Source organism: Micromonospora sp. PLK6-60 (genome assembly GCF_019890675.1).
Classification (GTDB): domain Bacteria; phylum Actinomycetota; class Actinomycetes; order Mycobacteriales; family Micromonosporaceae; genus Micromonospora.
This window is the reverse complement of sequence record NZ_JAIOAA010000026.1, coordinates 1-54,729: the sequence shown is the minus strand read 5'-3', so window position 1 is coordinate 54,729 and position 54,729 is coordinate 1. Positions and strand designations below refer to the sequence as shown.

Genomic DNA, 54,729 nt, shown 5'->3' with positions numbered 1-54,729 from the left:
TCGTTCGCGCTGGAACCGGCCGGCCCCGGCGCCACCCGGGTACGCCTCGGCGAGGACTTCGCGGCCGGGCCGCTGCGCTGGGTCCGCAACAAGCTCAACGACCTGGTGCTGCACCAGCGGAACAAGGAGACGTTGAACCGGCTCGCCGACATCGCGACCCGGCAGAAGTCGGACGAATGACCCAACCGGGCCACGGCGCCACGTCCCACGCCGCACGCTGACGGCGGCCGCCCCGCCCGCCGTGCGGGGAGCCTCGACACGCGCCGTGTCGCCACTGGCTACCCTCTCAGGGAAACCTTTTGGCGAACCGAGGAAGTCGTGATGATCGAACCCGTGCAGTTGCCCTCGCCGTGGCGGGACGCGCGCCTGACCGTCGTCGTGCCGACGTACAACGAGGCGGGCAACCTCCCGGCGCTGGTCGAGCGGCTCCTGGCGCTCCCGCTGCCCGGGCTCAAGGTGCTGGTCGCCGACGACAACTCGCCGGACGGCACGGGTGAGGTGGCCGACAAGCTGGCCATCGAGCACCCGGAGCGGATCCAGGTGGTGCACCGCGCCGGCAAGGAGGGCCTCGGCCGGGCGTACGTCGACGGGATCGGCCGCGCCCTCGACGGCGGCGCGGAGTACGTCGCGCAGATGGACGCCGACCTGTCGCACCCGCCGGAGGCGCTGCCCGGCATGCTCGGCGCGCTGCTCTCCACCCAGGCCAGCGTGGTGATCGGCTCCCGGTACGTGCCCGGTGGCGAGCTGGACGAGAACTGGCCGCTCTACCGCCGCGCGCTCAGCGGCTGGGCCAACCTCTACGTGCACACCCTGCTGCGGGTGCGGATCCGCGACCTGACCGCCGGCTTCAAGATCTGGCGCGCGGACGCGCTGCGCGACATCGGGCTGGACCGGGTCCAGTCCAACGGCTACAGCTTCCAGGTGGAGATGCACTACCTGGCCACCAAGCTCGGGCACACCATCCTCGAGGTGCCGATCCGGTTCGAGGAGCGGCGCGACGGCGCGTCGAAGATGACCACCGCCACCAAGGTGGAGAGCGCGCTGATGCCGTTCATGCTGCGCAGCCGGCACCGCAACCTGCCGCGCTGAGACCTGCCGCCCCTCCGGCCCGGGCACCGTTCGTCACGTCGGGTGACGACCGCGCCCGGGCCGCCTGCCGTCTCGGCTTCCTTTGCTCTGCTGCCGCCCCGGCAACACCTCACTGAGCTGCCCTTCTGCCGGCGTCCGTCGGGCCGTGCGGGCCGACGTCGGCACGCAACGTGACGGTGTTGCGCCGGCGGCAGCAGAGCAAAGGCGCGCCAGCGGGTGTCGGCCAAGGCGGCCGCACGACGCGACACCAGGGACGGCCAGGGCGGCCGGGAGGGCCAGGGCGGCGCGGCGCGCGGGCAAGGGACGGGCTTCGGCGAGCGGACGTGCCAGGCGAGCGCCGAGCCGGCGCGGTGGCGAGCGACGTGGCCGGCCGGTCAGCGGTAGACGGCGCGGTGCGCCGCGCCGATGACGCCCGCGTAGAGGCCGCCGGTGACGGCCCGGTCCCGGGCCAGGGCCGCGCGGGCGGCGTTCGCGCCGGGCGCGCCGTGCACGCCGCCGCCCGGGTGGGCCGAGGCGCTGGCCAGGTAGAGCCGGTCGACCGGGGTGTCCGCGCGCCCCAGGCCGGGGACGGGCCGCAGGAACAGCTGCTGGTACGCGGCGGCGGTGCCACCGCCCAGCGCCCCGCCGACCAGGCTCGGTTCCGCCGCCTCCAGGTCGGCCGGCCCGGCCACGTGCCGGCCGACGACCAGCGAGCGGAACCCGGGGGCGGCGGCCTCCAGCACGTCCTCCATCCGGGCCACGTGCGCGACGACCTCCTCGGCCCGCCAGCTCCGGCGGAACGGCAGGTGGGTGTAGGACCAGAGCGACTCGGTGCCGGGCGGCGAGTGGCTCGGGTCGGCCACCGACATCTGGCCCACCAGCAGGAACGGGTCGGCCGGCACCTCACCCCGGGCCAGCGTGGCGGCATAGCTGGTCAGCCCGTTCAGATCGGCGCCCAGGTGCACCGTGCCGGCGGTGGCGAGGGCCGGGTTGGTCCACGGCACCGGCGCCGAGAGCGCCCAGTCGACCTTGAGCGTGGAACCGTCCCACCGGAAGTGGGCCAGGTCCTCCACCAGCCGGGGCGGCAGCGCGGCGGCCCCGACCAGGTCCAGGTAGAGCGCGGGGGCCGGCACGTCGGCCAGCACGGCGCGCCGGGCCCGCCAGTGACTGCCGCCGACGGTGCGCACGCCCATCGCCCGACCCCGGGCGGTGAGCACCCGGTCCACCCGGGCGCCGTAGAGGATCCGGCCGCCCCGGGCGACCAGCCGGGCCACCAGCGCGTCGGTGATCTTCTGCGCCCCGCCGACCGGCACCGGCCAGCCGACCTGCTGACCGAGCATGGCCAGCAGCCAGCCGTACACCCCGGAGCCGGCCTCCTCGGGGGAGAGGTCGGTGTGCAGCGCGCAGCCGGCCAGCAGCACCGGCCCGCCCTCGCCCTCGAAGAGCTCGCCGCCGAGCTTGCGGACCGGCACGAGCAGCCGGCGGGCCAGCCGCAGCGCGCCGGCCACCCGTAGCCGCCCCAGCAGCGTCAGGCCGCCGCGGACCGGCGGGAACGGGGTGGTGATCAGGTCCAGCATCGGCCCGGCCACGGTCTGCCATTCGGCGTACGCCTGCTCCCAGCGCTTCCCGTCGCCCGGGGCGAACTCCTCCAGCGAGGCCGCGGTGGTGGCCAGGTCCCGGTTGAGCACGGCGGCCCGGCCGTCGGGCAGCAGGTGGGCCAGCACGTCCGGGGCCTCGGTCCAGGTCAGCCCGTGCCGGTCCAGGTCGAGCGCGCCCAGCACCGGCGAGGCGTAGCCCAGCGGGTAGAAGGAGCTGTAGAGGTCGCTGAGGTAACCCGAGGCGGTCACCTGGGCGGAGCGCACCGCCCCGCCGGGCGCCTCGGTCGCCTCCAGCACCAGCACGTCCCAACCCGCGTCGGCCAGCAGGTTGGCGGCCACCAGGCCGTTGTGGCCCGCTCCGATGACGACCGCGTCGGCGGCCTCGGTCGAGGTCATCCGATCCGCCTACCCGGCCGGTTACCGGGCGAAACGCGTTTGCCTCGCCGGGACCGGGGCATCCACCGCCACATGTACAGGGTTGAACAGCTCATCGGTGGAGTGTGGGGCGCGGGCGGCGAAGGGGGCGAGTTGGTCGTGCACGACCCGGCCGACGGCTCCCCGGTCAGCACCGTCCCGGTGGCGACGGCGGACGAGGTGGCCAAGGCGGTGGAGGCGGCGCGCGGCGCCGCCGCGGACTGGGCGGCGACCCCGGCCGCGGAACGGGCGGCGGCGCTGCACCGCGCGGCGGGCGCGCTCGCGGACGCCGCCGACGAGGTGGCGGCGGCGGTGACCGCGGAGATGGGCAAGCCGCTGGGCGACGCCCGGGGCGGGGTCGAGGCGGGCGTCGGCACGCTGCGACAGTACGCCGAACTGGGTCCGCTGCGCGGCGGCCGGACCCTGCACGGCGGCGGCGACGCGATCGACTTCATGGCGCCCGAGCCGCGCGGCGTGGTCGCCGCGATCACCCCGTGGAACGATCCGGTGGCGGTCTCCTGCGGGCTGCTCGGCGCCGCCCTGGTCACCGGCAACGTGGTGCTCTACAAGCCGAGCGAGCGCACCCCGGCCACCGGCTGGCTGCTCGCCCGGATCCTGGACGGGGCGCTGCCCACCGGGGTGCTCTCCCTGCTGACCGGGGGCGGCGAGGTGGGCGCGGCGCTCGCCGGGCAGCCGGTCGACGTGGTCGCCCACGTCGGCTCGACGGCCACCGGCCGGGCGATCGCCGTGGCGTGCGCCCGCACCGGCGCGAAGGCGCTGCTGGAGAACGGCGGCAGCGACCCGTTGATCGTCGACGCGGGGGTCGACCCGGTGTGGGCGGCCGAGCAGGCGGCGATCGGCAGCTTCGCCAACGCCGGGCAGATCTGCGTGGCGGTGGAGCGGATCTACACGCACCGGGACGTGGCGGAGGACTTCGTCGAGGCGCTGGTCGAGCGGGCCGGCGCGCTGACCGTGGGTCCGGGGCGGGACGCGGCCACCGAGCTGGGCCCGCTGGTCGACCGGCGGCACCGCGACCACGTGCACGGGCAGGTCACCGCCGCGGTGGCCGAGGGGGCCCGGCTGCGCATCGGCGGCACGCTGCCGGAGGGCGCGGGGGCGTTCTACCCGGCCACGGTGGTGGCGGACTGCCGGCAGGAGATGGCGCTGGTCCGGGAGGAGACGTTCGGGCCGGTCGCCCCGGTGGTGGTGGTCGACTCGTTCAGCGAGGCGCTGCGCTGCGCCGCGGACTCGCCGTACGGGCTGGCGGCCACGGTGCTCACCGGCTCGATGAGTCACGCCCAGCGGGCCTGGCGGGAGCTGCCGGTGGGCACGGTCAAGGTCAACGCGGTGTTCGGCGGCGCGCCGGGTGGTGCCGCGCAGCCACGCCGCGGCAGCGGCCAGGGCTTCGGGTACGGCCCGGAGCTGCTGGACGAGTTCAGCACCGTCAAGGCGGTGCACCTCCAGGCGCCGGGCGGCGGCCACTGGTGACGGGTACGCCGGAGCCCGGGACCGCGCGGGTCCCGGGCTCCGGTGCGTCGTACCGCTGGCTGCTCAGCGCCCGCCGCGGGCCTTGCTCTGCTCGCGGGCCTTGGTGGTCTGCCGGTTGTTCGCCTTCTGGATCGCCTTGACCAGTTCCGGCTTGGTCATCCGGGACCGGCCCGGCACGTCCAGCTTCTTCGCCACCTCCATCAGGTGGTCCTTCGGGGCGTTGGCGTCCACCCCGCCGGCCGTGAAGGCCCGCCGGGCGGGACCGCCACCGGCGGCCTGCTGGTCGCTGGGGCCCTTGCGGCCCTTCGGCTCCCAGTGGTCACCGACCTTCTCGAACTCGTGCTTCACCGCCGCGAAGGCGGTGCGGTGCGCCCGCTCCCCCTCGCCGTACGTCTCGACGGCCGAATCGTGCGTCTTCTCCCAGGTCCGCTGCGCCTTCTCCGGGGAGCGCCGCAACGTGCTGGGCAGTACCTCGCGCCCGGGCATGTCGTCCTCCTCCGCGTCGATCCTTCCCGTTGACGGTTCCCCCGGCCGGCACCGGCAAACTCCCGCGCCGGGTTTGTCGATTTCCGGCCCCGGGTACCGCCGAACGCGAGCCGGATGCCCTGTCGTCCGGCCGCCGGGTGACAGGGGGCGGTCATGGCAGCGACGACGGAGCCGACCGCGACGCCCGGCCCGGCCCGGCGGCGGCTCCCCCACCGGGTACGCCAGCTGAGCTGGCCGACCTGGCGCGGGGTGCTGACCCGCAGCGGCCGCAGCTTCGTCAAGGACAACTGCGCCGACTGGGCCGCCGCGCTTACCTACTACGGGGTGCTGGCCCTCTTCCCGTCCACCATCGTGGTGGTCGCCCTGGTCGGCCTGGTCTCCGACGGGGAGCGCACCGTCGACACCGTGCTGGACCTGGCCCGGGACATCGGCGCGGGCTCGGTGGTCGGCAACGACAGCTTCGTGACCGTGGTACGCGGGGTGGTCGAGCAGCGCAGCGGCGCGAAGGTGCTGCTGAGCTTCGGTCTGCTCGGCGCGCTCTGGTCGGCGTCCAACTTCATCGGCGCGTTCACCCGGGCCTCCAACGCCATCTACGGGGTCGAGGAGGGCCGGCCGGTCTACCGGCTGCGGCCGATCCAGATCGGTCTGGCCGCGCTCTCCCTGCTGTTGCTCGCGGTGGTGGCGACCGGGCTGATCGTCAGCGGCCCGGTGGCCGACGCGGTGGGTGACCTGATCGGCGCGGGCGGCCTGGCCCGCACGGTGTGGGGCGTGGCGAAGTGGCCGGCGCTGGCGATGGTGGTGATGGTGCTGCTGTCGCTGCTGTTCTGGGTCGCGCCGAACGTGCGCCAGCCCCGGTTCCGCTGGCTCACCCCCGGTGGCGCGGTGGCCCTGGTCTCCTGGGTGCTGGTCTCCTTCGGCTTCGGCCTGTACGTCGCCAACTTCGGCTCGTACGACGTGACCTACGGCAGCCTGGGCGCGGTGATCGCCTTCCTGGTCTGGCTCTATCTCTCCAACTGCGCGCTGATGCTGGGGGTGCAGATCAACGCGGAGTTGCAGCGGGGGCGGGTGTTGCAGAGCGGGGCGGGCGATCCCGGCGAGCCGATCCTGCCGGCCCGGGCGCCGGCCGATTCGTGACGGGTTTCCTCCCGGTTCGGGGTCCGATGACCGGCCCGGCCGGCCGTCCCCGGTTTACCGGCGGCCCGCTCGGGCATGTCTGACGGCATGGAACGAGGCAACAGCAAGCACTCGCCCAGGGTCGACGACAACATGGCCCAGGACGTCGAGGGTCTGGTGCAGGGGCCGGGTACCGGCGGCTCCCGGGTCGAGGAGTTCCGCCAGCCGGAGCCTGCCGGGGAGGACCAGCCGGAGCCGAAGACCGTCCCGCGCGGCGCGCTGCGCAGCGGCAACCCGCAGGGGATGAGCTCGGACGACGTGGAGGCGCGCAGTCGCCTCGGCCGGTTCATCACGATGACCGCCCTGCCCGGGGACCGGGAGGCGTTGCTGGCCAACGCGCGGGAGAACCAGGCGCCGGCGGACATCGTCGACGCGCTGGGACGCCTGCCGGAGGGCACCCGTTACCAGACGATCTCCGAGGTGTGGGCCGCACTCGGGCACAGAAACGAGACGACCCGCTGGTGAGGGTGGGCCGGCCCACGGCCACCCCGTGCCGCCAGCGGTCAGAGGAGGAACCTGCATGAGTGGCGTTGTCGAGCACGTGGACGTCGCGGTCCCGATCCGGACGGCGTACGACCAGTGGACCCAGTTCGAGGAGTTCCCCCACTTCATGGAGGGCGTGCAGGAGGTCCGGCAGCTCTCCGACACCATGACCCACTGGACGGTCGAGATCGCCGGGGTGAAGCGCGAGTTCGACGCCGAGATCACCGAGCAGCTGCCCGACGAGCGGGTGGCCTGGAAGTCCACCGGCGGCACCCAGCAGGCCGGCGTGGTGACCTTCCACCGGCTGGACGAGGGCCACACCCGGGTCACGCTCCAGATGGACTTCGAGCCGCACGGCGTGGTCGAGCAGGCCGGCGACAAGCTCGGCGTGGTCGACCGCCGGACCAAGGGCGACCTGGACCGCTTCAAGCAGTTCATCGAGCGGCGCGGCCAGGAGACGGGCGCCTGGCGTGGCTCGGTCGACCGTCCCACCCCCTGACCCTCTCCCCCATCACCCAACCGCGCACGACGGCCGCCGGTCCCCGGCGGCCGTCGTCGCGTGCGCGGCCCGTTTGCCCGCCCGCCGCCCGGGTACCGGACTCAGATGACGGACAACGACAGGGTGTGGCGCGACGAGCAGCAGACCCCGCTGGGCGAGTTGGACCGGGCCATCGCCCGCTCGACGATCGACGGGCAGGCCGACGACGCGACCGGCAACGACGCCGGCGAGGAGGCCGCCTTCGGGCACGGCCCCGAGCCGGTGGACCGCGGCGCCGGGCCGGCGGCCGAGCGGCGTGAGATGACCGACACCGAACGGGCGTACCGCCCGTCGACCACCGGACGGACCGGCCCCGACACCATGTGACGTTCCCGCCACCGCCGATCCGGCCCGCCGGGCTCACCTCGGCGCCGCGGACCGGTCCCCGCCCGGCGATGGCCCGCCCTGCGGCATCCGGGCCGATCCCCGCTCGTGGATGGCCCACTCTGCGGCATCCGGGCCGCAGCCGACCGGCGAGGGCTCAGCCGGCAGGCCAGGTTCAGCCGGCAGGCCAGGTTCAGCCGGTGGCCGGGCGGGTCGGGGGCCGGCCGGCCAGCAGGTGCAGCAGCAGGAGCAGCACCGCCAGCCCGGTCATGGCCGGCCCGAGCAGCGTCACCGAGGTGTGGCTGAACAGCACGCCGAGCCCGGACGGGATCAGCGCGGCACCGATGCCGGCCGCGCCGATCTGCAGCCCGATGGTGCGGTCGGCGTGCGCGGCGCCGACCCGCTCGGCGGTGGTGAGGGTGAGCAACGGGAAGACCGGCGCGGCGGCGAAGCCGACGACGAACAGGCCGGCCGCGGTGAGCCACCCGGGGCCGGGCAGCGCGACGAGCAGGGCGCCGGCCGCCATCCCGACCAGGCTGGCCCGCAGCACCTGGGCGGTGCCCAGCCGTTCGGCGACCACCCCCTGCACCACCCGGCCGACGAAGAGGCTCCCCCAGTAGCCGGAGACGCAGAGCCCGGCGGTGGCCGGCGCCAGGCCGCGCCCCTCGGTGAGCAGCAGGAACGCCCACAGGCCGGTGCTGACCTCGATGGCCACGTACACCGCGAACGCCAGTCCGCCGAGCCAGACGGCCGGCAGCCGCAGCGTGTCCCGGACCCGCACCGGCGCGGAAACGGTGGCGGGCGCGGGCGCGGCGGTGACCACGCCGGTCGCGGCCGGCCCGTCGGAGCCGGCCGGCCCGTCAGCGGCGGTCGGGGCGCTGGTGGCGGCCGGGCCGTGGGTGGGGACGGGGGTGGCGGGGGTCGCCAGACCTGGGGCGGGACTGTCGCCGACCTGCCCGCCGGGCCCGGCCGGCGCCGGTGTCCGGGCCAGCCAGGCGCGTACGGTCAGCGCGAACGCCGCGGCGAGGGCCAGTTGCGCGGCGGCGACCAGCCCGTACCCCCAGCGCCAGCCGAGCCCGGCCCCGATCACCGCGGTCATGATCAGTGGGCCGATCGCCACCCCGAGCCCGAAGCAGGCGTGCATCCAGTTCATGTGTCGGGGGCCGAAGGCCCCGGCCGCGTACGCGTTCAGGCCGGCGTCGACCGCGCCCGAGCCGAGCCCGAGCACCAGCGCGCAGCCGGTCATCAGGGCGATCCCCGGCGAGGTGGCGTACCCGGTGAGGGCGAGGCTGGCCAGCAGGGTGCTGACCGCGAGCAGCCGGCCCACGCCGAGCCGGGCGAGCGAGAACCCGGCCAGCACGCTCGACGTGAGGTACCCGACGGTGCCCACCGTGATCAACAGGCCGACCGTCTCGGTGGGCAGCGCGAACGTGGTGCGGATGGACGGCCAGCCGACGCCGAGCAGGCCGTCGGGCAGGCCGAGGCTGACGAAGGCGAGGTAGGCCAGCAGGAGCAGCCCGGCGCGCGGTCGGGCGGGCGTGGTGACGGACACGCAAGACCCTAACGCCGGCCCCACCGAGAACAGCAAGCGGCGGCACCGACCACCCCCGAAGCGGCAAAAACTGCGGGACGGTCGTCCGAAAAAGCGGACAGGTCATCCAGAATCGGCGCGACGGGCTCCGGCATCCCGGGGCGTCGCGTAAGACTTTCGGAATGCAACAGGGCTCCGGCATCCTCAACCCTCGTCAGCGTCGCCTGGCCTGGCTCGGCTTCCTGCTCGCCGCACTCCAGGCGCCCGTCGCCGCCTGGCTGGTCTCCGACGACTCGTGGCTGTTCAGCGTCTGCGTCGCACTGATGGTGGCCACGGTGATCATCGTCGACGACGCGAAGCGCCGCCAGCCGGAGAGCGCGGGCGGGGTCGACTAGGCCCCGTCGCCGGGGCGCGCCTCGTGCCCCGGGCGGCCCCGGGTGCGCCGCCGCTCCTTCATCTCCGCCTCGTACAGGTGCCGTCGCCCGCCGACGAGTTCGTCGCGGGCCTGCCGGTCCAGTTCGCGGAAGAGCGCGTGGTAGCCGTCGTCGAACTCCTCGACGAGCTGGAACGTCCACCGGCCCGCGATCACGTTGCGGCCCAGCAGCTCCTGGGAGATCCGGTCGGCGATCCCGGGGTGCCCGGCGTCGTCGAACCGCCGCACCGCGTCGTCGAGCAGCAGGTCGGCGTGCCCGACCAACTGGTGCAGCGCGTAGAGGTGGCCGCGGGCCCGCTCCGCCGTCTCCAGCGCCTCGCTGAGCTTGCCCAGGGCCGCGACCGTCTCGTCGCTGACGCCGGCGGGCCGCCGGTGCGCGGCGTCCGGACCGTCCCCGTACTGTCCCATCCGTGCCTCCCGGTACCCGCCGCGCCGGATCGCGCCCGGCTCCCTTTTGCCCAGCCGGCTCCGGATCAATCCCGGCGGACGAGGTCCGGCCGCCGGCCGGGCCGAGGGCGGACCGGCCGTGCGGAGGACGCCGGCGGGGTTACCCGGCCGTTAACCTGACTCCTCATGCGAGTGCCGTATCCCCGGGTGACGACCGGTACCGCCGGGCACGCGGCCCGGTCCACCCTCACGCTGCTCACCGCCTCGGTCGGCGCCACCGGCCTCGCCGCGGCCGCCGCCCGGCCGGGCCTGCTGGCCCTGGTCGACCAGCACGCCGCGGCCGTCCGGGACAGCCTCGACGGCGACCGCCGGCCGTTGACCCCGGCGGCCCTGGCCGGCTACGCCGAAGGGGTACGCGCCGCCGCCCTGGAGCACGGCTGGCGCCCGCCCGCCGACACCGCGACCGCCTGGGCCGAGCCGGACTGGACCCTCACCCGGCTGCTGGCGATCTGCGCGCTGACCCGCTCGCTGGACCCGCGACACCTCGCCTGAGCGTGGGCAGGGCGGAGGGCGCCCGCGACCACTCGCGGACACCCTCCGGGTCGCACCCGACCGGTCAGCCGTTGGGCCGACCGAACTGCTGGGTCTCGTCGCCCGAGGACCGGTACGTGCCCTGCTGGCCGCCCCGGCCGCCGGTCATCGACGTCTCCGGCATCACCTGGGTCGGCTGGCCACCCCGGTCGGCCATCTGGCGCTCGTAGTCGCCGCGCCCGGCGCCCTGCCCGGCCCGCTGCTCGCGCATCGCCCGGGACTCCGCCTCGAGGCGGTTGAGCCAGCCACCCCAGCGTTCCTGCATCGGCTTCACCAGGCCACCGCCGAGGCCGACGATCAGGATGCCGGCCACCGTGGCGAGCACCGCGACCAGCACCGGCGTGGTCACCGTGGTGGCGATGCCCACCTGGTTCAGCGCGGCGATCACACCGAGCGCCAGGATGAAGATCGCCGTCAGGTCGGCCAGCACCCGGCCGTACGACAGTCCGCCGAGGGCGCCGGTGACCAGGTCCCGCACCGCGTTGGCGATGGCGGCGGCGACGACCACGATGACGATCGCGATGAACGCCCGCGGCAGCCACGAGATCACGCCCCGGATCAGGTCGCTGATCGCGTTGGGTCCCCACACCCCGAAGGCGAACTGCAGGGTGAACAGCAGGACGGCGTAGTACGCCAGCCTGGCCAGGATGTCGCTGGCGTCGTACTTGGTGCGTTCCAACGCGCGTCTGATGCCGCCGCGTTCCACGGCCCGGTCGAAGCCGACCCGTTCGAGCGCCGCGTCCACGATCTTGAGGACGGCTCGGGCGATGAGCCAACCCACCACGAGGATCACGATGAATGCGATGGCCCTCGGGATGAAGAGCAGTACCGACTTCCAGAACTCGGTCAGGGCGTAGCCGATGTCGGCCTGCCCGATCGCGAGGGTTTTCGGCATGATGTCCCTCCTGTCGCATGGATTAGCGCCGCCCGCTTACCCCCTTGCTCCGGTGGCACGCCGCGACGGGCACCCAGAATTTCCCGACATCTCCCGCGAAAGCCGCCCTGACCTGCGACAACAGGGCAGCCGGAGCCGGCCGGCCGGCATGATCGCAACGGGGTACGCACGCTGCGGATAGGCTGCGGACATGCCAGGCACGGTCGGGCGAGTACCCACGCCATCCACTCCCGTTCCGCCGCAGCCCCCCACGGGCGCCGGCGCCGCGGGGGCGGTGCTCGGCCACCCCTGGGCCCGGACTCCGCTCGGCCCGCTCGAGAGCTGGGACCCGGCGATCCGGGCCGTGGTCGACGTGCTCCTCGCCGCGCCGGTGCCCATGTGCCTGCTCTACGGCGACGACTTCCTGATGCTCTACAACGACCGGTACGCCGAGGTGATCGGCCCCCGCCATCCCGGCGCGATCGGCCGGCCCGCGGCGGAGGTGTTCGGGGAGGTGTGGCACAGCGCCGGGGCGGGCGAGGTGGTCGAGCGCAGCTACCGCCGCGGTGAGCCGTTCCTGGAGCGGGAGGCCGTGCTGCCGATCCACCGCGACCTGGGCGCTCCCGGCGGGGCGACCTTCACCCGCTGCCACTCCCCCGTCACCGACAGCGCGGGGCGGGTCGCCGGGGTGCTCACCGTCCTGGTGCAGACCGGTCAGGTCACCCAGCAGTTGCAGAGCGTCAGCGACTTCGCCGCCGCCCTCGCCGGCACGCTCACCCTCGACGACGTGGCCCGGGTGACCCTGCGCTACGCGCTGGGCTCCTTCGACGCCGACCGGGTCTCCTTCGTGATCGACGAGGGCACCAACTGGCGTACGGTCCGGCGGGTCCGGGGTGAGCTGCTCGACGAGGCCGACGAGCGGCTGCCGCCGCTGTGGCGCCGGGCCGTCGCCGACTCGTCCGCGCCGGTGGTCGCCACCGCCCGCAGCGGGGTGCCGTTCCTGGTCACCGACGGCCAGCCGCTGCGGGAGGCCGCCGTGGACCGGCACGACCAGAAGATCCGGGCCCTGGCCGCCCTGCCGCTGCGCTCCGGGGTGATCCGGGGTGCCCTGGCGATCGGCTACCAGACGCCGCACACCTGGACCGGCACCGAGCGGGCGCTGCTGGCCGCCGTGGTCGAGCTGGTCGGCCAGGCCGCCGAGCGGGCCCGCCGGTTCGAGACCCAGCACGGCACCGCCCAACTGCTGCAACGCAGCATGCTGCCGGAACACCTGCCGGCCCTGCCCCGGTTGCGCGTCGCCGCCCGCTACGACCCCGGCGTCGACGGCAACGCCGCGGGCGGGGACTTCTACGACGCGTTCACCCTGCCCACCGGCGGGCTGGGCGTGGTGCTCGGCGACGTGGCCGGCCACGACGTGCAGGCCGCCGCCCGGATGGGCCAGGTACGCGCCGCGCTGCGCGCGCTGGCGCTCACCGACCCGCGACCGGACGCCGTGCTCGGCGGGCTGGACCGGCTGGTCGGCAGCCTGGCCGCCGAGGCCGGCACGGAGGAGCTCTTCGTCACCGTGGTCTTCGGGCTGATCGACCTGGAGCGGCAGCAGGTGACGCTGGCCAGCGCCGGGCACCCGGCGCCGCTGATCCGCCGCGCCGAGCCGGACGGCTCCGCCACCGCCACGTACGTCGACCTGCCCCCCGGCCCGCCGCTGGGCCTCGGCGGCCGACCCCGCACCGTCACCGTGCCCTTCCCCGCCGGGGACAGCCTGCTGATGTTCAGCGACGGGGTGGTCGAGCGTCGCTGGCAGGGGCTGTCGGCCGGGCTGGACGGGCTGGCGGCGGCGGTCGCCGGCGCCGGCAGCGGCGATCCGCGGGCGCTCTGCGCGGTGGCCAGCGCGGCGGTGCCCGGGGCCACCGAGGACGACGTGGCGGTGCTCGCGGTGGAGCACGCGCTGCGGCCGAGCCGGTCGGCGAGCATGGAGGTGCCCGCCGAGCCGACCGCGCCCAGCCGGGTGCGGCACTGGCTGACCGCACAGCTCACCGAGTGGCAGGTGCCCGAGCAGGTGATCGGTGCGGCGGTGCTGTGCACCAGTGAGCTGACCACCAACGCGCTGCTGCACGCCGGCACCGCCGCCCGGGTGGAGATCGACCTCAGCCCGGAACGGCTGCTGGTCTCGGTCGCCGACTCGGGCACCCGGGGCCAGGTCACCCGAGCCCGGACCGACACGCTGAGCAGCCGGGGACGGGGGCTGGGGCTGATCGAGGAGTTGAGCGACGCCTGGGGCACCGACCCCACGGTGCGCGGCTCGACCGTCTGGTTCGAGATCCTCGTTCCGCCGGCCCCGCCAGGCGTCGGGGGCGGGCTGCCCGGGTAGGAGGAGCACCATGCCCGATCCGAAGCGCAGCGGTGTCCTCTTCGACGTCGACGGAACCCTGGTCGATACCACGTACCTGCACACGGTCGCCTGGTGGGAGGCGCTCCGCCAGGCCGAGCACCGGGTGCCGATGGCGGTCATCCACCGGTCCATCGGGATGGGGTCGGACAAGCTCCTCGACCACCTGCTCGGCGCCGAGCGCGACCGGGACGACGACGAGCGGCTGCGCGACGCCCACGACAGCCTCTTCGCCGGCTGGTTCGAGCGGCTGGCGCCGCTGCCCCGCGCCGCCGACCTGCTGCGCGCCTGCGCCGCCCGCGGCCTGCGGGTGGTGCTGGCCACCTCGGCGGCCGAGCACGAGGTGGCGGCGCTGCGTCGGACCCTGGACGCCGACGACGTGCTGGACACGGTGACCTCCTCCGCCGACGCGAAGGAGAGCAAGCCCGCGCCGGACATCCTGACCGCCGCCCTGGACCAGGCCGGGCTGGACCCGGCCGAGGTGGTCTTCGTCGGCGACTCGGTGTGGGACGTGGCGGCCGCCGGCAAGCTGGACATCCCCTGCATCGGGCTGGCCTGCGGCGGCACCAGCCGGGGTGAGCTGGCCGGCGCCGGCGCCGTGGCCGTGTACGACGACCCGGCGGCCCTGCTGGCCGGGCTGGCCGAGAGCCCCATCGGCGCGCTGCGCTGAGCGGCCCCCGCCGCCGACCCGGACCACCACGCTCAGCGGCCCCGCCGCCGACCCGGACCGCCATGCTCAGCGGCCCCGCCGCCGACCCGGACCGCCATGCTCAGCGGCCCCGCCGCCGACCCGGACAACCACGCTTAGCGCGGCCCGCCACGGGGCAAGGTGTGACACCACTTCCCCCGAGCCTCGGCGGAGTTCGAAAGGCGGTGTCGTGGAACCGGTAGATGTGGCGCTCGCGGTGTTCGGCGTCGGCGCGCTCCTCGCGGGAATCCTGCCCCGGGTGCTGGAACGCCGGCCGCTGTCCATGCCGATCGCCTTCCTCGGGTTGGGCATGCTGGTCTTCCTCCTTCCCGTGGGGCTGCCGGTGCCCGACCCCCTGCGGTTCAACTCGCTGGCCACCCACCTCACCGAGATCGGGGTGATCGTCGCCCTGATGGGCGCGGGCCTGAAGATCGACCGGCCGCTGAGCTGGCGTCGCTGGTCGTCCACCTGGCGGCTGCTGGCCATCGCCATGCCGCTGTGCATCGCGGCGGTGACGCTGCTCGGCTGGTGGTGGGCGGGCCTGGTGCCGGCCACCGCGCTGCTGCTGGGCGCCGCGCTCGCCCCCACCGATCCGGTGCTCGCCTCCGACGTGCAGGTCGGCGAGCCGACCGACGTGGAGGACTCCGAGGACGAGGTGCGCTTCGCCCTCACCTCCGAAGCCGGGCTCAACGACGGGTTGGCCTTCCCCTTCGTCTACGCGGCCATCGCGATCGCCAGCACCGGCCTCGCCCCGGCGGGCTGGTTCGCCGAGTGGTTCGGGGTGGACGTGCTCTACAAGCTCGCCGTCGGGGTGGGCGGGGGCCTGCTGGTCGGCTGGCTGCTCGGCAAGCTGTTCTTCCGCGCGCCGAGCCAGCTCCGCCTGGCCCGGCACGCCGAGGGCTTCCTGGCGCTGGCCGCCACCTTCCTGGCGTACGGGCTGGTCGAGGTGATCGGCGGGTACGGCTTCCTGGCCGTGTTCGTGGCCGCCCGGGCGATCCGGTCGGCGGAACGGACCCACGAGTTCCACGCGGTGCTGCACGACTTCGCCGAGCAGACCGAGCGGCTGCTCACCGTGATGCTGCTGCTGCTCTTCGGCGGGGCCCTGGTCGGCGGGCTGCTCGCCCCGCTGACCTGGCCGGCGGCCGCCGTCGGGCTGGCCCTGATCTTCGTGGTCCGGCCGCTGGCCGGGTGGCTGTCGCTGCGCGGCGCGCCCGGGCGACCCGCCGAGCACTGGGTGATCTCGCTGTTCGGCATCCGCGGCGTCGGCTCGTTCTACTACCTGGCGTACGCCACCACCAAGGCGGACTTCCCGCAGGCCGAGCTGGTCTGGGCCACCCTCGGCCTGGTGGTGCTGGTGTCCGTGGTGATGCACGGGATCGCCGCCACCCCGGTGATGCAGCTGCTGGACCGGGCGGGCGAACGCACCGCCGAGGCGGCGGAACCCGGCGACCCCCGCACCCCCGCCCCCGCCGCAGCAACGGGCTGAGGTGAAAGGAGGGGCCCCTTATTAACAGACGTCTGTTAATAAGGGGCCCCTCCTTTCACCCGAGCCGGGCGGCGAGGCTGCGGCCGAGGTCGCGCCCCGACCGCCAGGCGGCCTGCACCCGGGACCGGCCGCCGAAGGCGTCCCCGGCCAGCCCGATGCCGTCGTCGTCCAGGTGGTGGGTGCGGTCCGTCGGGCCCGCCACCGGCCGGGCGTACGTCCAGCGGTGCACGTGCACCAGCTCCGCCGGCTCGGGCAGGCCGAGCAGGTCGCGGACCGCCTCCTCGATCGCCGGCCCGGCCGCGGTGGGCTGGGTGAGGTGCCGGCCGGCGAACTCCGCGGTGGTGTGCGCGACCAGCACGGGCGCGTCGTCGCCCCGCCGGTCGCCGTCGTCGCAGACCAGGGCGAGCAGTGGGTGGTCGTTGACGAACGCGCCGCGGAAGTCGGCCCAGGCGCGGCCCGGGAAGCGCAGCACCGCGCTGAGCGCCGGCGCCCACCGCTGCGCCTGCACGGCCCGGGTGGCCTCGGCCAGCGCCGGGTCCAGCAGCAGCGCCGCCTGCGGGCCGGGCATCGCCAGCGCCACCGCCGCGCACCGCCGGCCGTCGACGGCCGGCCCGGGCTCGACGCCGAGCACCAGCCGGTCGACGGTCACCGGCAGCTCCCCGGCCAGGTGCTCGACGAGGGAGCGCAGCCCACGCGGCGCCGCCCAGCGCACCGGCCCGGGCACCTCGCGACGGCCGTCCGGGCCGTACGCGACGAAGGTGTCGGTCCACTCCCGGGCCAGCCCGGCCGCCCGCCAGCGGTCGACCACCGCGGCGAAGTCGGGATCGTCGACGGTGAAGTAGGCCGCGCCCAGGTCGGCGGGGCGGCCGTCGAAGCGCCGGCTGGCCATCCGGCCGCCCGCCACCCGCCCGCGTTCCCGCAGCTCGACCGGCACCCCGGCCCGGGTCAGCTCCGTCGCGCACGCCACGCCGGCGATACCGGCCCCGACCACCACCACACCCGCGTCCACCCGGTGATCGTATGCGTGGCGCCGGGCATGGAGGCGACATCGCCGGGGTACTGGACACCTGTTCGAAGAGAGGATGGATGATGACCGACCGCAACCAGCGCAACGCCAGCCCGCAGGGCGCCATCAAGGACCCGGACGAGTGGGTGACCGGCGAGGAGCCGCCGACCGCGGCCCAGGAGTCGTACCTGCACACCCTGGCCCGGGAGGCCGGCGAGGAGGTGCCGGACGGGCTGACCAAGGCCGAGGCCGCCAAGCGGATCGAGGAGCTGCAGGCGGAGACCGGCCGGGGTCAGTGAGACCCGCGCGGGGGCAGGCGGTGCAGTTCGACCTCGTCGAGCCGCCCCGCCGCCACCCGCGCGGTCAGGTACGTGGCGTACGGCTGGGCCCGCCGGTCGGTGGGCGAGCCGGGGTTGAGCAGCCGCAGACCGCCCGGCGCGACGCTGTCCCACGGGATGTGCGAGTGGCCGAAGACCAGCAGGTCGCAGTCCGGGAACCGGGCGGCGCACCGCTGCTCCCGGCGCTGCTTCGGCCCGGTCTCGTGCACCACGGCGACGCGCAGCCCGCCCAGCTCGACCCGGGCCACCTCGGGCAACCGGGCGCGCAGCGGCGGGCCGTCGTTGTTGCCGTACACCCCGACCAGCCGGCGCGCCCGGGCCTGCACGGCGTCCAGCAGCGCGACGTCCACCCAGTCGCCGGCGTGCAGCACCACGTCCGCCGCGTCGATCGCGGTCCAGAGCGGCTCGGGCAGGTCCCGGGCGCGCAGCGGGACGTGCGTGTCGGCGGTGACCACGAGGCGCATGCCCCCATCCTGCCCGCCCGGCCGCGCCCGCGTCACCGCGCGGCCATGCCCCTGGCCTCCCGGCCGCGACCTGCGGCATCTGGTGCCGTCCCCGCGCCGGGAAGCACCACCTTGCCGCATCCCGCGCCGCCGCCGCCCGGCCGCGCCCGCATCACCGCGCGGCCGTGCCCTCTGGCCTCGCGGCCGCGACCTGCGGCACCTGGTGCCATCCCCGCGCCGGGAAGCACCACCTTGCCGCATCCCGCGCCACCGCCGCCCGGCGCGAGGGCCGGGCCCGCCCGGCGTGAGGCCGTGGGACGGGCGTGTCAGGCGCCCTGGCCCTGGTTCTGCATCAGCCCGCCGTCCATGAAGTACGTCGACCCGGTGACGTAGTCCGCGTCGTCGCTGGCCAGGAAGACGGCCAACTTGGCGATCTCCGCCGGCTGCGCGGCCCGCTTCCAGGGGATGCTCTGCACCTGCTCCTCCAGGTACTTCGGGTCGTCGATCGCGCGCTGGTTGAACGGGGTGAGCACCATCCCCGGGCCGATGTTGTTGACGTTCATCCGCATCGGCGCGACCTCCAGCGCCAGGCTCTTGGCCAGCTCCAGCATGGCGCCCTTGCTGGCGTCGTAGTCCGCGCCGCCGGCCCGGGCCACCTCCTGGTGGATGGAGGTGATGTTGATCAGCCGGCCGCCGCCGCCCTGCTCCCGGCGGTGCCGGACGAAGCGGCGCGAGCAGAAGAACATGCCGTAGACGTTGGTCCGGATGCACCGGTCCCAGGTTTCGGTGTCCAGGTCGGCCACCGGGATGCCGGAGGCGTCCACCCCGGCGTCGTTGATCAGGATGTCCAGCCGGTCGAACTCGGCGAGCGCCTCGTCGAACATCGCCTCGACCTGGTGCTCCACGCTGATGTCCCCCTGCACCACCACCGCGCGCCGGCCGGCCTTCTCGATCTCGGCCCGGGTGTGGTTCGCACCCGCGTGGTCGTGCAGGTAGTGCACCACCACGTCGGCGCCCTCCCGCCCGAACTCGATCGCGGTGGCCTGCCCGATCCCGGAGTCCGATCCGGTGATCAGGGCCGTCTTCCCGTCGAGTCGTCCGGTCATCGGCGTGCTCCCTTCGTCGCCGCCGCGCCGGTCGGCACGGCGGGTGCCGCGGTGGGCCGTCCCGCCCGCTCCGCGGCCTCGGTGAGCCGGCCCGCGGCGTTGATCAGCCCGATGTGCGAGAAGGCCTGGGGGAAGTTGCCGAGTTGCTCGCCGGTGGCCTGGTCGATCTGCTCGGCGTAGAGCCCCAGGTCGTTGACCCGGGCGGCGAGCTGGTCGAACAGCGCCTCGGCCCGGTCCAGTTCACCGGCCAGCGCCAGGCAGCTGACCAGCCAGAACGAGCAGATGACGAAGCCGGCGGGGTCGCCGGCCCAGCGTCGCAGCAGGCCGTCGTGGCCCAGCCGGCGCTCGATCAGGTCCATGGTCGCGCGCATCCGCGGGTCGTCCGCGGGCAGGAACCCCACCAGCGGCATGCCCAGCACCGACGCGTCGAGCTGGTCGGAGTCGAACGCCCCGGTGTACGCCCCGACCCGGTCGTTCCAACCCCGGTCGAGCACCGCCGCGCGCACCTCGTCGCGGGCGGCCGCCCAGCGGGCCACGTCGGACGGGTCACCGAGCCGCGGTCCGAAGCGGACGGCCCGGTCCAGCGCGGTCCAGCACTGCACCTTCGAGGACACGTAGTGTCGCTCGGCGTCCCGCGCCTCCCACATGCCGGCGTCCGGGCGGCGCCAGTCGACGGCGGCCCGGTCGGCCATCCCGCGCAGCAGCTCGCGCACCTCCGGCGCCATCGGGTCCAGGTAGTGCCGCATCAGCCAGGCCGCGTCGAGGATCTCGCCCAGCACGTCCGTCTGCCGCTGGGTCCAGGCGTCGTTGCCGACCAGGACCGGCCGGCTGCCGGCGTACCCGGGCAGGTGGCGCAGGGCGTGTTCGGTGAGGTCGCGCTCGCCCTGTACGCCGTACATGATGGGCACCGGCTCGTCGCCGATCACGCCCATCGCCCGGGACACCCAGGAGAACTGCCGGTTCGCCTCGTCCGGGCAGGCCGCCCGCCAGAGCGCCTGGAGGGTGAGGCTGAAGTCGCGTACCCAGACGAAGCGGTAGTCGTAGTTGCGGTCGCCGCCCAGCTGCTCGGGCAGCGAGGTGGTGGCCGCCGCGACGACCGCGCCGCTCGGCCCGTAGGTCATCCCCTGCACCACCATGGCGCTGCGCCGCACCTGGTCACGGTGCCGGCCGCGGTAGTCGTGCAGCGCGGCCCAGGACCGCCAGCCGGTCACCGTCTCGGCCACCGCCCGGCCCGCGTCGGGCAGCGCGGGTTCGCCGCCGCCGTAGGTGGGCGCGAACCCGAGGGTGAAGCCGTACGTCTCGCCGGCCCGGACGGTGAACTCGGCGCTCGCCGCGCCACCGGCGCAGTCCAGCGGCGCGTCGCCGCGCAGCGCCAGCCGGTCCGCGCCGGCGGTGGCCCGGACCACTCCCCCGTCCTCGGTCAGCAGCGCGGTGACCTGGCCGTACTCGAAGCGCGGCCGGTACTCCAGCCGGACCGGCACCGCGCCGGAGAGGCCCGACACCACCCGGACCAGCACCCCGGGCGACCGGACTCCGACGTCGTGCCCCCGCGCCCCGGGCTCCAGCGCCAGGGCGTCGGTCACCGCGACCGACCCCTGCGGGGTGTCGAAGACGGTACGCAGCACCAGCGTGTCGTCCAGGTAGGAGCGTTCGGTGCGGAAGTCGCCCGCCGGCCGGATCGACCAGTGTCCGGCGTCGTCGCCGAGCAGCCGGCCGAAGACCGAGGCCGCGTCGAACCGGCCCGGGCACCACCAGTTCACCGACCCGGCCCGGTCGACCAGCGCCGCGCTGCGGCCGTCGGCCAGGAAACCGTGCTCGCTGATCCGTCCGCTCTGCACGGCAGGGGTTACCCGCGGCCGCCCGGGAGCATTCGCGCAGCGGGCCGGCGGATCACTCGCCGGTGGCGGGTTACCCCTGCGCGTCGGCCGGGAACCCGGGCAGCTGACGAAGGAGGATGCTCATGACCAGACCCTCTACCCCGACCGCCGCGTGGCGTCCCGGGATGCCGGGCGGCGACAACCTCCCGTCCGGTCCGGCGGGACGGCCGGCCGCGCCCAGCGGTGACGGCCACGGCCCGCAGGCCGGCCCGCCGACCGTGACCATCGGCTCGTACCCGGACTATCCGTCCGCTCAGCGGGTGGTGGACTATCTGGCCGACAACCGGTTCCCGGTGGAACGGACGTCGATCGTCGGCACCAACCTCACCTTGGTGGAGACGGTGCTGGGCCGGATGACCACCGGCCGGGCGGCGGCCGTCGGCGCCGGCACCGGCGCCTGGTTCGGGCTCTTCATCGGCCTGCTGTTCGGCATCTTCACCGCCGGCAACTGGATCGCGGTGATCCTGGTCGGGCTGGTGATCGGTGCCATCTGGGGCGCCGTGTTCGGCGCGGTCGCGCACGCCATCACCGGCGGCCGGCGCGACTTCACCTCGGCCAGCTCGCTACGGGCCGGCCAGTACGCGGTGACCGTCGAGACGGACCTGGCCGACCAGGCCCGGCAGCTGCTGGGGCGGATGCACCTGACGCCCACCGGCGCGACGGCCCGCTGAGGCCCCGTACGGCTACGCCCCCGGCGCGGTTCGCGCCGGGGGCGTCGGCGTCGTCAGCCGGGCCAACTCAGCTCGCCGGCCCGGATCGGCACGTCGACCTGGTTCTCGGGCGGCGCGAGCGGGCAGGCCCACCGGTCGTCGTAGGCGCAGGACGGGTTGTAGAGGTAGTTGCCGTCCAGCCGCACCCGGTTGCCGGGCAGCACGGTCAGGCCCCGCCCGAAGGTGCCCTTGACGGTGTCGGTGAGGTACCGGCCGCCGCCGTACGTCTCCCGCCCGCTGGTGCCGTCGCGCACCGGCACGAACAGCCCACCCCCGTACGCCTCGATCCACCACAGGCTGAGCTCGCCCCACGGGGTCTGCGCCACCGCGACCCGCCGGTAGCGCACCGTCCCGTCGGGCCCGCCGGTGTCGCCGCTCAGCTCACCGGCGGCGGGGCGCAGTGGCGCCTCCACCACGGCGTCCGGGTTCGGCGGGAACCAGGGCAGGCCGGTGAAGCCGGCCCGCCGAGCCGGCGGCAGCGGGCTGCTCGGGTGGCTGGCAAACAGCTCGTCGCGGGCCGCGCGGAAGCCGGCCAGGTCCCGGTCGGAGAGGTAGAGCCGGGCCACCCGCTCCCGCCAGTCGAGCAGGTCGAGATCATCCACCCGTCGACCCTAGGCCATCGCTAGCCGCGAGGTGGCGGGTCGGTGGCGAGCCGGGCGTGCAGGTGTTCGTCGTAGCGCCGGCCGTCGCCGAACCGGAAGGACTCGCGCAGCACCCCCTCGGCGGCGTACCCGGCCCGCTCGGCGACCCGGCAGGACGCGACATTGGGTACGGCGTGCAACAGCTCGACGCGGTGCAGGCCGAGCCGGGCGAAACCCCACCCGGTGAGCGCGGTGACCGCCTTCGCGGCGACGCCCCGGCCGCGCGCCGGGGCCGCGGTCCAGTAGCCGATCTCGGCGTCCTCGCCCCGGATGCGGTGCAGCGACACCGCACCGAGCAGGGTGCCGACGGCGGCGTCGGTGACCGCCAGGGAGAGCGCGCTCTGCTCGTCGGGGTCGCTTCGCCGGCGGATCCACTCGGCGGCGCCCGCCTCATCGGTGACGCCCTGCGGGTTCCACTGGGCGATCGCCGGGTCGGCGAGCGCGGCCAGCACGGCCGGGGCATCGGTGGGCTGCCAGGGGCGCAGGGCCAGGCCGGGGGCGGTGAGTTCGACGTGCTCCACGGCACGGGAGTCTCGCACGCCGGCGCTCCGGGCGCCGCTCCTTACCCGGAGCGGAGCCACTTCAAATTCGAAGGAATACGTCGGACCTACCGCTGGTTGTGCAGCTCGCCTGCCGGCTGCGGCGGTTGTTAAATTTTGAAGGAGTGCTATCGTGGTGACGTGACCGAGAGCCTGGACCGCGCGCGGATGGCCTGCTGGCGGGCGTACATCGAGTCGAGCCAGCGGCTGTTCACCCAGCTGGAGGACGATCTGCGCGCCGACAGCGAGCTGAGCTTCGCCGACTACCACGTGCTGGTGCTCCTCTCCGAGGCGCCCGGCCAGCGGCTGCGGATGGGTGAGCTGGCCGACCGGCTGGTCTTCTCGCCGAGCCGGCTGACGTACCAGATCACCTCGATGCAGAAGCGCGGCCTGGTGGCCCGGGAAAGCTGCCCGGGAGACCGCCGGGGCAGCGAGGCGGTGCTCACCGCCGCCGGCCTGCTGACGCTGCGCGAGGCCGCGCCGCACCACCTGCGCTCCGTGCGCAGCCACCTGATGGACGACCTCGACGACGCCGAGGTCGCATGCCTCACCCGGGTCTTCGCACGGCTCGGCCGGCGCCTGCACGCCGACCGCGACGCGTCGTCCACCCCGGCCGACCACTAGAAGGAGCCCTCGATGCCCGCGATCACCGTCGACGACGTCCTCGTCCTGCCCCGCCTGCCGCGCCTCGACGAGTCCACCAGCTACCGGCCGGTCCGCCGGCTGACCACCGCGCCCAGCGGCTACGAGGGCGAGGGCTTCCCGGTGCGCCGGGCCTTCGCCGGGGTGCCGATGAGCGAGCTGGACCCGTTCATCCACCTCGACCAGATGGGTGAGGTCGACTACGCCCCGGGCGAGCCGAAGGGCACCTCGTGGCACCCGCACCGCGGCTTCGAGACGGTGACCTACATGATCGACGGGATCATGGACCATCAGGACTCGCAGGGCGGCGGCGGCACCATCACCGACGGCGACACCCAGTGGATGACCGCCGGCAGCGGCCTGCTGCACATCGAGGCGCCGCCGGAGCACCTGGTGGTCAGCGGCGGGCTGTTCCACGGCCTCCAGCTCTGGGTGAACCTGCCCCGGGTGGCCAAGCTGATCCCGCCGCGTTACCAGGACATCCGGGGCCGGGAGTCGGCGCTGCTCAGCACGCCCGACGGCGGCGCGCTGATCCGGGTGATCGCCGGTGAGGTGGCCGGGCACCGGGGGCCGGGTTCGACCCACACCCCGATCACCATCGCGCACGTGACGGTGCAGCCCGGCGCCGAGCTCAGCCTGCCCTGGCGGGCCGACTTCAACGCCCTGGTCTACGTGCTGGCCGGGCGGGGCACGGTCGGCACCGACCGCCGCCCGATCCACACCGGCCAGCTCGCGGTGCACGGTCCGGGCGACGCGCTGCGGGTCACCGCGGCCGACCGCCAGGACGCCAACACCCCCGCGCTGGAGCTCTACATCATGGGCGGGCAGCCCATCCGGGAGCCGGTGGCGCACTACGGGCCGTTCGTGATGAACACCCGCGCCGAGCTGATCCAGGCCGTGGAGGACTTCCAGGCCGGCCGGCTCGGGGTGGTCCCGACGGAGCGGATGCCGCACACCGACGCCTGAGGCACGCGTACGGCGGGGGCGTCCCGGGGTTCACCCGGGGCGCCCGTGCCGCGCTCAGGACACGGCGAAGATGCCGGCGATACCCAGGAGCACCATCACCAACACCGCCACCAGCGCACCCCGTTCACCCTCCACCGCCTGCGGGCGGTGCTCGGTCACGGTGTTCGTCGTCTCGGCGGGCATGGGGTGGCCTCCTCGGTTGTCGTTCGTTCTCGGTCACCCGCGCGGTCACGTCGGCGTACGCCGGAGGTGCGCGACCGTCGCGGTGGTCATACCGTGAGGACGTCGTCGACCTCGGGAGGGCTGGAACGTGGCGCTGCGGGACTGGTTCCTCACCGCGCGGGAACGCGCCAACCCGGTCTCGGAGTTACCCGTCTGGACGACCGGAAACCTTGCCGAGCCGTTAATTCACGGCGCCGCGTACTTCGACCGCCTGGTCAGTGCGGTATCCGCGCTCGGCCCCGGCGACCACCTCTTCTTCACCGACTGGCGCGGCGACCCGGACGAGCGGCTGCGCCCCGACGGCCCGACCGTGGCCCAGCTGTTCGCCCAGGCCGCCCAGCGCGGCGTGGTGGTCAAGGGGCTGATCTGGCGCTCCCACCTCGACGCGCTCTCCTACAGCGAGGCGGAGAATCGCGGCCTCAGCGAGACGCTCCGCGCCGCCGGCGCGGAGGTGCTGCTCGACCAGCGGGTCCGCCGCGGCGGTTCGCACCACCAGAAGCTGGTCGTGCTGCGCCACCCCGACGCCCCGGAGCGGGACGTCGCCTTCGCCGGCGGGATCGACCTGTGCCACAGCCGCCGGGACGACGCCGACCACGCCGGTGACCCGCAACCGGTGCTGATGTCGCCCCGGTACGGGCCGCACCCACCCTGGCACGACGTGCAGCTGGCGTTGCGCGGGCCGGTGGTCGGCGCGCTGGACACCACGTTCCGCGAGCGCTGGACCGACCCGATGCCGCTGGACTCGGAAAATCCGCTGGCGTATGTGCGGGACCGGCTGCGCGGCGCCGACCTGAGTCCCGACCCGCTGCCCGCGCAGCCGGCCGATCCGCCGCCCTGCGGCCCGCACGCCGTCCAGGTGCTGCGCACCTACCCGGCGGTACGCCCGCGCTACTCCTTCGCCCCGGACGGCGAACGGACGGTGGCCCGCGGCTACACCAAGGCGGTCCGCCGGGCCCGGCGGCTGATCTACCTGGAGGACCAGTACCTCTGGTCGACCGAGGTGGCCGAGCTGTTCGCCGAGGCGCTGCGGGCGAACCCGGAGCTGCACCTGGTGGCTGTCGTCCCTCGCCACCCGGACGTGGACGGCCGGCTGGCGCTGCCACCGAACATGGTCGGCCGGGAGCAGGCCCTGTCGCTCTGCCACCGGGCGGCGCCGGACCGGGTGCACGTCTTCGACGTGGAGAACCACGACGGCGGCCCGGTCTACGTGCACGCCAAGGTGTGCGTGGTGGACGACGTCTGGGCCAGCGTGGGCAGCGACAACTTCAACCGGCGCTCGTGGACCCACGACAGCGAGCTGTCCTGCGCGGTGCTCGACGAGACCCGCGACGAGCGCGCGCCCGCCGACCCGGCCGGGCGGGGCGACGGGGCCCGGGTCTTCGCCCGGGAGCTGCGCCTGCGGCTGTGGCGCGAGCACCTGGACCGGGACCCGGACGGCGACGAGGACCACGACCTGCTCGACCCGGCCAAGGCGGTCGAGGCGATCACCTCGGCGGCCGAGGCGTTGCAGCGGTGGCACGACGGCGGGCGGGTCGGCCCCCGCCCGCCGGGCCGGCTGCGCCCGCACCGACCCGAGCGGCTGCCCTGGTACACCCGGGCCTGGGCGCTACCGGTCTACCGGCTGGTCTACGACCCGGACGGCCGGCCACTGCGGGCCCGGCGCGCCGGCACGTTCTGAGCCGCCGCCCACCGCCGGCGCCACGTCGTACGGCCAGTGCGGTCCCGGCCCGTTCCGCAGCCGCCCGGGACCGGGGCCGCCGAAACCGGGGCCGGCCGACACCTCCGAGCGGTGCCCGACCGGCGGCCGGTCCGGCCCGGCGGGCTCGCCGCGCGGCCGCCCCGCCGCAGGTTCGTCCCGTTCGGCGCGCCGGGGCCGGGGCGGGTCGGCGACCGGCTCCTCCGGCAGCGGCCACGAGGTGAGCCCGCCCGGATGGGCGAACGAGGAGCGCGGGGCGTAGAACCCCCAGGCGATGGTCAGCGGGTTGGCCGGGCGCAGCGCGTACGCCGGGTGCCCGGGGTCGAGGAACTCCACCGACTCGATCTCGAACGGGGCCACCGGCTCCGCGATGAACGGGTAGACGGCGCTGACCACCTCGCCGTCGCGGCGGGTGAGGAAGCGGTGATGGCCGCTGTGGATCTGGTGACCGGTGTCCCCCACCCGGCAGCGGGCGCGGATCAGCGGCTGGCCGGCCGCCTCGGTGACCGACGCCAACTCCTCGCCCCGCACCTCGATGGTGGTCCGGCCGGGCGCCGCCGGTGCGCCGCGGGCGGCGGCGTAGTCGCTGATCAGCGGGCTGGAGGCCAGGTAGTGGGTCCACCAGCCGCCGGGGTGCCCGCCGGGGGCGTCCAGCCCGGCCAGGGTGACGCCCAGGTAGGTCAGCGAGTACGGCCCGAGCCCCGAGGACTGGGTCGCGTCGTCCACCACGTACTGGTTCATGAAGACCTGGCGGTCCGGGCGGGGGTGCAGCCCGGCCGGCACCAGGGCGGCCACCGCGTCGGGGTCCGCCGGCAGCCAGCTGACGTAGAGCGTGCGGCACTGCACCACGAGCTGGGGTGCGGCGGGGTCGAGCACAGGACCTCCAACCAGGGATACCTCACGGACGCTACGGCTGGTCCCGCCGGCGGGACAACGACGGATAAGCGACAGTCGACGCCGGTTGTCGGGTTCCTTCTTGCCCGATCGGCCGGCCCGCTCCTCCGCCCGGGTCACCCGGATCGTCGATCGGTGGGCCCCCCGGTGGCCCGCAGGTACCGGTAATCGTGATCACAAACCGTGGACGTATGACCGATTCACGGCTTATCGCGAGGAAAATTACTTAAGGACATCGTACTTTCGGCTAGATTTCTGCGAGACGATCAGGCTAAGGTGAGTCCCGAACGGACCAACTCAAGCTAAACCGAAGCGTCACGTCTTTTTTATCCGCGGACGAGGTGCAGGGAGGACCACCCATGACCGCGCCGACCACTGCGCAGACTGCAACCGCCGTACCGACGACCACCGAGAAGCTGGACCCGCGGGCGCTCACCGACAGCGCCGCGGACCTGCTGAACGCGATGGCCGCCCTGCCGGCGAACCACCCTTCCCGCGCCGCCATGCGCGACAAGGCGATCGAGGCCTGGCTGCCGCTCGCCAACCACCTCGCCCACCGCTACAGCGGCCGGGGCGAGCCGACCGACGACCTGGCGCAGACCGCCGCCGTCGGCCTGATCAAGGCGATCGACAAGTTCGACCCGTCGCGCGGCGTCGACTTCGCCGGTTACGCCATCCCGACCATCATCGGCGAGCTCAAGCGGCACTTCCGCGACCGCACCTGGGACATCCGGGTGCCGCGTCGCCTCCAGGAGCTGCGGCTGGCCATCTCCGACGCCAACAGCTCGCTGCTGCAGACCCTGGGCCGCTCCCCGACGGTCGCCGACATCGCCGCCCACCTCAAGCTCACCGAGGAAGAGGTTCTGGAGGGCCTGGAAGGCGCCCGCGCCTACAACGCGGTGTCGCTGTCCACTCCGACCGGCGACGGCGACCGGGCCACCGAGCTGGGCGACATGCTCGGCGGCGAGGACAACGAGTTCGAGCTGGCCGAGCTGCGGGTCGCCCTCGGCCCGGCGCTGGCCACGCTGGACGAGCGCGAGCAGAAGATCCTCACGCTGCGCTTCTACGGCAACCTGACCCAGTCGCAGATCGCCGAGCAGATCGGCGTCTCGCAGATGCACGTGTCGCGGCTGCTCGCCCGGGCGCTGACGAAGCTGCGGGGGCAGCTCGACGGCACGTACTGAGCCTGTCAGGGGGTGGTGCGATGGCCGGGCCGGCGGGCCCGGCCATCGCCGTGTCCGCCCTCGGTCCGCAGCCGGCTCAGCGCAGCACCAACAGGTCCAGCGAGTCCACCACAGGCGCCTCGGGCGCCCGGTCCGCCGCCGCCCGCAGGCGCGCCACCCCCCGGTCGTAGTCCGCGTCGTCGAGCAGCAGCAGCGGGGTGTGCGCGGCGCGGCGCAGCCCCACGGCGGCGGCCCCCAGCGACGGCGCGGTGACCTGCGGCACCGACTCCAGCGCGACCGGCGCGAACCCCGCTTCGCCGAAGGCGGCGCAGATGTCGGCCACCGACGGATAGCTCTCCACCACGCGCAGCGCCTCCGGGAACCACCGGAACAGGCTGATTCCGCCACCCCGGCCGGCGAAGACGGACCGGATCAGCACCGGCGCCCCCGGCCGCAGGGTCCGGCGCAGTTCGGCGGCGACCGCCGGGAGATCCGGCAGGTGATGGATCACCGTCGAGATCCACGCGCCGTCCAGGCTGGCCGCCGCGACCGGCAGCGCCTCCGCGCGCCCCGCCACCAGCACCGGGTACGCGCACCGCGCCCGCATCGCCGCCGCCGGCTCGACCGCCAGCACCTCCGCGCCGTACCACTGCCGGAAGGCGGCGGACCAGGTGCCGGTGCCCGCCCCGAGGTCGAGCAGGCGCAGGCCGGCCCGCGCGGGCAGGTGCCGGGCCACGGCGGCCCGCCAGGCGGCCAGCCCGTCCAGGTTGAGTTGCCGGCCGGCGGCGAAGGCGGCCGAGTTCTTCTCGTCGTACGCGATGCGCCCCATCGGCTCAGCCAACGCGATCATTCGACACATCTCAATATGATGCCCAACACCCCCGCACCCCGGCCGGGGCGGCGGTGCGAGAGTGGGGGCGTGCTCTCCGACGTACCCCTGGATCTGCCCGTGCGGGCGGCGCTGCCGCCGCTGGTCGCGGCCCTGCGCGCGACGGGCGCGGCCGTCCTGGTGGCCCCGCCGGGCACCGGCAAGACCACCCTCGCGCCGCTCGCCGTCGCCGACGAGGTCGCCGGCCGGGTGCTGGTCGCGCAGCCCCGCCGGGTGGCGGCCCGGGCGGCGGCGCACCGGATGGCCGCGCTGCTCGGTGAGCGGGTCGGCGGCCGGATCGGGTACGCGGTGCGTGGCGAGCGGCGCACCGGGCCGGACACCCGGATCGAGGTGGTCACCACCGGCCTGCTGCTGCGCCGCCTGCAACACGACCCCGAGCTGCCCGGCGTGGCCGCGGTGCTGCTCGACGAGGTGCACGAGCGGCAACTCGACGCCGACCTGACGCTCGCCTTCGCGGTGGAGGCGCGGGCGGCCCTGCGCCCCGACCTGTGGCTGCTGGCCATGTCCGCCACCCCGGACGCGGAGCGCTTCGCCGCCCTGCTCACCGGCGACGCCGGGACGCCGGACCACGGCGGCACCGCCGGGACGCCGGACCACGGCGGCGGGGCACCGATCATCCGGGCCAGCGCCGCCCTGCACCCGGTGACCCGGATCTGGGCGCCACCGCCGCGGCCGGTGCTCGCCCCGGGCCCCACCCGGGTCGCCCCCGCCCTGCTCGACCACGTCGCCGACACGGTCCGCCGGGCACTGCGCGAACGCGACGGGGACCTGCTGGTCTTCCTGCCCGGAGCCGGGGAGATCGCCGGCGTCACCCGCCGGCTGGCCGACCTGCGCGACCGGATCGCCCTGACGCCCCTGCACGGGCGGATGCCCGGCGCCGACCAGGACGCGGCGCTGCGGCCCGGCCCCCGGCGGCGGGTGGTGCTGGCCACCGCCGTCGCGGAGAGCAGCCTCACCGTGCCCGGCGTCCGGGTGGTGGTGGACGCCGGACTCGCTCGGCTGCCCCGGATGGACCTGGCCCGGGGCCTGGGCGCCCTGGTCACCGTGCCGGTCTCCCGGGCCGCGGCCACCCAACGCGCCGGCCGGGCCGGGCGGGAGGCGCCCGGTTACGTCTACCGGTGCTGGTCCGAGGCCACCCACCAGCGGCTGGCGCCGCACCCCGAGCCGGAGATCTCCACCGCCGACCTGACCGGCTTCGCGCTGGAGCTGGCCGCCTGGGGCGACCCCGACGGAGTGGGACTGGCCCTGCCCGACCCGCCCCCGGCGGCCGCCATGACCGTCGCCCGGGAGACCCTGGCCAGCCTCGGCGCGGTGGACGCCGACGGCCGGATCACCGGCCGGGGCCGGGCCATCGCGGCGGCGGGCGCGCATCCCCGGCTGGCCCGGGCGCTGCTGGACGGGGCGCCACGGGTGGGCGCGGACCGGGCCGCCGAGGTGGTCGCCCTGCTGGCCGAGGAGAGCGTGACCGGGCCGGGCGACGACCTGCCGGCGGCCTGGCGGCGGCTGCGCGCCGGGGCCGACGCGGGCGCCACCGCCCGCTGGCGGGCCGAGGTACGCCGGCTGCGTGCCTCCCTGCCCACCCCGGCCGACGCCTCCCGGCCCGCCACCCGTCCGGCCGAGCCCACCCCGCCCGACGACCCGCATCCGACCCGGCGCACCCCGTCCGGCGGCGCTCCGCCGAACACCCGTTCCGGGCCGTCCGGTGGCGACCGGCTGCCCGACGACCTGGCCGCCGGGCTGTTGGTCGGGCTGGCGTACCCGGAGCGGCTGGCCCGGGCCCGCCGGACCGGCGGCGGGTCCTACCTGATGGCCGGCGGTACCGCCGCGGAGCTGGCACCCGGATCGGGGCTGACCGGCTCCGGCTGGCTGGCCGTCGCGGTCGCCGACCGCTCCCCCGGCGCGCCCACCGCCCGGGTCCGGTCGGCCGCCCCGGTGGACGAGGCGACCGCCCGCGAGGCCGCCGCCGCGCTGCTCACCGAGGACCGGGAGATCGGCTGGGCGGACGGCGACGTGGTGGCCCGCGAGGTGGTCCGGCTCGGCGCGATCGAACTGGTCGAACGCCCGCTGCGCCGGCCGGAGCCGGACCGGCTGGCCGCCGCGCTGCTGGCCGGGCTCCGGCGGGAGGGACTGGCACTGCTCGGCTGGACCCCGGCGGCGCACGCGCTGCGCGACCGGCTGGCCTTCTGCCGGCACGCGCTGGGCGACGACTGGCCGGACGTCGGCGACGACGCGCTGCTCGCCGCCGCGCCGGACTGGCTGGGACCGGAGCTGGCCCGAGCCCGACGCCGGGCCGACCTGGGCCGGATCGACGTGGCCGGTGCGCTGCGCCGGCTGCTGCCCTGGCACCTCGCCGGCCGACTGGACGAGGTGGCCCCGGAGCGGCTGACGGTGCCGAGCGGCTCCCGGATCCGGGTGGACTACACCGACCCCGCCGCTCCGGTGCTCGCGGTGAAGCTCCAGGAGACCTTCGGCTGGGCGACCGCGCCCCGGATCGGCGACGGACGGGTCCCGGTGCTGCTGCACCTGCTCTCCCCCGCCGGTCGGCCGGCCGCCGTCACGGCCGACCTGGCCTCCTTCTGGCGCACCGGCTATCCGCAGGTCCGGGCCGAGCTGCGCGGCCGGTATCCCCGTCATCCGTGGCCGGAGGACCCGACCAGCGCCCCACCCACCCGGCGCGCCACCCCCCGCCGCCGGTAAGGAGGGGCCCCTGTTAACGCATTCTGCATAGCAGGGGCCCCCTGTTAACACCTGGCGGCCGGGATCAGTCCTCGTCGGTGACGTCGGCGATCAGCACCGTGATGTTGTCCGGGCCGCCGGCGCGCAGCGCCAGCTCGATCAGCTGGCGGGCGCACCCGTCCCGGTCGGCCGCGCCGCCGAGCACCTCGCTCAGCGTGTCCGGCCGGACCACGTTGGAGAGGCCGTCGCTGCACAGCAGCCAGCGGTCGCCCGCCCGGGGGACCATCGTGGCGTACGCCGGGGAGACCTCGTCGCCCTGCAACGCCTGGGTGACCACGGCCCGGCGGGGGTGGCTGCCGGCCTCCTCGGGGCTTATCACGCCCTGGTCGACAAGCATCTGCACGAAGGTGTCGTCCCGGGTGACCTGCTTGAGCACACCCTCGCGGTACAGGTAGGCCCGGGAGTCGCCGACGTGCGCCAGGGCCAGGCAGCTGCCGGTACGGGCGAACAGCAGCGCGGTCAGGGTGGTGCCCATGCCCTGCCGTTCCGGGTCCTCGGTCACCGCCTGCCGGATCCGGGTGGTGGCCAGCTGGATGCCGCTCTGCAGCGCCTCCACCAGGGCGTGTTCGGGGGTTTCGACGTCCAGTGGCCCGACCGAGTCGATAGCGATCCGGCTGGCGAGGTCACCGGCGGCCATGCCGCCCATGCCGTCGGCGACGGCGACGAGCCAGGCGCCGGCGTGGTAGGCGTCCTGGTTTCCGCTGCGGATCAGCCCACGGTCGCTCGCCCCCACGGAACGAAGCTTCAGGGTCATGGCACGCAGCCTGCCAGGCCGAGGGCCGGATTGTCTCTAGGAGATCGGGACGACGGCGCGTCGCGCGGCGAATCTCACGTCGGGCCGACCCGGCAGCTCATTCAGCCAGATCAATTGACATGCGGGTTACCCGCTGGAAGCATCGGGCTGAAAAGTGGGAGCGCTCCCAGCACTCGTGGGAGTTTCCCCTGGTCAACCGCACCGGAACCTCACCACCGGAGGAATCCCCGTGACGCCATCCACCCGTCGCCGACGCCGCCACGCGGCGCTCGCCGCGGCGACCGCCCTCGCCCTCACCGGCGCGGGCGCCGCCCCGGCGTACGCCGAGGTGCCGCCCGACGCCCCCGAACAGATCAGCAACGGCGACTTTAGCGCCGGCGTCAGCCCGTGGTTCTCCTACGGCACCGGCCAGCTCGGGGTGACCGACGGCTGGCTGTGCACCACCGTCGCCGCCGGCACCGCCAACCCCTGGGACGCCGGCATCGGCCAGGACGGCGTCCGGCTGCTCGCCGGCGCCGAATACACCCTCTCCTTCGACGTACGGGCCACCCCGGGCGCCGGGGTCAAGGCGGTGCTCCAGCAGGGCAGTGCCCCGTACACCGGGTATTTCACCGCCGACGTGGCCGCCGGCACGACGGTGCAGCACGTGGAGCGGACCTTCACCGCGCCCACCGAGAACCCGTCCGCGCAGTTGATCTTCCAGATCGGCGGGAGCGCCGCCGCGCAGACCTTCTGCCTGGACAACGTGTCGCTGCGCGGCGGCGAGCCCGCCCCGCCGTACGAGCCGGACACCGGGCCGCCGGTGCGGGTCAACCAGGTCGGCTACCTGCCCGGCGGCCCGAAGCACGCGACCGTGGTGACCGAGGCGACCGAACCGCTGGCCTGGCAGCTGCGCTCGGCCGCGGGCGCGGTGGTGGCCGCCGGCAGCAGCACCCCGCGCGGCGTGGACGCCGCCTCCGGGGAGAACACGCAGACCGTCGACTTCTCCGCCTTCCGCACCCCGGGCACCGGCTACACGCTGGTGGTCGACGGCGCGGCCAGCCACCCGTTCGACATCTCCGGGACGCTCTACGACGGGCTGCGCGCCGACGCTCTCCAGTTCTTCTACGCCCAGCGCAGCGGCACCCCGATCGACGGTGACCTGATCGGCGCCGAGTACGCCCGCCCGGCCGGCCACCTCGGCGTGGCGCCCAACAAGGGCGACACCGACGTGCCCTGCCAGCCCGGGGTGTGCGACTACCGGCTGGACGTGCGCGGCGGCTGGTACGACGCGGGCGACCACGGCAAGTACGTGGTCAACGGCGGCATCGCCACCTACCAGCTGCTGAACGCGTTCGAGCGGACCAAGACCGCGGAGACCGCCGACGGCGGCGCGGCGCTCGGCGACTCGACGTTGCGGGTGCCCGAGCGCGGCAACCAGGTGCCGGACATCCTCGACGAGGCGCGCTGGGAGCTGGACTTCCTGCTGCGCATGCAGGTGCCGGCCGGCAAGCCGCTGGCCGGGATGGTGCACCACAAGATCCACGACCAGAACTGGACCGGCCTGCCGCTCGCCCCGCAGGACGACCCGCAGCCGCGCGAGCTGCACCCGCCGTCCACCGCGGCCACCCTCAACCTGGCCGCCGTCGCCGCCCAGTGCGGCCGGCTCTACGCCCCGTACGACGCGGCGTTCGCCAAGCGCTGCCGGGACGCGGCGCGCACCGCGTACGCGGCGGCCAAGGCGCACCCGGCGATCTACGCCAGCCCGACCGACGGCAACGGCGGCGGCGCGTACGACGACAGCGACGTCACCGACGAGTTCTACTGGGCGGCCGTCGAGCTGTACCTGACCACCGGGGAGAAGGCGTACCTGACGGACCTGACCGCCTCGCCCCGGCACACCGCCGATGTGTTCGACGCCGCCGGCGCGTTCGGCTGGCAGAGCGTGGCCGCGGTGGGCCGGCTCGACCTGGCCACCGTGCCGAGCAACCTGCCGGCCGCCGAGAAGGCCCGGGTCCGCGCGTCGGTCACCGCCGCCGCCGACCGCTACCTGGCCGCGCTCACCGACCAGGCGTACGGGCTGCCGCTGCCCGGCACCCCCGCGGCGTACGTGTGGGGCAGCAACAGCAACGTGATCAACAACGTGATCGTGCTGGCCACCGCGTTCGACCTGACCCGGAACGCGAAGTACCGGGACGGGGCGGTGCAGGGCGCGGACTACCTGTTCGGCCGCAACGCGCTGAACATGTCGTACGTGACCGGCTGGGGTGAGCAGCACGCCCGCAACCAGCACAGCCGGATCTTCGCCCACCAGCTCGACCCGGCGTCGCCGAACCCGCCGGCCGGCTCGCTCGCCGGTGGCCCGAACGCCGCCCTCCAGGACCCGTTCGCCGCACAGCTGCTGGCCGGCTGCGCGCCGATGTTCTGCTACGTGGACGACATCAACTCGTACGCGACGAACGAGGTGGCGATCAACTGGAACTCGGCGCTGGCCTGGCTGGCGTCCTTCCTCGCCGACCAGGGCGACGCGGGCGCGGTGCCCGCGCCGAGCTGCGCGGTCAGCTACACCACCCACGGCAGCTGGCCGGCGGGCTTCACCACCCAGGTGACCGTACGCAACACCGGCAGCTCCGCGGTGAACGGCTGGTCGCTGCGGTGGGCGTTCCTCACCGACCAGAAGGTGACCCACTCCTGGTCGGCGGAGGTCGCCCAGGCCGGCGCGACGGTCACCGCGAAGAACCTGCCGTGGAACGCGAAGATCGCGCCCGGGGGCTCGATCACGTTCGGCCTGAACGGCTCGACGTCCTTCGGCCCCAACCCGGATCCGGGTCTGGTCACCCTCAACGGCCGGGCCTGCACCCTGTCCTGACCCGCCCGCTCGATCACGCTGCCCGCATGATCGCGCTCGCACCCCGCGCATGATCACGCTCGGTCCCTGAAATAGGGGCCTTCCGGTTGCCGGAAGGCCCCTATTTCCATGTTCGAGCGTGATCATGACCGTCGACCCCGGGGCGAGCGCCCAGGTGAGGAAGCGCGCGATCATGACCGCCTACCCCCGGGGCATGGGCCCAGGCGACGAAGCGGGCGGTCATGACCGCCGGCTCCGGGGGCGCGGGCCCAGGTGAGGAAGCGGGCGGTCAGCTCCGCCGGATCGGGCTGGCCGCCGAGCTGGGCGAGCTGCCCGGCGGCCTCGCTCATCACCGTCGCCAGGTACACCAGCAGCGCCGTCCGGTCGTCGCGGTACTCGGCCAGCAACGCCAGCCGCGCCGGCTGGCACGGCCAGTGCGCGCCGCACGCCCGGCACCGCCACAACGGCCGCATGGGTACGTGCGGACGCGCCGGCCGGGACGGCGGGGCGGGTTCACGACTGCTCACGGCGGCCTCCTCGTCGTACGGCTGGGGCCACCCGGCCGGGCGGGCCGGGAGCGACCGGCGGTCCCGCCCACGACGGCGGTTTCGCTGCTGGAAACCCTGCCGCGCGTCGCGCGACGGCCACACCGCGTGACGATAGGGTCGGCGGACGTCCGGAACGTCCCTCGTGGAGGCAGGCATGAACGACGCGCTGCGGATCGCCATGGCGGAGGCCGGCGAGACCGCCGAATCGCTCGCCGGCCACGTCGGGGTGGACCCGAAGACGGCCGCCCGCTGGGTGACTCCGGGTCGGGTACCGCACCCCCGGCACCGGGCGGCGGTCTGCGCCACGCTCGGCCGGGAGGTTGGCGAGCTGTGGCCGGACGTGGTCAGGCCCCGCGAGCCGGTCTGGTTCCTGCCCTGGGCCGAGGTGGAACGCCGCGCCGACACCCTCCGCTCGTTCCAGCCGACCGTCGTGCCCGGCCTGCTGCAGACCGAGGCGTACGCACACGCGGTGCTGAGCTGCGGCCCGCTCGCCGGCGACGAGGTGGAGGGCTACGTGGCCGCCCGGCTGGCCCGGCAGGCCGACGTGTTCGGCCGGCCCCGGCCGCCGCTCACCGTCTTTGTCATCGACGAGGTGGCGCTGCTGCGGGGCGACCCGGAGATCATGCGCCCGCAGCTCGACCACCTGGTGGCCATGGCCCGGCGCCCGAAGGTGCTGCTGCACGTGGTGCCGCTGAGCGCCGGCTTCCACCCCGGCCAGGCCGGCCCGCTCGTGCTGGCCACCACCGACACCGGCGAAGATCTCGCCTACCTCGACGACCAGGCCGCCGGTCGCACCACCAAGGACATTGCCGCCCTCCGGCAGGTCTGGGACACTCTCAGGTCGGTGGCGTTGCCACGCGACCAGACCATCGAGTTCCTGACGAGGCGAGAATGGCTGAGCTGACCGGCGCCCGGTGGCGCACCAGCACCCGCAGCAGTTCCAACGGCGGTGACTGCGTCGAGGTCGCCGACAACCTGCCCGGCGTGGTCGCCGTCCGCGACTCCAAGGACCGCGACGGCGGCACCCTCACCTTCGCGCCGGCGGCGTGGCGGACGTTCGTCGACGGCGTACGGTCGGCGCGCTGACCACGGCGGCTAGCCGCCGCCGCGACGGCGGGCCTGATAGATCGACACGGTCGCCAGCAGGACCAACGCGATGCCGCCGACGACTCTCGACGTACGCTCCAGGGTCGTCAGCTCCGGGCTGTCGACCAGCGGGCCCAGCACCACCACCGAGAGCAGCAGGAACACTGTCGCCACTCGCAGTTCCAGATTGCGGAAAGAGTTGTCAGGCGCCACTGCTGATCCGGATCACTCGTCCTGCGCGGTTTCCATGAGCCCTTCATAAGTCGGTTGACCGCCAGGGCGAAACCTCATTCTTTGTCAGTGCTCTTGCCCGGTCACGCATACTGTAGTGAATGGCCAGGCCGACAAGCACCGCCAAAAGTCCGAAGAAGAATGCTGTCGCCACGAGCGCTCGTGAGGTTGTCGACCACCCGTGAGTCAGCGCCTGAAAGAGAATGGTGCCCGCCAGGCCGACGACAAAGATGGTCAACGCCAGCTTGATCTGATACTTCATCGGATGCTCTCGCTACCACCGTCGGCTTCACCGATCGCTGTCTGGTCGCCCGTCGCAAAAGAGCTGCCGCAAACCGGGTCGGATCCAACTGGATCCGACCCGGTTTGCTCCACCGGTGCCCGTTGCCGGCCTAGCTATTTGATGGGCGAGCGGCAATTCCTGCGGCAATCAGGAGCGCCGAACTTACTGAGAGGAAGACACCGACCGTACGCGAAGTGCCAGTATTTCCGCGCGCGATATCGATCACCACACTGACAAGCGATCCAGCGAGCAGGACGCAGCCGAGAGCGATTGCCTGCTCGGGAAAGGCTCTAGAAAGTGACTGTACTCGACCTTTGCGTTGTCGATGCCATGCCCACGCCAGCGCCAGCACTACAAGGCAAGCGGGCGCCATCGCGACAATCCTGATCGCGGGATATAGGACCACCGCCAACATGATGGCCACTACGAGTACCGCGAGCCAGAGCAAGAATCTGGCCCTGCGCACGGACGAATTAGCTCCTGAGCCGCTAGGCACCGCCTCTGTAGCCTCCCCTTGCTATAACGCCAAACACAGTGCCTACTGCTGCACCGATCATGCAGTTGAAGGCAAGGCCGTCCGCACTGACGTTTCCCCGCTGTGATATTGCATTCGAAACCATTCCACCAACACATCCACTAATAGCGCCCGCTGCAAGCACAGGAAGACCGGCCGAGGCCAAACCGAACCCCAACAAGCCACCGACAATGCCGCCCAATAGTAGCGACTGTCCGTCCAGCTCATCGCCCTCACTCATCATGCCGGTCGGATCGGTGTAGGTAACAGGATTCGCGCCGGCGTACGCGTACCGGTTGCCGCTTCTGGGGTTGCCGATGAAGCTGAGGTTGTCCTGTTGGGTGAAGCGGCCCTGCACCGGGTTGTACCAGCGCTGCCCGAACTTCGTGAAGCCCGACGTCGAGTCGTACGTGCCGCTGGCGTACCGGATCAGGTTGGTCTGGCCGAGGTTGTATTCGTCGGCCGTGGTCGCGGTGCCGTAAGGGTCGTAGCGGTAGGTGGCCGCGACGGTGCCGTTGGCCTTGACGATCGCCACCACCGAGCCGAGCCCGTCCAGCACGTACGCGTTGTCGGTGCTCCCGGTGCGCAGGCCCAGCGGGGTGCCGAGACCGTCGCGCTCGACGTACGTCGTCGAGCCGTTGGCCGTCCAGGATTGCAGCCACGGCATGCCGTGCTGGTCCTCCAGGCCGTTCTGGATGGTGGTGCTACCGGCGTGGGTCAGCTCGACCTGGTCGGTGCCGGCGTAGGCGTAGGTGCCGGCGTTCGCGCCGGTCATCTGCTTGACCGAGTTGTAGGTCATCGGGTTGACCGTCGGGCTGCTGGCCCGGGTCTGGTTACCGCGACCGTCATAGGTGTTGTAGGTGCTGGTGATCTGGTTGGCGCTGTTGTAGGTCAGCGACTGGGTGCTGGCGCCGTCGACCTTGACGCCGGTGCGGTTGCCGTTGCTGTCGTACGTGTAGTCGTAGGTCTTGCCGTGGTAGTTGGTGGCCTTGGTCAGCCGGTTGGCCTTGTCGTAGCTGAACTGGCTGATCGCGGCGCTCACCTCGTCCTTCTGCCACTGCCGCAGACCGGTGTCGTTCGCCTTCGCCGTCGAGCACGGCTGGCCGGCGGTGTACTTCGCGTAGCAGTACGTCACGTCGAAGACCGTGGCCGGGCTCGCCGAGTTGCGGGTGGCGGTGATCCGGGTAGGCCGGTTCGACTTGTCGTACGTCGTCTGGGTCCGCAACGCCCAACTGCTGTTGGCGTCGTTCGTCCCGAAGTAGGTGTGGGTGCGGTTGCCGTCCTTGTCGTACAGGAAGTTGTAGCGGGTGCCCGCCGCAGTGTCCATCCGCACCAACCAGTTACGCGAGTTGTAGTAGTACCGCGTCGTGCCGCGACCGTCGGTCAACTGCTCGAGGTTGCCCACCGGGTCCGGCACGTACTTCAGGATGCCACCGCCGGGGTTGCTCCGCTCGCGCACCCGGTTCAGCGGATCGTAGGACCAGGTGGTGGTGCCGGTCGCGTCGACGCGGGTGAGCAGGTTGCCGGTCCCGCCGTAGTCGAACGTCACCGACGGCTGGGTGCCACAGCCGGAGTAGTCGATCTGCGAGACCCGGTCGTCCTGCGTGTAGGTGTAGGTGGTGGTGCAGCCGTCGTTGACGGTCTTGATCCGGCCGTACGGGTCGTAGGTGAACGTCTTCACCGCGAGGCCGTTGCCGGTCGGCGGGGTCACCTTCGTCAACTGCCTGCTGGTGTCGTACGTGTAGCTGGTGGGGTTGCCGGTGTTCGCCGGGTCCGTGGAGGTCTTGACCGTGCCGTCGTCGTTGTAGTCCACCTCCGCCTTGGCGGCCATCGCGTCAGCGGTGGAGGTCTGGTTGCCCGCGCCGTTGTAGGTGTAGGCGGAGCTGTTGCCCTGACTGTCGATGGAGGACGACGGTTGGAAATTCGCCGTCGGGTTGGTCGTCGTGGCCGCGTTGCCGTAGGTGGCGGAGGCGCTCGCACCGGTCGCGGACTCCGACTTGGTCAGCGACTGCCCCGAGTTCGCGCCGTGTGTGTTGGCGGTGGTGCCCTGCTCACGGCTGACCGACGAGGCCACGTCGCTGAACGGCGTGTAGGTCTTGCTCTGGCTGTTGCCGGCCGGGTCGGTCGCCTTGGTGACCCGCTTCTCGGCGTTCAGGTCGTAGGTGGTGTGCGGCACCGCGGAGACCGGCTGGGAGATGTCCTGCCGGGCATCCGCCACCAAGGTCTGCGACGACGTCGGATACGCCAACCGGGTGGTCGAGCCCCGCATGGTCGCGTTGTCGTGGACCTGGGTGAACGAGGTGACCCGGTGCTGGCCGTCGTAGGTGATGGTGACGAAGGTGTCGTCCTTTGTGGTGATCTTCGTGAGGTCACCGGCGCCGTTGTACTCGAACATCACCTTGCGCCAGGTCGCCGACTGGATCGTCTGCAACCGCCCCGAACTGTCGTAGGCGTACGACGCCTCCCGCCAGCTGCCGTCGCTGCCGGTCTGCCGGTACTTGCCGATCTTGTTGTCGGTCCAGGTCGCCGCCGCGGTGCGGGCCGAGGTGGGACCACGGTCCGAGGTGATCGTGGTCATCCTGCCGGACGCGTACGCGACGTCGGTGACGTTGCCGTTGCGGTCCTCGGTCTTGTCGAGCAGACCGTCGGAACCGAAGTAGAGCTTCTTGCCGCTGCCGTGCTCGGTCAGCTTCCAGCCGCTGCCGTCGTGTGCCAGCGTGGCCTTGAACTCCCCAGGAGACGAGTAGCCCGATCCGGAGGCGGTGAACTTACCCACCACGGCGTCGGCGGCGGCATAGGTGACCGAGCCGTCGTCGGCTGGGTAGAGCTTCACATCCTGGCCAGCTCGGGTACGCCAGCCCGGCCCGTGTGCGCCGGCAGACAGCCCGCTGCCCAGCAGCAGGCTGTTGAACGTGGCACCGATGGTCACGTCCTCCGCGACCCCAGGCAGCATCAGCTCCGTGCTGCGCAGCATCAGGTTGCCGGAGCCGACGTTGATCCTCGCCTCCAAGCGGTCACTCAAGGAGAACGACAACTCGGTAGCGTTCCGCACCGGCCCGGTGCCCTTCGGCACCGACGGCGCCGCCCCGTCGGCAGTAGCGGTCCGTGCCGCGCTGCCGCTCTCGGGCGTGTCGAACAACCACACCTCCGACGTCGACTTCGGCGACAGGACCGGCTCGCCGACCCCATCCCGTCCCGCGGGACGGGGTGCCGCCACCGCCGCGGCGTTCACGCCGGGAACCGCCAGCACCGAGGCAGCCAGCAGCGCGCAGGCTATCCCTCCGGTCACTTTTCGTTGACCCATCTAATCTCCCTTATACGACTCCGGCGGACCTGTTTCCGCCGGACAACTGCCATACCCGAATCGCCCACTGCGGGGCAGGCGAAATCAGCGCCGCCGCGAGGCGGACGCGGACAGAATCAGCCGTCAGACAGGCAAGGAACGTCGTGCGAACAGTTGGTTTCGGTCGAATCCGCGCTAGCCCGAAGCTCGGCCAGCACGGCCAGATCACGGTTGACCCGATCGACGGCCCGGGTGAACGCCGAGACCGCCAACACCACGAAATAGAAGAGGACGGCGGCCACTACCAAGGCCGCCGTCATCGCGCCGCCGTTACCGCGGGCGAACACACACACGTCACCACCGGACCAGCTCCCCCGCAGGTAATTGCCGGGCGGCAATTACCTGACGCAAATTATCTGCTGGCTGGCGACGAGTCAATGGCCATAACCGTCAGCGAGGAGTTTTACTCACGAAAGCTCGTGAATTGGACACGACTGTGACTGTCCGAACACAGCAAAGGGTGGTCTCCCCTCGGGTCGGGGAGACCACCCTTTCCACCGATCGGGCGCTTTCGGGCGCCCGCCCGAGATCCGGCCGTCAGCTCCGGGCGGCCGGTCGCCGGGTCAGCACCAGGCGAACAGCTCCGGGTTGGTGTGGTGCAGCTTCACCACCTGGCCCAGCGACAGGTACGACCCGGCCGGCAGGGCGGCGAAGATCGGCCCGTTCACCGGGTCGGCCAACGTGGAGTAGTCGATCTTCCGCTGCGCGGCGGCCTGGAGCAGGCCCAGGCTCTTCAACGTGCCGAGTCCGGCCTGCGCGCAGGCCGCCCCGGCGTTGACCGGCGCGGCCGAGGCCGGGGCGGCGACGGCGAGGCTGGCGACGAACGCGGCGGCGACCGCGCCGGCGTACCCGATCTTCCTCATGGTGGCTGTCCTTCCGTACGGGTTGACGGGTGGTGTTCCATGAGGGACTTCGCCGACCGGATCCACGGCGGATGCAGCCGGCACGACATTTACCGCCGGCACGGGTGGGCTCTTCCTCGGCCGCCCGCTGTCCGCCTCCGGGGACACGCGTGGTGACGGCGGCTCACCACTCCCCTAGCCTGCACTCATGGCCATCCCCCTGCCGGCGGGCGAGTTCCGCGCGTACCTGTTCGACTGCGACGGCACCATCGCCGACTCGATGCCGCTGCACTACACGGCGTGGTGCGCCGCGCTGGGCGAGTGGGGCTGCGAGTTCCCCGAGGAGCTGTTCTACGCCTGGGGCGGCCGGCCGATCACCGACATCGTCGCCACCCTCAACGAGCGGTACGGGCTGGCCATGCCGGTCGACGCGGTGGTCCGTCGCCAGGAGGCGCTGTACGAGGCCGCCCTGCCGAAACTGACCGCCGTGCCCGAGGTGCTGGCGCACATTGAGGCCGACCACGGGCGGGTCCCGTTCGCGGTGGTCTCCGGCAGCACCCGGGCCGGCGTGACCGCCTCGCTGAGCACGCTGGGCCTGCTCGACCGCTTCGACGTGCTGGTCTGCGCCGGGGACTACCCCCGGCCCAAGCCCGCCCCGGACGCGTTCCTGCTGGCCGCGCGGCAACTCGGGGTGGACCCATTGGACTGCCTGGTGTTCGAGGACACCGAGCTGGGCATCCGGGCCGCCACGGCGGCGGGGATGGCGTCGGTGCGGGTGCCGGCCCGTGGGAGCGGGCGACCGTCGGCTGAGCCCGCCGGGCGGCGCGGTGGCGACGCTGGTCCGCGAGGTTCCTGCCGCCGCGCCGGACGCGGCGGGGCCGTCGGCCGGTGGTGCGGGGTCAACCGGACGCTGAAGTCGGCGGCGCGGGCGGGACGGGCCGCAGCGGGTGGGACGCGCCGCGCCGGGCCAGAGTGGCAGCATGTCGACCATGACCGACAAGCCAACCATCGCCCTGCGGCCCGGCGGACCGGCCGACGCGCCGGCCGTGCTGCGCCTGCTCGACGACGCGACCACCTGGCTGGTGGCGCGCGGCCGCACCGGCCAGTGGGGCACCGAGCTCGCGTCGACCAACCCGCGCCGGGTCGCCCAGGCCGACGAGTACGCCGCTGGCGGCGGGCTGTGGCTGGCCGAACTCGACGGCCGGCCGGTCGGCGCGCTGGTGGTCGGCCCGGCCATGGCGTACGTGCCGCCGGCCAGCGAGCCGGAGCTGTACGTGAACCTGCTGGTCAGCGACCGGGCGCACGCCGGGCTGGGGATCGGCGCGCGGCTGCTGGCGCAGGCCGCCGAGTTGGCCCGGGAGCGGGGCGTCGGGCTGCTGCGGGTGGACTGCTACGCCGGCGACGACCGGGCGCTGGTGCGGTTCTACGAGCGCTGCGGCTTCACCGCCACCGACCCGTTCACCGTCGAGCGGCCGGGCCACGAACCCTGGCCGGGCCAGGTGCTCGCCCGCCGGCTGGACTGAGTCGAGCCGATCATCCGGCGGAACGCAGTTTCGGCAGCACCTCGGCGCCGAAGGCGTCGATGAACGCCCGCTGCTCCTGCCCGACGTGGTGCAGGGCGATCTGGTCGAAGCCCAGCGCCAGGTACTCCTCCAGCCAGCCCACGTGCCGGCCCAGGTCGGCGGAGACGTTGACGGTGGAGGTGACCTTCTCCATCGGCACCTGCTCGCTGACCACGTCGAAGTGCTCGGCGGTGTCCAGGTCCCAGCAGATCGGCGGCGGGAAGACGTTGCTGCGCCACTGCTCGTACGCGATGGACTCGGCCTCGGCCTGCTCGGGCGCCCAGCTGACGTGCACCTGGAGGTGCAGCGGGCCGCGCCCGCCGGCCTCCCGGTACGCCTCGATCATCTGCTTCAGGTGCGGGATCGGCGCGTTGACGGTGATCAGCCCGTCCGCCCAGTCGGCGACCCAGCGGGCCGTCTCGACGCTGACCGCCGCGCCGATCAGCGCGGGCGGCTCCTCGGGCCGGGTCCACAGCCTCGCCCGGTCCACCCGGACCAGGCCGTCGTGGCTGACCTCCTCGCCGGCCAGCAGCGCCCGGATCACGTCGACGCACTCGCGCAGCCGGGCGTTGCGCAGCTCCTTGCGGGGCCAGGCGTCGCCGGTGATGTGCTCGTTGCTGGCCTCGCCGGAGCCCAGCGCGGCCCAGAACCGGCCCGGGTACATCGCGCCGAGGGTGCCGATCGCCTGGGCGATGATCGCCGGGTGGTACCGCTGCCCGGGGGCGTTGACCACGCCGAAGGAGAGGTTGGTGGCCTGGAGGGCGGCGCCGAGCCAGGACCAGGCGAAGCCGGACTGGCCCTGCCGGGTGCTCCACGGGGAGAAGTGGTCCGAGGACATGGCGGCGCCGAAGCCGGCCCGCTCGGCGTGGATCACCGCCTCCAGCAGCTTGGCGGGGTGGATCTGCTCATGGGACGCGTGAAAGCCGAACACCGTCATGGGCGGAATTCCTACCCACGCCGGCCCGGATGTAAGCAGGGGCCCCCTGTTAACGCATTCTGCATAGCAGGGGGCCCCGCTTAACAGCCGCTGGCGGCTGAGCGCCGCTATTCGGCGTGCGCGCCGGCACCCGCGCCGGCCTCACCCGCGCCGATCCACACCGTCTTGGTGTTGCAGAACTCCCGCATGCCCACGGCGGACAGCTCTCGGCCGTACCCGGAGTTCTTCACCCCGCCGAAGGGCAGCTCCGGATAGGACGTGGTCATGCCGTTGATGAAGACGTTGCCGGCGTCCAGGTCGGTGGCGAACCGCTCCTGCTCGGCCGGGTCCTCGGTCCAGGCGTTGGAGCCCAGGCCGAAGTTGGTGCCGTTGGCGATCTCGATCGCCTCGTCGTAGGAGGCCGCCCGGTAGAGGCCGGCGACCGGGCCGAAGACCTCCTCGGACCACATCCGCATCCCGGGCTTCAGGTCGGTGACCACCGTCGGCGGATAGAACCAGCCGTCGCCGGCCGGCTTCTCGCCGCCGCAGAGCACGGTCGCGCCGTTGTCGACGGCGTCCTGCACCTGGGCGTGCACGTCGTCCCGGCCGCGCTCGCTGGCCAGCGGGCCGACGTCGGTGCCGGAGTCCATCGGGTCGCCGACGCGCAGCGCGGACATCCGGGCGGCGAACTTCTCGGCGAAGGCGTCGAAGACGTCGGTGTGCACGATGAACCGCTTGGCCGCGATGCAGGACTGGCCGTTGTTCTGGCAGCGGGCGGTGGTGGCCACCTCGGCGGCCTTGTCCAGGTCGGCCGAGGGCATCACCACGAACGGGTCGCTGCCGCCCAGTTCCAGCACGGTCTTCTTCAGCTCCCGGCCGGCGCTGGCCGCGATGGAACGCCCGGCGGCCTCGCTGCCGGTCAGGGTGGCGGCCCGCACCCGCGGGTCGGCGAGGATCCGGTCCACCACGTCGGAGCCCACCAGCAGGGTGCTGAAGGCGCCCTCCGGGAAGCCCGCCCGGCGGAACAGATCCTCCAGGTAGAGCGCGGTCTGCGGCACGTTGGAGGCGTGCTTGAGCAGGCCGGTGTTGCCGGCCATCAACGCGGGCGCGGCGAACCGCATCACCTGCCACAGCGGGAAGTTCCACGGCATCACCGCGAGCACCGGGCCGATCGGCTGGTAGCGGACGAAGGCCCGCGTCGCCTTCACCGCCGGCGCGTCGGCCGGCTCGTCGGCCAGCATCCGCTCCGCGTTGGCGGCGTAGAACCGGCAGGCGGTGGCGCACTTGGTCACCTCGGCCTGCGCGGCCGCGTACGTCTTGCCCATCTCGGTGGTCATCAGCCGGGCGGTGGCGTCGCGCTCGGCGTCGAGCAGGTCGGCGGCGGCGGTCAGCCACCGGGCGCGCTGGGCGAAGCTGGTGTCGCGCAACTGCCGGAACGCCAGGTCCGCCCGCTCGATCGCGGCGTCGACCTGCTCGTCCGACATCGGGTCGTACGTCTTGAGCACCTGTCCGGTGGCGGGATTGGTGGTGGCGATGGGCATGTCTCGTACTCCTGTCACTCGAAGAGTGAGTGCTTCGTGCCCGGCTCCTCGCGGCGGCGGGCCGCGCGGCGGCGCTGGATGACCACCAGGTCGACCGCCGCGACCACGGCGAACAGCGCGCAGACGACGCCCAGCCACACCACCTCCGCCCGGAACGCCAGTACGGCGAAGAGCGTCATGGTGACCAGACCGAACGCCGCCAGCGCCAGGCGCAGGTTCAGCGCGCTGTACGCGTGGCCGACGGTGCCCCGGGCCCGCCGGGGTTGCGATCTCGTCATTCCTTCGGGCTACCCCGGCACCGACCGCCCTAACCGGGCACGGCCGACGATTCGCCGGACGCCACCCCGGTCGTGAGCCCGGCCACCGGCCGGTATGGCACGCCCGGTGCGTTGCGTTACACCCCGTCGTCGCGCCGGGGGGTCACCGGCGGCGGGCGGGAAGGATGAGGGACATGACCACGACCCAGGCGGCGCCGGTGACCGTCGCGATCGCCCGACGGGCCGACCCGGCGCGCGCCCACGAGATGATCGCCTGGATGCGGGCGGGCAGCGCGCTGGCGGAGAGCTTCCCCGGCTTCCTCGGGGTGGGCTGGGTGCGCAGCGCTCCCGGCTCGCCGGACTGGCACATGCTCTACCGGTTCGCCGACGACGAGACGCTGCGCCGCTGGGAGGAGTCGCCGCAGCGGACCTGGTGGCTGACCTCCGCGCAGGGCATGGTCGAGCACACCCGCGTCGAGCGGCGTACCGGCATCGAGGGGTGGTTCGACCCGCCGGCGGACCGGGCGGTGGAGGCGCCGGTCGGCACCGCAGCGGCAACCCCGGCCGCTCCGCCGCGGTGGAAGCAGGCGGTGACGATCTGGCTGGCGTTCTTCCCGCTCAGCCTGACGGCGACCCTGCTCACCGCCCGGTTCATCGCCGACGTGCCGCTGGCGGTCCGTACGCTGATCATGACGCTCTGCCTCACCCCGCTGATGACCTATCTGGTGCTGCCCCGGATCACCCGGGCGCTGCACTGGTGGCTGCACGGCCAGCCGGCGCCGTGGCGAACCCGTTAGCACAGTTCATCGATCCATGGGCATGATTGCCTGAAACCCGACAGCAGTCCTCCGATCCCCCGCGCCGAGCGCATAGAGTTACCGCGCCGTTGCGCTGCGCCGTCGAAACTGGGGTGGTCATGCCTCGACGCTGGGTCGCCGCCGTCGCCTGCCTGGCCGCCCTGGTGGCGCTGGCCTGCGAGGGCGGCCAGGCGGCTCCCCGGCCGACCCGGGACAACCCGCGTCCCGGCCTGCCGGCCGCGATGGCCGCGCTCGGCGACTCGATCACCGCCGGTTTCGGGTCCTGCCTGGTGCTCACCGCGTGCGAGCGGAACTCCTGGTCCACCGGGGACGGCCTGCGGGTGGACAGCCACTACCAACGGCTGGAGGAACTCGACCCGGCGCTGCGCGGCCGGGCCCGCAACCACGCCGCGCCGGGCGCCCGGGCCGCGGCGCTCGCCGGCCAGGCCGAGGCGGCGGTACGCGACCGCGCCGACTACGTCACCGTGCTGATCGGGGCCAACGACGCCTGCCGGGGCCGGATCGACCAGATGACCCCCGTCGCCACGTTCCGCGACGAGGTGGACCGCGGCCTGCGGGTGCTGCGCAAGGGCCGGCCGAAGGCGCGGGTGCTGGTGGTCAGCATCCCGGACCTGCACCGGCTCTGGCAGATCGGGCACACCGAGCCCCGGGCGGTCCGGGCCTGGCGGTACGGCGTCTGCCCCGCCCTGCTGGCCGACCCCACCTCGACCGCGCCCACGGCGGTGGCCCGCCGAGCGAGCTTCCGGCAGCGGATCGACGCCTACAACACGCAGTTGCGGGCGGCCTGCAAGGCGTACGGGTCGCGCTGCCGGTACGACGGCGGCGCGGTGCACCGGGTGCGGTTCTCGCTGGACCTGGTCAACCGGCTGGACTGGTTCCACCCCAACGCGGCGGGCCAGCGCCGCCTCGCCGAGGTCTCCTGGCCCACCGCCGGCTACGCCGACTGAGCCCGCCCGCCACGCCGGCCGAGCCCGCACCGCACGCCTGACGCTCAACGCCGGGCCGGTCGCCGCACGCCGAGCCCACACCGCACGCCAAGCCCTCAGCGCCGGCGGGTCGCCGCAGGCCGGCCCGGCGGGGCGGGCCGGTCAGGACGAGCGGGGCTCGGGGACGGTGGGCGGGGTGCGGTAGTGACTGCGGGAGCGGTCGGCGAGCGCCTTGGTGGCGGACGAGTTGGCCCAGGTGCCGAGGACGATCGCGGCGCCGGGGACCACCTTGGCGGCCACCCGCTTGACGGCGCGCACCCCGGCCATCTGCGCCAGCCGTACGCCCAGCCGGAGCATGGCCCGGCCCAGCGGGGTCTGCCCGCCCGCGCCGAAGAGGGCACCGGCGCGCTCCCGCCCGGCGGCCACGCCGAGGGCGAGTCGGGCGCTCTCCGCCACCTTGTGCACCTTCTGCAACACCAGCAGGTCGGTGGCCCGGTCCGGGTGCTCCGGATCCACCCCGTACGCCGCCGCGATGTGCAGCACCATCCGGGCCTGGGTCCAGGCCAGCACGCCCACGTCGATCACCGCGCCGGGCAGGCCGGCGGCGCCGGACACCGCGCCGGAGAGCCGGGCCCGGTTGACGAACCGTCGGACGGCCTGCTCGGCCAGCTCCTCGGCGGACGCCCCGGGCCGATCGGCGCGGGCCCGGTCGGCCCAGCGCGCGGCCTCCGGTCCGAGCCGGCGCACCGCCTCCAGGGCCAGGTGCTCCGGGGCGTACTGCGGATCCTCGCGCATCCGGTCCCAGAGCGTCGCGGGCGGCGCCTCAGCGCCGTCCCCGCCGCCGGGAAGTGGCTGGCCGGGCACGGGCGGCGTGGGGGTGGGCGGCCCGTCCAGGGGCGTGGGGTCGGTCACGGTTGCTCCCGGAGGTCGAGGGGCGGCGGGGCCGCGGCGGTCGGCGTCAGCGCCGGCGGCCGTTCAGCCGGGTGGCCAGCCGGCGCAGCTTGGCCTGGTTCTCCGGCCGGCCCAGCTCGCGCCGGCCGCGCTCGACGAGTTGCTGCCCGCGGGGCGAGCGCAGGAACGCGCTGATCCGCCGCACCAGTGCTGACATGTCGACCTCCGGTGGGTTGCTTGTCCTCAGATGTACCCCAGCGGGTCCACCGGCAAGCATCCACAGTGGCGCGCGGGTCAGACCGCCGTCGGGTAGATCGCCCGGACCACCTCGTCGGCCGCCCACTCCCACTGCGCGTAGGCGTCGGGGAACGCGGAGACCTGGACGGTCTGGGCCGCGATGGTCAGCGGCAGGTCCTGCCAGCCCGGGATCTCCAGCAGTACGGCGAGGAACGCCTGGGTGGCGTACTCGGGGTCCATCAACTGTTCGACCGTGCCCCAGCCGCTGCTGGGCCGCTGCTGGAACAGGCCGACCGAGTCGTGGTCCCAGCCGATCGCCTCGTACGCGTAGTTCTGCGACTCGGGCAGCACGCCACTGGCGTAGTTGAGCAGGGTGCTCTCCTGCATCGCGGTGGCCACCGCGATCACCATCGCCCGCCGCGGCACGCCCATCTTCTTCGCGGCCCGCACGATGTGCTTGGCGTTGGCCATCTGGGTCCGGTCCAGGCCGGCCACCGGGGCCGCGTCCACCAGGACCGGCTTCGGCCTGGGCTTCGGCTTGGGCTTGGGCTTCGGCTTGGCCTTGGGCTTGACCGGCTTCTTGGCCGCCGGCTTCTTGCTGGGCGACGCGGCGGGAGTGGGGGTGGCGCCGGCCGACGGCGCGGCGGTGGGCGGCACGACGACCTCGGCCCGCTCCAGGCCGCGCGAGGCCGGCTCGGCGGCGGCCCGCTCCGCCAGGTCGGCCTGCTCGGCGACCCCGACCACCCGGTTCACCGTGTCGGTGAGGCCGCCGCCGAACTGGACGAAGCTGGCCGCCCCGAGGCAGCAGACCACGCCGGTGGCCAGGGCCACCCGGGCCCGCGTCCGGCCTCGGGCGGGCGTCGCGGCGGCGAGGTTAGCCGGGTCGGCCGGACGGGTACGGGAGAAGCGGCGGCCGAGGAGCCGGCCAGGGCGGGGGTCACGGGAAGCGCCGGTCCGATCGGACGAGGGGGTGTCGTCCGATTGGCCAGTCGTACCTTCGGGGGCGAACTGGTCGTCGAGGGTGCCGTCGTCACGCATCCGACGAGGCTAGGCGGCGATCCGCATGATCACGCTCGGTGATCACGTGGCGGTGGTCACAATCAACCCCCCGCTACCAGGGCAAACGCGACCGGCGGCGGCGGGCGGCGGCGATACCACGCGCAACGGGCCCATCGGTCACGCCGGACGGGCCGCAGGGCCGCGGGCAGGAAGCACGCAGCCGGCCACCGCCCCCGGCAAGATCGGCCACCTCCACCGTACGGCCGAGCCGGCGATGGGGTGGTCAGCCGATGGTACGTCGTCCCACCGCCCGCGAGCCGGCCGTTCGCCACCCCCCGGCCGGTGATTCCTCGCCGGATGGAATGGATCAGGATTACGGGTGGTTCCCCGAACCGGGTGCCGTTCCCTCGCGGCGCCCGTACGCGCGTTCCCCAGGAGGTCCCTACCGGTGCTCGACCCACACGAGCTCTACCAGCTCTCCGACGATCTGCCCGATCTCGGCCAGCCCGTGCTGATCCAGGCCCTGACCGGCTTCGTCGACGCGGGCAACGCCACCCGGCTGGCCCGGGAGCAGCTGCTCAGCTCCCTGGAGGCGCGCCCGATCGCCACCTTCGACGTGGACCAGCTCTTCGACTACCGCTCCCGCCGCCCGGTGATGACCTTCGTCGAGGACCACTGGGAGCACTACGACGCGCCGGAGCTCGCGCTGCATGTGCTGCACGACGACGACGAGACCCCGTTCCTGCTGCTCACCGGCCCGGAGCCGGACCTGCAGTGGGAGCGGTTCACCGCCGCCGTCGCCGGCCTCGCCGCGCGGCTGGACGTCCGGCTCACCGTCGGGCTCAACTCGATCCCGATGGCCGTGCCGCACACCCGGCCCACCGGGGTCACCGCGCACGCCACCCGCCCGGAGCTGATCGCCGGCTACGAACCGTGGCTGCAGCGGGTCCAGGTGCCGGGCAGCGTCGGTCACCTGCTGGAGTTCCGGCTCGGCGAGCAGGGCCGCGACGCGCTCGGCTTCGCCGCCCACGTGCCGCACTACGTGGCCCAGGCCGAGTACCCGGCCGCCGCGGAGATGCTGCTCAGCTCCGTGTCCCGCAGCACCGGCCTGCTGCTGCCGCACGACGGGCTGCGCGCGGCCGCCGAGGTGGTCCGGGTCGAGATCGACCGGCAGGTCGCCCAGACCGACGACGCCGCCCAACTGGTGCAGGCCCTGGAGGAGCAGTACGACGCGTTCGCCCGCGGGCGCGGCGAGAAGAACCTGCTCGCCGCCGAGACCGGGCCGCTGCCCACCGCCGACGAGCTCGGCGCCGAACTGGAACGCTTCCTCGCCGAGCAGACCCGCCCGAACGACACCCCGGGCAGCTGACAGCGGTAAGGAGGGGCCCCTTGTTAACAGACGTCTGTTAACAAGGGGCCCCTCCTTACCTCCCGCCGGGCGGTGCGGGCGGCGATGCGGCAGGCTTGGCACCATGCGCCTGGCGACGTGGAACGTGAACTCGGTGAAGGCCCGCCTGCCCCGGCTGCTGGAGTGGCTCGACGCCACCGCGCCGGACGTGGTCTGCCTCCAGGAGACCAAGTGCCCCGACGGCGCGTTCCCGGTCGCCGAGGTGGGCGAGCTGGGCTACACGGCGGCCAGCCACAGCGACGGCCGGTGGAACGGGGTGGCGATCCTGTCCCGGGTCGGGCTCTCCGACGTGACCGTCGGATTCGCCGGCGAGCCCGGGTTCCCCGAGCCGGAGGCCCGCGCCATCTCCGCCACCTGCGACGGGCTGCGGGTCTGGTCGGTGTACGTGCCGAACGGCCGGGCGCCGGACGATCCGCACTACGCGTACAAGCTGGCCTGGTTCGCGGCGCTGCGCGACGCGCTGGAGCCGGAACTGGCCGGCCCGCTGCCGGTGGCCGTCTGCGGCGATTTCAACGTCGCCCCCACCGACGCTGACGTGTGGGACCCGGCGGTGTTCCGGAACTCCACCCACGTCACCCCGGCCGAGCGGGCCGCCCTCGCCGCGCTGCGCGACCTCGGCCTCGACGACGTGGTGCCCACGCCGATGAAGGGACCGCACCCGTACACCTACTGGGACTACCGGGCCGGCATGTTCCACCAGAACAAGGGCATGCGGATCGACCTGGTGTACGCCTCGGCCCCGGTCACCCGCGCGGTCCGCTCCGCGTACGTCGACCGGGAGGCCCGCAAGGGCAAGGGGCCCTCCGACCACGCGCCGATCGTGGTCGACGCCGATCTGGTGCCGGCCGTCGAGCCGCTCTGAGCGGCCCCGTACGGTCCGGAGCCGGTCGAGTCTAGGGTGGGAACCATGGCAGTCGTGAAGATCAACGCGATCGACGTCCCGCCCGGAGCCGGCGAGGAGCTGGAGCGCCGGTTCGCCGCCCGGGCCGGCGCGGTGGAGAACTCCCCCGGCTTCCTCGGCTTCGAGCTGCTGCGTCCGGTGGCCGGTGAGAGCCGGTACTTCGTCTACACCCGCTGGGAGAGCGAGGAGGCGTACCGGGCCTGGGCGGACGGGCCGTCCCGCGCGGCGCACGCCGGCGGCGAGGGCGGCGAGCAGCGGCGACCGGTGGCGTCCGGGGCGACGCTGCTGGAGTTCGAGGTGGTCCAGCAGGTCGCCGGCAAGGGCTGAGCCGCTTCCGTACGCCCCGGCAGCGCGCGGCCGACGGCGCCCCGAGCGGTCAGGGTCGCCGGCTGCTCACCAGCGAGGCGAACGCGATCACGTTGTCCGCGTAGCCGGTGCCGCCGCCGACCCAGGCCCCACCGCAGGTGATCAGGCGCAGGCCGGGCGGTCCCTGGTCGCCGTACACCCGGCCGGCGGGGAACTGGTTCTTCTGGAAGTACTCCACCGAGTCGACCTGGAAGACGACGACGCTGCGGTCGGACCGGGTCACCTCGATCCGGTCCCCCTTCTTGAGCCGGCGCAGGTCGTAGAAGACCGACGGCCCGCTCTTGGTGTCCACGTGACCGACGATGATCGCCCGGCCCGGCTCGCCGGGGGTGGGCCCGCGGTCGTACCAGCCGGTCTCGTTGTGCCGGCTCAGCGGCGGGACCGCGATGCTGCCGTCCGGCGCCTGCCCGACCGCCCCGACCGGCGCGGCCACCTTGATCGCCGGCACGGAGAGCCGGATCGGTCGGCTCGCCGGCAACCCGGCCGGTTCGTCGCGTACCGGCGCTTTGGCCCGCTCGGCCGCCCCGTTACTGGTCAGCCGATCGAACGGACCGGCGGTACGGCCCAGCCCGGCGCCCGTCGCGAAGATCCCGAACAGCACGAGCAGCACCGCCAGCGGCCCGGTCCACGGCCGGCGCCGGTCCCGACCCGGCCGGGCGGCGGCGACCGGGGGCGGACCGCCGGGCGGTGTGGCGGCGCCGGCCCGTCCGGTGGCGACCGGCCGCAGCACCGCGACCGGGCGGCCTCGCGAGGCGGCGACCGGCGGGGTGGGGATCGCCTGCCAGCCGGCGACCCAGCGGGCCGCCCGGGACGAGGTCCCGCCCGACCGGCCGGGGCCGTACGTCGGCCGGTCCGACCGTGGTCCATCCGGCGGCTGTCCGGGGCCCGCCGACTGCCCGGGCCGGTTCGGCGCGGCCGGCTGCCCGGGCCGGTTCGACGTGGGCGGCTGCCCGGGATGGTTCGACGTGGGCGGCTGCCGGAGGCCGGCCGGCCGGCCGGGAGCGGTCGGCGCGGTCGGCTGCCGGGGACCGGCCGCTGCGGGCGGCGACCCGGGATCGCTCGGAGCGGACGGCTGGTCGGGGCGGACCCGGGCAGCCGGCGGGTCGGGGATGGCCGGCGGGTCGGCGTGCCAGAAGAACGGGAATTCATCGTCCCGGGTTGCCGGCTGCGGCTCGTCCGGAACAAGAGCCGCCCCGTTCGGCGACGCGGGCACCTGCGGGCCGACGGACTCCGCGTCGAGCGCGGACCAGGTCGGCTCGGGCCCGGGTCGCGTCGCGTCAGCCCTGGACCGGGTCGGCTCGGGCCCGGGTCGCGCCGGGTCGACCTCGGGCCGGGCCGGAGCGGGCTGCGGTCGGAAGGTCCGTGGGGTGGCCCGCCGAGCCTGCGGTGGCTCTGGTTCCCAGATGGGCGCCGGTAGCTCCAGCTCCCGCTCGGGCGGCGGCCCGGCAGACGGGCGCGCCTCGCCCACCGGGGCCGGCTCGTCGGGGGTTCCCGGACGGCGCCGGCGCGAGCCGTACAGCCGGCCGGTCGGTCGGCCGGCGACCCGGTGACCGGGATCCGGCGGCCGGCCGACGGGCCCGGCGGGAGCCGTCGTCGACGCGGCGGGAGCCGTCGTCGGCCCGGCGGGGGGCCGCGGCGGCCCCGCGGCCCCCGGGGGGGGCCC

57 protein-coding genes and 1 pseudogene (1 of these 58 only partly in view) are annotated in these 54,729 nt (G+C 74.0%); 30 read left to right on the top strand and 28 right to left on the bottom strand.

The window, feature by feature from the left end:
• Positions 1–180, top strand: partial view of an SRPBCC family protein gene (locus K7640_RS28430; RefSeq protein ID WP_222958010.1) — the 3' portion only. 267 nt of this gene lie to the left of the window's left edge; the window shows 180 of its 447 coding nt (coding positions 268–447); the start codon falls outside the window, past its left edge; its stop codon occupies positions 178–180.
• A gap of 141 nt (positions 181–321) precedes the next feature.
• Positions 322–1,089, top strand: coding sequence for a polyprenol monophosphomannose synthase (locus K7640_RS28425; protein ID WP_222958009.1), 768 nt, complete (start codon positions 322–324; stop codon positions 1,087–1,089).
• A 374-nt stretch (positions 1,090–1,463) separates the two neighbouring features.
• Here K7640_RS28425 and K7640_RS28420 read toward each other — a convergent pair whose 3' ends face one another.
• Positions 1,464–3,062 carry an NAD(P)/FAD-dependent oxidoreductase gene (locus K7640_RS28420; RefSeq protein ID WP_222958008.1) on the bottom strand — a complete coding sequence of 533 codons (1,599 nt, stop codon included), beginning with the start codon at positions 3,060–3,062 and terminating at the stop codon, positions 1,464–1,466.
• Between the two features lie 72 nt (positions 3,063–3,134).
• On the opposite strand from K7640_RS28420, the gene K7640_RS28415 reads away from it, so the two are divergent.
• Positions 3,135–4,568 carry an aldehyde dehydrogenase gene (locus K7640_RS28415; RefSeq protein WP_222958007.1) on the top strand — a complete coding sequence of 478 codons (1,434 nt, stop codon included), beginning with the start codon at positions 3,135–3,137 and terminating at the stop codon, positions 4,566–4,568.
• 63 nt (positions 4,569–4,631) lie between these two features.
• On the opposite strand, the gene K7640_RS28410 is transcribed toward K7640_RS28415, so the two are convergent.
• On the bottom strand, positions 4,632–5,054 hold the full coding sequence (locus K7640_RS28410) for a ChaB family protein (RefSeq protein ID WP_222958006.1): 423 nt from the start codon (positions 5,052–5,054) through the stop codon (positions 4,632–4,634).
• Positions 5,055–5,207: 153 nt separating this feature from the next.
• On the opposite strand from K7640_RS28410, the gene K7640_RS28405 reads away from it, so the two are divergent.
• From K7640_RS28405 to K7640_RS28390, 4 genes are all read left to right on the top strand, one after another.
• A complete protein-coding gene (locus K7640_RS28405) occupies positions 5,208–6,188 on the top strand; it encodes a YihY/virulence factor BrkB family protein (RefSeq protein ID WP_222958005.1) in 981 nt (326 codons plus the stop codon).
• An 87-nt stretch (positions 6,189–6,275) separates the two neighbouring features.
• Positions 6,276–6,692, top strand: a complete 417-nt coding sequence (locus tag K7640_RS28400; RefSeq protein ID WP_222958004.1) for a DUF2795 domain-containing protein — start codon at positions 6,276–6,278, stop codon at positions 6,690–6,692.
• Positions 6,693–6,747: 55 nt separating this feature from the next.
• Complete coding sequence (locus K7640_RS28395; protein WP_222958003.1) at positions 6,748–7,209, top strand: SRPBCC family protein; 462 nt, start codon at positions 6,748–6,750, stop codon at positions 7,207–7,209.
• A gap of 105 nt (positions 7,210–7,314) precedes the next feature.
• Complete coding sequence (locus tag K7640_RS28390; protein WP_222958002.1) at positions 7,315–7,575, top strand: hypothetical protein; 261 nt, start codon at positions 7,315–7,317, stop codon at positions 7,573–7,575.
• Between the two features lie 190 nt (positions 7,576–7,765).
• Here the strand turns inward: K7640_RS28390 and K7640_RS28385 are convergent, their stop codons facing one another.
• Positions 7,766–9,124 carry a sugar MFS transporter gene (locus K7640_RS28385; protein WP_222958001.1) on the bottom strand — a complete coding sequence of 453 codons (1,359 nt, stop codon included), beginning with the start codon at positions 9,122–9,124 and terminating at the stop codon, positions 7,766–7,768.
• Between the two features lie 161 nt (positions 9,125–9,285).
• On the opposite strand from K7640_RS28385, the gene K7640_RS28380 reads away from it, so the two are divergent.
• Complete coding sequence (locus K7640_RS28380) at positions 9,286–9,498, top strand: hypothetical protein (protein WP_222958000.1); 213 nt, start codon at positions 9,286–9,288, stop codon at positions 9,496–9,498.
• Here K7640_RS28380 and K7640_RS28375 read toward each other — a convergent pair.
• Positions 9,495–9,944: a hypothetical protein gene (locus K7640_RS28375; RefSeq protein ID WP_222957999.1), complete on the bottom strand. Its 450-nt coding sequence runs from the start codon at positions 9,942–9,944 to the stop codon at positions 9,495–9,497. The genes K7640_RS28380 and K7640_RS28375 overlap by 4 nt on opposite strands.
• 165 nt (positions 9,945–10,109) lie before the next feature.
• On the opposite strand from K7640_RS28375, the gene K7640_RS28370 reads away from it, so the two are divergent.
• Entirely contained in the window at positions 10,110–10,475 is a 366-nt protein-coding gene (locus K7640_RS28370) for a DUF6401 family natural product biosynthesis protein (RefSeq protein WP_222957998.1), read from the top strand.
• A 64-nt stretch (positions 10,476–10,539) separates the two neighbouring features.
• On the opposite strand, the gene K7640_RS28365 is transcribed toward K7640_RS28370, so the two are convergent.
• Positions 10,540–11,409: a hypothetical protein gene (locus K7640_RS28365; protein ID WP_222957997.1), complete on the bottom strand. Its 870-nt coding sequence runs from the start codon at positions 11,407–11,409 to the stop codon at positions 10,540–10,542.
• Positions 11,410–11,599: 190 nt separating this feature from the next.
• Here K7640_RS28365 and K7640_RS28360 point away from each other — a divergent pair, with 190 nt between their 5' ends.
• The 3 genes from K7640_RS28360 to K7640_RS28350 all read left to right on the top strand — a co-directional run bounded on the left by K7640_RS28360 (position 11,600) and on the right by K7640_RS28350 (position 15,948).
• A complete protein-coding gene (locus K7640_RS28360; protein WP_222957995.1) occupies positions 11,600–13,756 on the top strand; it encodes a SpoIIE family protein phosphatase in 2,157 nt (718 codons plus the stop codon).
• 10 nt (positions 13,757–13,766) lie between these two features.
• On the top strand, positions 13,767–14,444 hold the full coding sequence (locus tag K7640_RS28355; RefSeq protein ID WP_222957994.1) for an HAD family hydrolase: 678 nt from the start codon (positions 13,767–13,769) through the stop codon (positions 14,442–14,444).
• A 208-nt stretch (positions 14,445–14,652) separates the two neighbouring features.
• Positions 14,653–15,948: a sodium:proton antiporter gene (locus tag K7640_RS28350; protein WP_222957993.1), complete on the top strand. Its 1,296-nt coding sequence runs from the start codon at positions 14,653–14,655 to the stop codon at positions 15,946–15,948.
• Between the two features lie 55 nt (positions 15,949–16,003).
• Here the strand turns inward: K7640_RS28350 and K7640_RS28345 are convergent, their stop codons facing one another.
• The gene (locus tag K7640_RS28345) at positions 16,004–16,945 is read right to left on the bottom strand and encodes an NAD(P)/FAD-dependent oxidoreductase (protein WP_222958018.1); all 942 of its coding nucleotides are present in this window, start codon (positions 16,943–16,945) and stop codon (positions 16,004–16,006) included.
• A gap of 92 nt (positions 16,946–17,037) precedes the next feature.
• Between K7640_RS28345 and K7640_RS28340 the strand changes: the two genes are divergently transcribed.
• Complete coding sequence (locus tag K7640_RS28340; protein ID WP_374198138.1) at positions 17,038–17,253, top strand: DUF3072 domain-containing protein; 216 nt, start codon at positions 17,038–17,040, stop codon at positions 17,251–17,253.
• Here K7640_RS28340 and K7640_RS28335 read toward each other — a convergent pair.
• From K7640_RS28335 to K7640_RS28325, 3 genes are all read right to left on the bottom strand, one after another.
• Entirely contained in the window at positions 17,247–17,756 is a 510-nt protein-coding gene (locus tag K7640_RS28335; RefSeq protein WP_222957991.1) for a metallophosphoesterase, read from the bottom strand. The two genes, K7640_RS28340 and K7640_RS28335, sit on opposite strands and share 7 nt — an antisense overlap.
• 305 nt (positions 17,757–18,061) lie before the next feature.
• The gene (locus tag K7640_RS28330) at positions 18,062–18,841 is read right to left on the bottom strand and encodes a glucose 1-dehydrogenase (protein ID WP_222957990.1); all 780 of its coding nucleotides are present in this window, start codon (positions 18,839–18,841) and stop codon (positions 18,062–18,064) included.
• Positions 18,838–20,679: a glycoside hydrolase family 15 protein gene (locus K7640_RS28325; protein ID WP_222957989.1), complete on the bottom strand. Its 1,842-nt coding sequence runs from the start codon at positions 20,677–20,679 to the stop codon at positions 18,838–18,840. Before K7640_RS28325 ends, K7640_RS28330 begins: the two co-directional genes overlap by 4 nt.
• A gap of 122 nt (positions 20,680–20,801) precedes the next feature.
• Here K7640_RS28325 and K7640_RS28320 point away from each other — a divergent pair, with 122 nt between their 5' ends.
• Positions 20,802–21,389 (top strand): general stress protein, encoded by a 588-nt coding sequence (locus K7640_RS28320; RefSeq protein WP_222957988.1) that lies wholly within the window; start codon positions 20,802–20,804, stop codon positions 21,387–21,389.
• A gap of 53 nt (positions 21,390–21,442) precedes the next feature.
• On the opposite strand, the gene K7640_RS28315 is transcribed toward K7640_RS28320, so the two are convergent.
• Positions 21,443–22,030 carry a DUF1684 domain-containing protein gene (locus K7640_RS28315; RefSeq protein ID WP_222957987.1) on the bottom strand — a complete coding sequence of 196 codons (588 nt, stop codon included), beginning with the start codon at positions 22,028–22,030 and terminating at the stop codon, positions 21,443–21,445.
• 20 nt (positions 22,031–22,050) lie between these two features.
• Positions 22,051–22,608, bottom strand: a complete 558-nt coding sequence (locus tag K7640_RS28310; protein WP_308042815.1) for a GNAT family N-acetyltransferase — start codon at positions 22,606–22,608, stop codon at positions 22,051–22,053.
• 141 nt (positions 22,609–22,749) lie between these two features.
• Here K7640_RS28310 and K7640_RS28305 point away from each other — a divergent pair, with 141 nt between their 5' ends.
• Positions 22,750–23,232 (top strand): MarR family winged helix-turn-helix transcriptional regulator, encoded by a 483-nt coding sequence (locus tag K7640_RS28305; RefSeq protein WP_222957986.1) that lies wholly within the window; start codon positions 22,750–22,752, stop codon positions 23,230–23,232.
• A gap of 12 nt (positions 23,233–23,244) precedes the next feature.
• Complete coding sequence (locus tag K7640_RS28300) at positions 23,245–24,216, top strand: pirin family protein (RefSeq protein WP_222957985.1); 972 nt, start codon at positions 23,245–23,247, stop codon at positions 24,214–24,216.
• 54 nt (positions 24,217–24,270) lie between these two features.
• On the opposite strand, the gene K7640_RS30490 is transcribed toward K7640_RS28300, so the two are convergent.
• Positions 24,271–24,399 carry a hypothetical protein gene (locus K7640_RS30490; protein ID WP_255610116.1) on the bottom strand — a complete coding sequence of 43 codons (129 nt, stop codon included), beginning with the start codon at positions 24,397–24,399 and terminating at the stop codon, positions 24,271–24,273.
• A gap of 127 nt (positions 24,400–24,526) precedes the next feature.
• Between K7640_RS30490 and K7640_RS28295 the strand changes: the two genes are divergently transcribed.
• Positions 24,527–26,116 (top strand): phospholipase D-like domain-containing protein, encoded by a 1,590-nt coding sequence (locus tag K7640_RS28295; RefSeq protein WP_222957984.1) that lies wholly within the window; start codon positions 24,527–24,529, stop codon positions 26,114–26,116.
• On the opposite strand, the gene K7640_RS28290 is transcribed toward K7640_RS28295, so the two are convergent.
• Positions 26,045–27,010, bottom strand: a complete 966-nt coding sequence (locus tag K7640_RS28290; protein ID WP_255610115.1) for a hypothetical protein — start codon at positions 27,008–27,010, stop codon at positions 26,045–26,047. The two genes, K7640_RS28295 and K7640_RS28290, sit on opposite strands and share 72 nt — an antisense overlap.
• 377 nt (positions 27,011–27,387) lie before the next feature.
• On the opposite strand from K7640_RS28290, the gene K7640_RS28285 reads away from it, so the two are divergent.
• Entirely contained in the window at positions 27,388–28,212 is an 825-nt protein-coding gene (locus K7640_RS28285; protein WP_222957983.1) for a SigB/SigF/SigG family RNA polymerase sigma factor, read from the top strand.
• A 76-nt stretch (positions 28,213–28,288) separates the two neighbouring features.
• On the opposite strand, the gene K7640_RS28280 is transcribed toward K7640_RS28285, so the two are convergent.
• Positions 28,289–29,020 (bottom strand): class I SAM-dependent methyltransferase, encoded by a 732-nt coding sequence (locus tag K7640_RS28280; RefSeq protein ID WP_222958016.1) that lies wholly within the window; start codon positions 29,018–29,020, stop codon positions 28,289–28,291.
• A 90-nt stretch (positions 29,021–29,110) separates the two neighbouring features.
• Between K7640_RS28280 and K7640_RS28275 the strand changes: the two genes are divergently transcribed.
• Positions 29,111–31,777: an ATP-dependent RNA helicase gene (locus tag K7640_RS28275; protein ID WP_222957982.1), complete on the top strand. Its 2,667-nt coding sequence runs from the start codon at positions 29,111–29,113 to the stop codon at positions 31,775–31,777.
• A 64-nt stretch (positions 31,778–31,841) separates the two neighbouring features.
• On the opposite strand, the gene K7640_RS28270 is transcribed toward K7640_RS28275, so the two are convergent.
• Positions 31,842–32,570: a PP2C family serine/threonine-protein phosphatase gene (locus K7640_RS28270; protein WP_222957981.1), complete on the bottom strand. Its 729-nt coding sequence runs from the start codon at positions 32,568–32,570 to the stop codon at positions 31,842–31,844.
• A 229-nt stretch (positions 32,571–32,799) separates the two neighbouring features.
• Here K7640_RS28270 and K7640_RS28265 point away from each other — a divergent pair, with 229 nt between their 5' ends.
• Positions 32,800–35,418, top strand: a complete 2,619-nt coding sequence (locus K7640_RS28265) for a glycoside hydrolase family 9 protein (RefSeq protein WP_222957980.1) — start codon at positions 32,800–32,802, stop codon at positions 35,416–35,418.
• A gap of 170 nt (positions 35,419–35,588) precedes the next feature.
• On the opposite strand, the gene K7640_RS30485 is transcribed toward K7640_RS28265, so the two are convergent.
• Entirely contained in the window at positions 35,589–35,924 is a 336-nt protein-coding gene (locus tag K7640_RS30485; RefSeq protein ID WP_255610114.1) for a flavin reductase, read from the bottom strand.
• A 175-nt stretch (positions 35,925–36,099) separates the two neighbouring features.
• On the opposite strand from K7640_RS30485, the gene K7640_RS28255 reads away from it, so the two are divergent.
• On the top strand, positions 36,100–36,849 hold the full coding sequence (locus tag K7640_RS28255; RefSeq protein ID WP_222957979.1) for a DUF5753 domain-containing protein: 750 nt from the start codon (positions 36,100–36,102) through the stop codon (positions 36,847–36,849).
• The gene (locus K7640_RS28250; protein WP_222958015.1) at positions 36,846–37,031 is read left to right on the top strand and encodes a DUF397 domain-containing protein; all 186 of its coding nucleotides are present in this window, start codon (positions 36,846–36,848) and stop codon (positions 37,029–37,031) included. Before K7640_RS28255 ends, K7640_RS28250 begins: the two co-directional genes overlap by 4 nt.
• A gap of 9 nt (positions 37,032–37,040) precedes the next feature.
• Here the strand turns inward: K7640_RS28250 and K7640_RS28245 are convergent, their stop codons facing one another.
• The 3 genes from K7640_RS28245 to K7640_RS28235 form a co-directional block, all read right to left on the bottom strand.
• Positions 37,041–37,205 carry a hypothetical protein gene (locus tag K7640_RS28245; RefSeq protein WP_222957978.1) on the bottom strand — a complete coding sequence of 55 codons (165 nt, stop codon included), beginning with the start codon at positions 37,203–37,205 and terminating at the stop codon, positions 37,041–37,043.
• Positions 37,206–37,287: 82 nt separating this feature from the next.
• Positions 37,288–37,524: a hypothetical protein gene (locus K7640_RS28240; protein WP_222957977.1), complete on the bottom strand. Its 237-nt coding sequence runs from the start codon at positions 37,522–37,524 to the stop codon at positions 37,288–37,290.
• A gap of 509 nt (positions 37,525–38,033) precedes the next feature.
• A complete protein-coding gene (locus K7640_RS28235; protein ID WP_255610113.1) occupies positions 38,034–41,033 on the bottom strand; it encodes an RHS repeat-associated core domain-containing protein in 3,000 nt (999 codons plus the stop codon).
• Here K7640_RS28235 and K7640_RS30480 point away from each other — a divergent pair.
• Positions 41,020–41,358, top strand: a complete 339-nt coding sequence (locus K7640_RS30480; protein WP_255610112.1) for a hypothetical protein — start codon at positions 41,020–41,022, stop codon at positions 41,356–41,358. The two genes, K7640_RS28235 and K7640_RS30480, sit on opposite strands and share 14 nt — an antisense overlap.
• A gap of 121 nt (positions 41,359–41,479) precedes the next feature.
• On the opposite strand, the gene K7640_RS28230 is transcribed toward K7640_RS30480, so the two are convergent.
• Complete coding sequence (locus tag K7640_RS28230) at positions 41,480–41,695, bottom strand: hypothetical protein (RefSeq protein ID WP_222957976.1); 216 nt, start codon at positions 41,693–41,695, stop codon at positions 41,480–41,482.
• A 270-nt stretch (positions 41,696–41,965) separates the two neighbouring features.
• Entirely contained in the window at positions 41,966–42,265 is a 300-nt protein-coding gene (locus tag K7640_RS28225; protein ID WP_222957975.1) for a hypothetical protein, read from the bottom strand.
• A gap of 187 nt (positions 42,266–42,452) precedes the next feature.
• Here K7640_RS28225 and K7640_RS28220 point away from each other — a divergent pair.
• Both K7640_RS28220 and K7640_RS28215 read left to right on the top strand, forming a co-directional pair.
• A pseudogene (locus K7640_RS28220) lies at positions 42,453–42,962 on the top strand (HAD family hydrolase); the annotation flags it as partial.
• A gap of 271 nt (positions 42,963–43,233) precedes the next feature.
• A complete protein-coding gene (locus tag K7640_RS28215) occupies positions 43,234–43,767 on the top strand; it encodes a GNAT family N-acetyltransferase (RefSeq protein ID WP_222957974.1) in 534 nt (177 codons plus the stop codon).
• A gap of 10 nt (positions 43,768–43,777) precedes the next feature.
• Here K7640_RS28215 and K7640_RS28210 read toward each other — a convergent pair whose 3' ends face one another.
• From K7640_RS28210 to K7640_RS28200, 3 genes are all read right to left on the bottom strand, one after another.
• Positions 43,778–44,743 (bottom strand): TIGR03885 family FMN-dependent LLM class oxidoreductase, encoded by a 966-nt coding sequence (locus K7640_RS28210; protein WP_222957973.1) that lies wholly within the window; start codon positions 44,741–44,743, stop codon positions 43,778–43,780.
• A 107-nt stretch (positions 44,744–44,850) separates the two neighbouring features.
• On the bottom strand, positions 44,851–46,263 hold the full coding sequence (locus K7640_RS28205) for an NADP-dependent succinic semialdehyde dehydrogenase (protein ID WP_222957972.1): 1,413 nt from the start codon (positions 46,261–46,263) through the stop codon (positions 44,851–44,853).
• A 14-nt stretch (positions 46,264–46,277) separates the two neighbouring features.
• On the bottom strand, positions 46,278–46,541 hold the full coding sequence (locus tag K7640_RS28200) for a DUF6343 family protein (RefSeq protein ID WP_222957971.1): 264 nt from the start codon (positions 46,539–46,541) through the stop codon (positions 46,278–46,280).
• Positions 46,542–46,714: 173 nt separating this feature from the next.
• Between K7640_RS28200 and K7640_RS28195 the strand changes: the two genes are divergently transcribed.
• Both K7640_RS28195 and K7640_RS28190 read left to right on the top strand, forming a co-directional pair.
• Positions 46,715–47,317, top strand: a complete 603-nt coding sequence (locus K7640_RS28195; RefSeq protein ID WP_222957970.1) for an antibiotic biosynthesis monooxygenase — start codon at positions 46,715–46,717, stop codon at positions 47,315–47,317.
• 119 nt (positions 47,318–47,436) lie between these two features.
• Positions 47,437–48,285 (top strand): GDSL-type esterase/lipase family protein, encoded by an 849-nt coding sequence (locus tag K7640_RS28190; protein ID WP_222957969.1) that lies wholly within the window; start codon positions 47,437–47,439, stop codon positions 48,283–48,285.
• Positions 48,286–48,426: 141 nt separating this feature from the next.
• On the opposite strand, the gene K7640_RS28185 is transcribed toward K7640_RS28190, so the two are convergent.
• The 3 genes from K7640_RS28185 to K7640_RS28175 all read right to left on the bottom strand — a co-directional run bounded on the left by K7640_RS28185 (position 48,427) and on the right by K7640_RS28175 (position 50,430).
• The gene (locus tag K7640_RS28185; RefSeq protein ID WP_374198137.1) at positions 48,427–49,176 is read right to left on the bottom strand and encodes an EcsC family protein; all 750 of its coding nucleotides are present in this window, start codon (positions 49,174–49,176) and stop codon (positions 48,427–48,429) included.
• A gap of 46 nt (positions 49,177–49,222) precedes the next feature.
• Complete coding sequence (locus K7640_RS28180) at positions 49,223–49,372, bottom strand: hypothetical protein (protein ID WP_222957968.1); 150 nt, start codon at positions 49,370–49,372, stop codon at positions 49,223–49,225.
• Positions 49,373–49,449: 77 nt separating this feature from the next.
• Entirely contained in the window at positions 49,450–50,430 is a 981-nt protein-coding gene (locus tag K7640_RS28175; protein ID WP_222957967.1) for a peptidase M23, read from the bottom strand.
• Positions 50,431–50,839: 409 nt separating this feature from the next.
• Between K7640_RS28175 and K7640_RS28170 the strand changes: the two genes are divergently transcribed.
• From K7640_RS28170 to K7640_RS28160, 3 genes are all read left to right on the top strand, one after another.
• A complete protein-coding gene (locus K7640_RS28170; RefSeq protein WP_222957966.1) occupies positions 50,840–51,760 on the top strand; it encodes a proteasome assembly chaperone family protein in 921 nt (306 codons plus the stop codon).
• A gap of 103 nt (positions 51,761–51,863) precedes the next feature.
• Complete coding sequence (locus K7640_RS28165) at positions 51,864–52,661, top strand: exodeoxyribonuclease III (protein WP_222957965.1); 798 nt, start codon at positions 51,864–51,866, stop codon at positions 52,659–52,661.
• Between the two features lie 45 nt (positions 52,662–52,706).
• On the top strand, positions 52,707–53,027 hold the full coding sequence (locus tag K7640_RS28160) for an antibiotic biosynthesis monooxygenase (RefSeq protein WP_222957964.1): 321 nt from the start codon (positions 52,707–52,709) through the stop codon (positions 53,025–53,027).
• Between the two features lie 49 nt (positions 53,028–53,076).
• Here K7640_RS28160 and K7640_RS28155 read toward each other — a convergent pair whose 3' ends face one another.
• Positions 53,077–53,682, bottom strand: a complete 606-nt coding sequence (locus K7640_RS28155; protein WP_222958012.1) for a class F sortase — start codon at positions 53,680–53,682, stop codon at positions 53,077–53,079.
• Positions 53,683–54,729 lie beyond the last annotated feature (1,047 nt).

Bases quoted from the DNA above. Each gene is read 5' to 3' on its own strand.
- K7640_RS28425 (WP_222958009.1), top strand. From the start codon at position 322: ATGATCGAACCCGTGCAGTTGCCCTCGCCGTGGCGGGACGCGCGCCTG.
- K7640_RS28420 (WP_222958008.1), bottom strand. From the start codon at position 3,062: ATGACCTCGACCGAGGCCGCCGACGCGGTCGTCATCGGAGCGGGCCAC.
- K7640_RS28415 (WP_222958007.1), top strand. From the start codon at position 3,135: ATGTACAGGGTTGAACAGCTCATCGGTGGAGTGTGGGGCGCGGGCGGC.
- K7640_RS28410 (WP_222958006.1), bottom strand. From the start codon at position 5,054: ATGCCCGGGCGCGAGGTACTGCCCAGCACGTTGCGGCGCTCCCCGGAG.
- K7640_RS28405 (WP_222958005.1), top strand. From the start codon at position 5,208: ATGGCAGCGACGACGGAGCCGACCGCGACGCCCGGCCCGGCCCGGCGG.
- K7640_RS28400 (WP_222958004.1), top strand. From the start codon at position 6,276: ATGGAACGAGGCAACAGCAAGCACTCGCCCAGGGTCGACGACAACATG.
- K7640_RS28395 (WP_222958003.1), top strand. From the start codon at position 6,748: ATGAGTGGCGTTGTCGAGCACGTGGACGTCGCGGTCCCGATCCGGACG.
- K7640_RS28390 (WP_222958002.1), top strand. From the start codon at position 7,315: ATGACGGACAACGACAGGGTGTGGCGCGACGAGCAGCAGACCCCGCTG.
- K7640_RS28380 (WP_222958000.1), top strand. From the start codon at position 9,286: ATGCAACAGGGCTCCGGCATCCTCAACCCTCGTCAGCGTCGCCTGGCC.
- K7640_RS28375 (WP_222957999.1), bottom strand. From the start codon at position 9,944: ATGGGACAGTACGGGGACGGTCCGGACGCCGCGCACCGGCGGCCCGCC.
- K7640_RS28370 (WP_222957998.1), top strand. From the start codon at position 10,110: ATGCGAGTGCCGTATCCCCGGGTGACGACCGGTACCGCCGGGCACGCG.
- K7640_RS28365 (WP_222957997.1), bottom strand. From the start codon at position 11,409: ATGCCGAAAACCCTCGCGATCGGGCAGGCCGACATCGGCTACGCCCTG.
- K7640_RS28360 (WP_222957995.1), top strand. From the start codon at position 11,600: ATGCCAGGCACGGTCGGGCGAGTACCCACGCCATCCACTCCCGTTCCG.
- K7640_RS28355 (WP_222957994.1), top strand. From the start codon at position 13,767: ATGCCCGATCCGAAGCGCAGCGGTGTCCTCTTCGACGTCGACGGAACC.
- K7640_RS28340 (WP_374198138.1), top strand. From the start codon at position 17,038: ATGACCGACCGCAACCAGCGCAACGCCAGCCCGCAGGGCGCCATCAAG.
- K7640_RS28335 (WP_222957991.1), bottom strand. From the start codon at position 17,756: ATGCGCCTCGTGGTCACCGCCGACACGCACGTCCCGCTGCGCGCCCGG.
- K7640_RS28330 (WP_222957990.1), bottom strand. From the start codon at position 18,841: ATGACCGGACGACTCGACGGGAAGACGGCCCTGATCACCGGATCGGAC.
- K7640_RS28320 (WP_222957988.1), top strand. From the start codon at position 20,802: ATGACCAGACCCTCTACCCCGACCGCCGCGTGGCGTCCCGGGATGCCG.
- K7640_RS28300 (WP_222957985.1), top strand. From the start codon at position 23,245: ATGCCCGCGATCACCGTCGACGACGTCCTCGTCCTGCCCCGCCTGCCG.
- K7640_RS30490 (WP_255610116.1), bottom strand. From the start codon at position 24,399: ATGCCCGCCGAGACGACGAACACCGTGACCGAGCACCGCCCGCAGGCG.
- K7640_RS28285 (WP_222957983.1), top strand. From the start codon at position 27,388: ATGACCGCGCCGACCACTGCGCAGACTGCAACCGCCGTACCGACGACC.
- K7640_RS28280 (WP_222958016.1), bottom strand. From the start codon at position 29,020: ATGGGGCGCATCGCGTACGACGAGAAGAACTCGGCCGCCTTCGCCGCC.
- K7640_RS28270 (WP_222957981.1), bottom strand. From the start codon at position 32,570: ATGACCCTGAAGCTTCGTTCCGTGGGGGCGAGCGACCGTGGGCTGATC.
- K7640_RS28255 (WP_222957979.1), top strand. From the start codon at position 36,100: ATGAACGACGCGCTGCGGATCGCCATGGCGGAGGCCGGCGAGACCGCC.
- K7640_RS28240 (WP_222957977.1), bottom strand. From the start codon at position 37,524: ATGAAGTATCAGATCAAGCTGGCGTTGACCATCTTTGTCGTCGGCCTG.
- K7640_RS28235 (WP_255610113.1), bottom strand. From the start codon at position 41,033: ATGCTGCGCAGCACGGAGCTGATGCTGCCTGGGGTCGCGGAGGACGTG.
- K7640_RS28225 (WP_222957975.1), bottom strand. From the start codon at position 42,265: ATGAGGAAGATCGGGTACGCCGGCGCGGTCGCCGCCGCGTTCGTCGCC.
- K7640_RS28215 (WP_222957974.1), top strand. From the start codon at position 43,234: ATGACCGACAAGCCAACCATCGCCCTGCGGCCCGGCGGACCGGCCGAC.
- K7640_RS28210 (WP_222957973.1), bottom strand. From the start codon at position 44,743: ATGACGGTGTTCGGCTTTCACGCGTCCCATGAGCAGATCCACCCCGCC.
- K7640_RS28205 (WP_222957972.1), bottom strand. From the start codon at position 46,263: ATGCCCATCGCCACCACCAATCCCGCCACCGGACAGGTGCTCAAGACG.
- K7640_RS28200 (WP_222957971.1), bottom strand. From the start codon at position 46,541: ATGACGAGATCGCAACCCCGGCGGGCCCGGGGCACCGTCGGCCACGCG.
- K7640_RS28195 (WP_222957970.1), top strand. From the start codon at position 46,715: ATGACCACGACCCAGGCGGCGCCGGTGACCGTCGCGATCGCCCGACGG.
- K7640_RS28190 (WP_222957969.1), top strand. From the start codon at position 47,437: ATGCCTCGACGCTGGGTCGCCGCCGTCGCCTGCCTGGCCGCCCTGGTG.
- K7640_RS28180 (WP_222957968.1), bottom strand. From the start codon at position 49,372: ATGTCAGCACTGGTGCGGCGGATCAGCGCGTTCCTGCGCTCGCCCCGC.
- K7640_RS28175 (WP_222957967.1), bottom strand. From the start codon at position 50,430: ATGCGTGACGACGGCACCCTCGACGACCAGTTCGCCCCCGAAGGTACG.
- K7640_RS28165 (WP_222957965.1), top strand. From the start codon at position 51,864: ATGCGCCTGGCGACGTGGAACGTGAACTCGGTGAAGGCCCGCCTGCCC.
- K7640_RS28160 (WP_222957964.1), top strand. From the start codon at position 52,707: ATGGCAGTCGTGAAGATCAACGCGATCGACGTCCCGCCCGGAGCCGGC.